The 56,528-nt window shown below is 68.0% G+C and carries 54 protein-coding genes (2 of these 54 only partly in view); 33 read left to right on the top strand and 21 right to left on the bottom strand.

Annotated elements, in window-relative coordinates; translation table 11 throughout:
* The 15 genes in view from VLK31_RS12470 to VLK31_RS12400 are tightly spaced (at most 55 nt apart) and all read left to right on the top strand, a layout consistent with a single transcriptional unit that may run on beyond the window.
* Positions 1–675, top strand: partial view of a polysaccharide biosynthesis/export family protein gene (locus tag VLK31_RS12470; RefSeq protein WP_409168703.1) — the 3' portion only. The gene continues 552 nt to the left of window position 1, outside the view; the window shows 675 of its 1,227 coding nt (coding positions 553–1,227); the start codon falls outside the window, past its left edge; its stop codon occupies positions 673–675.
* Positions 676–709: 34 nt separating this feature from the next.
* Positions 710–3,031, top strand: coding sequence for a polysaccharide biosynthesis tyrosine autokinase (locus VLK31_RS12465; protein WP_409168702.1), 2,322 nt, complete (start codon positions 710–712; stop codon positions 3,029–3,031).
* Entirely contained in the window at positions 3,028–3,762 is a 735-nt protein-coding gene (locus VLK31_RS12460; RefSeq protein ID WP_409168701.1) for a sugar transferase, read from the top strand. Before VLK31_RS12465 ends, VLK31_RS12460 begins: the two co-directional genes overlap by 4 nt.
* A 33-nt stretch (positions 3,763–3,795) precedes the next feature.
* Positions 3,796–4,773 carry a GDP-L-fucose synthase family protein gene (locus tag VLK31_RS12455; protein WP_409168700.1) on the top strand — a complete coding sequence of 326 codons (978 nt, stop codon included), beginning with the start codon at positions 3,796–3,798 and terminating at the stop codon, positions 4,771–4,773.
* Complete coding sequence (gmd, locus tag VLK31_RS12450; protein WP_409168699.1) at positions 4,766–5,890, top strand: GDP-mannose 4,6-dehydratase; 1,125 nt, start codon at positions 4,766–4,768, stop codon at positions 5,888–5,890. Before VLK31_RS12455 ends, gmd begins: the two co-directional genes overlap by 8 nt.
* A 43-nt stretch (positions 5,891–5,933) precedes the next feature.
* A complete protein-coding gene (locus VLK31_RS12445; RefSeq protein WP_409168698.1) occupies positions 5,934–7,268 on the top strand; it encodes a hypothetical protein in 1,335 nt (444 codons plus the stop codon).
* A 9-nt stretch (positions 7,269–7,277) separates the two neighbouring features.
* Entirely contained in the window at positions 7,278–8,393 is a 1,116-nt protein-coding gene (locus tag VLK31_RS12440; protein ID WP_409168697.1) for a glycosyltransferase, read from the top strand.
* Entirely contained in the window at positions 8,390–9,391 is a 1,002-nt protein-coding gene (locus VLK31_RS12435) for a hypothetical protein (protein WP_409168696.1), read from the top strand. Before VLK31_RS12440 ends, VLK31_RS12435 begins: the two co-directional genes overlap by 4 nt.
* Before the next feature lie 48 nt (positions 9,392–9,439).
* Positions 9,440–10,372 carry a hypothetical protein gene (locus VLK31_RS12430; RefSeq protein ID WP_409168695.1) on the top strand — a complete coding sequence of 311 codons (933 nt, stop codon included), beginning with the start codon at positions 9,440–9,442 and terminating at the stop codon, positions 10,370–10,372.
* A 14-nt stretch (positions 10,373–10,386) separates the two neighbouring features.
* A complete protein-coding gene (locus VLK31_RS12425) occupies positions 10,387–11,646 on the top strand; it encodes a lipopolysaccharide biosynthesis protein (RefSeq protein ID WP_409168694.1) in 1,260 nt (419 codons plus the stop codon).
* A complete protein-coding gene (locus tag VLK31_RS12420) occupies positions 11,643–12,878 on the top strand; it encodes a glycosyltransferase WbuB (protein ID WP_409168693.1) in 1,236 nt (411 codons plus the stop codon). Before VLK31_RS12425 ends, VLK31_RS12420 begins: the two co-directional genes overlap by 4 nt.
* 30 nt (positions 12,879–12,908) lie before the next feature.
* Positions 12,909–14,069, top strand: coding sequence for a UDP-glucose 4-epimerase GalE (galE, locus tag VLK31_RS12415; RefSeq protein ID WP_409168692.1), 1,161 nt, complete (start codon positions 12,909–12,911; stop codon positions 14,067–14,069).
* A complete protein-coding gene (locus VLK31_RS12410; protein ID WP_409168691.1) occupies positions 14,062–14,838 on the top strand; it encodes a LuxR C-terminal-related transcriptional regulator in 777 nt (258 codons plus the stop codon). Before galE ends, VLK31_RS12410 begins: the two co-directional genes overlap by 8 nt.
* 55 nt (positions 14,839–14,893) lie before the next feature.
* Positions 14,894–16,423: a mannose-1-phosphate guanylyltransferase/mannose-6-phosphate isomerase gene (locus tag VLK31_RS12405; protein WP_409168690.1), complete on the top strand. Its 1,530-nt coding sequence runs from the start codon at positions 14,894–14,896 to the stop codon at positions 16,421–16,423.
* Between the two features lie 4 nt (positions 16,424–16,427).
* Entirely contained in the window at positions 16,428–16,709 is a 282-nt protein-coding gene (locus VLK31_RS12400; protein WP_409168689.1) for a DUF6719 family protein, read from the top strand.
* 2 nt (positions 16,710–16,711) lie between these two features.
* Here VLK31_RS12400 and VLK31_RS12395 read toward each other — a convergent pair whose 3' ends face one another.
* The 3 genes from VLK31_RS12395 to VLK31_RS12385 all read right to left on the bottom strand — a co-directional run bounded on the left by VLK31_RS12395 (position 16,712) and on the right by VLK31_RS12385 (position 19,522).
* Entirely contained in the window at positions 16,712–18,112 is a 1,401-nt protein-coding gene (locus tag VLK31_RS12395; RefSeq protein WP_409168688.1) for a type II toxin-antitoxin system HipA family toxin, read from the bottom strand.
* Positions 18,109–18,483 (bottom strand): helix-turn-helix domain-containing protein, encoded by a 375-nt coding sequence (locus VLK31_RS12390; RefSeq protein ID WP_409168687.1) that lies wholly within the window; start codon positions 18,481–18,483, stop codon positions 18,109–18,111. The genes VLK31_RS12395 and VLK31_RS12390 overlap by 4 nt, the downstream gene beginning before the upstream one ends.
* A gap of 127 nt (positions 18,484–18,610) precedes the next feature.
* A complete protein-coding gene (locus VLK31_RS12385; protein WP_409168686.1) occupies positions 18,611–19,522 on the bottom strand; it encodes a LysR family transcriptional regulator in 912 nt (303 codons plus the stop codon).
* A gap of 175 nt (positions 19,523–19,697) precedes the next feature.
* Between VLK31_RS12385 and VLK31_RS12380 the strand changes: the two genes are divergently transcribed.
* Both VLK31_RS12380 and VLK31_RS12375 read left to right on the top strand, forming a co-directional pair.
* Positions 19,698–20,840 (top strand): MFS transporter, encoded by a 1,143-nt coding sequence (locus tag VLK31_RS12380; RefSeq protein ID WP_409168733.1) that lies wholly within the window; start codon positions 19,698–19,700, stop codon positions 20,838–20,840.
* Positions 20,841–21,000: 160 nt separating this feature from the next.
* The gene (locus VLK31_RS12375) at positions 21,001–22,398 is read left to right on the top strand and encodes a hypothetical protein (RefSeq protein WP_409168685.1); all 1,398 of its coding nucleotides are present in this window, start codon (positions 21,001–21,003) and stop codon (positions 22,396–22,398) included.
* Positions 22,399–22,438: 40 nt separating this feature from the next.
* Here VLK31_RS12375 and VLK31_RS12370 read toward each other — a convergent pair whose 3' ends face one another.
* From VLK31_RS12370 to VLK31_RS12360, 3 genes are read right to left on the bottom strand one after another with little or no spacing between them, the layout of a single operon-like run.
* Entirely contained in the window at positions 22,439–23,575 is a 1,137-nt protein-coding gene (locus tag VLK31_RS12370) for a DSD1 family PLP-dependent enzyme (protein WP_409168684.1), read from the bottom strand.
* An 11-nt stretch (positions 23,576–23,586) separates the two neighbouring features.
* On the bottom strand, positions 23,587–24,582 hold the full coding sequence (locus VLK31_RS12365) for a tripartite tricarboxylate transporter substrate-binding protein (RefSeq protein ID WP_409168683.1): 996 nt from the start codon (positions 24,580–24,582) through the stop codon (positions 23,587–23,589).
* Positions 24,579–25,259: an HAD family hydrolase gene (locus tag VLK31_RS12360; protein ID WP_409168682.1), complete on the bottom strand. Its 681-nt coding sequence runs from the start codon at positions 25,257–25,259 to the stop codon at positions 24,579–24,581. The genes VLK31_RS12365 and VLK31_RS12360 overlap by 4 nt, the downstream gene beginning before the upstream one ends.
* Positions 25,260–25,331: 72 nt before the next feature.
* Here VLK31_RS12360 and VLK31_RS12355 point away from each other — a divergent pair, with 72 nt between their 5' ends.
* From VLK31_RS12355 to VLK31_RS12310, 10 genes are all read left to right on the top strand, one after another.
* The gene (locus VLK31_RS12355; RefSeq protein ID WP_409168681.1) at positions 25,332–26,264 is read left to right on the top strand and encodes a LysR family transcriptional regulator; all 933 of its coding nucleotides are present in this window, start codon (positions 25,332–25,334) and stop codon (positions 26,262–26,264) included.
* Between the two features lie 100 nt (positions 26,265–26,364).
* Positions 26,365–26,478 (top strand): twin-arginine translocation signal domain-containing protein, encoded by a 114-nt coding sequence (locus tag VLK31_RS12350; RefSeq protein WP_409168680.1) that lies wholly within the window; start codon positions 26,365–26,367, stop codon positions 26,476–26,478.
* Positions 26,475–27,557 (top strand): ABC transporter permease, encoded by a 1,083-nt coding sequence (locus tag VLK31_RS12345; RefSeq protein ID WP_409168679.1) that lies wholly within the window; start codon positions 26,475–26,477, stop codon positions 27,555–27,557. Before VLK31_RS12350 ends, VLK31_RS12345 begins: the two co-directional genes overlap by 4 nt.
* On the top strand, positions 27,551–28,351 hold the full coding sequence (locus tag VLK31_RS12340) for an ABC transporter ATP-binding protein (RefSeq protein WP_409168678.1): 801 nt from the start codon (positions 27,551–27,553) through the stop codon (positions 28,349–28,351). The genes VLK31_RS12345 and VLK31_RS12340 overlap by 7 nt, the downstream gene beginning before the upstream one ends.
* Positions 28,352–28,376: 25 nt before the next feature.
* Complete coding sequence (locus VLK31_RS12335; protein WP_409168677.1) at positions 28,377–29,582, top strand: c-type cytochrome; 1,206 nt, start codon at positions 28,377–28,379, stop codon at positions 29,580–29,582.
* A gap of 69 nt (positions 29,583–29,651) precedes the next feature.
* Positions 29,652–29,858 (top strand): dodecin, encoded by a 207-nt coding sequence (locus tag VLK31_RS12330; RefSeq protein ID WP_219217000.1) that lies wholly within the window; start codon positions 29,652–29,654, stop codon positions 29,856–29,858.
* A 92-nt stretch (positions 29,859–29,950) separates the two neighbouring features.
* Positions 29,951–30,640, top strand: coding sequence for an SGNH/GDSL hydrolase family protein (locus tag VLK31_RS12325; protein ID WP_409168676.1), 690 nt, complete (start codon positions 29,951–29,953; stop codon positions 30,638–30,640).
* On the top strand, positions 30,637–31,317 hold the full coding sequence (locus VLK31_RS12320; RefSeq protein WP_409168675.1) for a cell division protein FtsQ: 681 nt from the start codon (positions 30,637–30,639) through the stop codon (positions 31,315–31,317). The genes VLK31_RS12325 and VLK31_RS12320 overlap by 4 nt, the downstream gene beginning before the upstream one ends.
* A 6-nt stretch (positions 31,318–31,323) precedes the next feature.
* Positions 31,324–32,730, top strand: coding sequence for an MBOAT family O-acyltransferase (locus tag VLK31_RS12315; protein ID WP_409168674.1), 1,407 nt, complete (start codon positions 31,324–31,326; stop codon positions 32,728–32,730).
* A gap of 2 nt (positions 32,731–32,732) precedes the next feature.
* Positions 32,733–33,839, top strand: coding sequence for an alginate O-acetyltransferase AlgX-related protein (locus tag VLK31_RS12310; protein ID WP_409168673.1), 1,107 nt, complete (start codon positions 32,733–32,735; stop codon positions 33,837–33,839).
* Positions 33,840–33,897: 58 nt separating this feature from the next.
* On the opposite strand, the gene VLK31_RS12305 is transcribed toward VLK31_RS12310, so the two are convergent.
* A complete protein-coding gene (locus VLK31_RS12305; protein WP_409168672.1) occupies positions 33,898–34,392 on the bottom strand; it encodes a low molecular weight phosphatase family protein in 495 nt (164 codons plus the stop codon).
* Positions 34,393–34,500: 108 nt separating this feature from the next.
* Between VLK31_RS12305 and VLK31_RS12300 the strand changes: the two genes are divergently transcribed.
* The 4 genes from VLK31_RS12300 to VLK31_RS12285 all read left to right on the top strand — a co-directional run bounded on the left by VLK31_RS12300 (position 34,501) and on the right by VLK31_RS12285 (position 42,153).
* Positions 34,501–37,218: a GNAT family N-acetyltransferase gene (locus VLK31_RS12300; protein ID WP_409168671.1), complete on the top strand. Its 2,718-nt coding sequence runs from the start codon at positions 34,501–34,503 to the stop codon at positions 37,216–37,218.
* 85 nt (positions 37,219–37,303) lie between these two features.
* Positions 37,304–38,329, top strand: coding sequence for a DUF4105 domain-containing protein (locus tag VLK31_RS12295; RefSeq protein ID WP_409168670.1), 1,026 nt, complete (start codon positions 37,304–37,306; stop codon positions 38,327–38,329).
* Entirely contained in the window at positions 38,326–40,323 is a 1,998-nt protein-coding gene (locus tag VLK31_RS12290) for an esterase/lipase family protein (protein WP_409168669.1), read from the top strand. Before VLK31_RS12295 ends, VLK31_RS12290 begins: the two co-directional genes overlap by 4 nt.
* A 174-nt stretch (positions 40,324–40,497) precedes the next feature.
* Positions 40,498–42,153, top strand: a complete 1,656-nt coding sequence (locus tag VLK31_RS12285) for an ankyrin repeat domain-containing protein (RefSeq protein WP_409168668.1) — start codon at positions 40,498–40,500, stop codon at positions 42,151–42,153.
* A 135-nt stretch (positions 42,154–42,288) separates the two neighbouring features.
* Here the strand turns inward: VLK31_RS12285 and VLK31_RS12280 are convergent, their stop codons facing one another.
* The 12 genes from VLK31_RS12280 to mgrA form a co-directional block, all read right to left on the bottom strand.
* Complete coding sequence (locus tag VLK31_RS12280; RefSeq protein WP_409168667.1) at positions 42,289–43,296, bottom strand: LLM class flavin-dependent oxidoreductase; 1,008 nt, start codon at positions 43,294–43,296, stop codon at positions 42,289–42,291.
* Complete coding sequence (locus VLK31_RS12275; RefSeq protein WP_409168666.1) at positions 43,293–44,249, bottom strand: ABC transporter substrate-binding protein; 957 nt, start codon at positions 44,247–44,249, stop codon at positions 43,293–43,295. The genes VLK31_RS12280 and VLK31_RS12275 overlap by 4 nt, the downstream gene beginning before the upstream one ends.
* Positions 44,250–44,254: 5 nt before the next feature.
* Positions 44,255–45,175 (bottom strand): ABC transporter substrate-binding protein, encoded by a 921-nt coding sequence (locus VLK31_RS12270; protein ID WP_409168665.1) that lies wholly within the window; start codon positions 45,173–45,175, stop codon positions 44,255–44,257.
* A 37-nt stretch (positions 45,176–45,212) separates the two neighbouring features.
* The gene (locus tag VLK31_RS12265; protein WP_409168664.1) at positions 45,213–47,051 is read right to left on the bottom strand and encodes an amino acid ABC transporter permease/ATP-binding protein; all 1,839 of its coding nucleotides are present in this window, start codon (positions 47,049–47,051) and stop codon (positions 45,213–45,215) included.
* Positions 47,048–47,587 carry a GNAT family N-acetyltransferase gene (locus VLK31_RS12260; RefSeq protein WP_409168663.1) on the bottom strand — a complete coding sequence of 180 codons (540 nt, stop codon included), beginning with the start codon at positions 47,585–47,587 and terminating at the stop codon, positions 47,048–47,050. Before VLK31_RS12260 ends, VLK31_RS12265 begins: the two co-directional genes overlap by 4 nt.
* Positions 47,587–48,924 carry an LLM class flavin-dependent oxidoreductase gene (locus VLK31_RS12255; RefSeq protein WP_409168662.1) on the bottom strand — a complete coding sequence of 446 codons (1,338 nt, stop codon included), beginning with the start codon at positions 48,922–48,924 and terminating at the stop codon, positions 47,587–47,589. Before VLK31_RS12255 ends, VLK31_RS12260 begins: the two co-directional genes overlap by 1 nt.
* Positions 48,925–48,961: 37 nt before the next feature.
* Positions 48,962–49,969: an LLM class flavin-dependent oxidoreductase gene (locus tag VLK31_RS12250; protein WP_409168661.1), complete on the bottom strand. Its 1,008-nt coding sequence runs from the start codon at positions 49,967–49,969 to the stop codon at positions 48,962–48,964.
* Between the two features lie 101 nt (positions 49,970–50,070).
* Positions 50,071–50,682, bottom strand: coding sequence for a glutathione S-transferase family protein (locus VLK31_RS12245; RefSeq protein ID WP_409168660.1), 612 nt, complete (start codon positions 50,680–50,682; stop codon positions 50,071–50,073).
* Positions 50,679–51,119, bottom strand: coding sequence for a GNAT family N-acetyltransferase (locus tag VLK31_RS12240; protein WP_409168659.1), 441 nt, complete (start codon positions 51,117–51,119; stop codon positions 50,679–50,681). Before VLK31_RS12240 ends, VLK31_RS12245 begins: the two co-directional genes overlap by 4 nt.
* Positions 51,120–51,337: 218 nt before the next feature.
* Positions 51,338–51,904, bottom strand: a complete 567-nt coding sequence (locus tag VLK31_RS12235) for an AAA family ATPase (protein WP_409168658.1) — start codon at positions 51,902–51,904, stop codon at positions 51,338–51,340.
* A 41-nt stretch (positions 51,905–51,945) separates the two neighbouring features.
* Positions 51,946–52,143, bottom strand: coding sequence for a hypothetical protein (locus VLK31_RS12230; protein WP_409168657.1), 198 nt, complete (start codon positions 52,141–52,143; stop codon positions 51,946–51,948).
* Between the two features lie 102 nt (positions 52,144–52,245).
* Positions 52,246–53,286 (bottom strand): L-glyceraldehyde 3-phosphate reductase, encoded by a 1,041-nt coding sequence (mgrA, locus tag VLK31_RS12225; RefSeq protein ID WP_409168656.1) that lies wholly within the window; start codon positions 53,284–53,286, stop codon positions 52,246–52,248.
* Between the two features lie 550 nt (positions 53,287–53,836).
* Here mgrA and VLK31_RS12220 point away from each other — a divergent pair.
* Entirely contained in the window at positions 53,837–54,310 is a 474-nt protein-coding gene (locus VLK31_RS12220; RefSeq protein ID WP_409168655.1) for a hypothetical protein, read from the top strand.
* Positions 54,311–54,739, top strand: a complete 429-nt coding sequence (locus tag VLK31_RS12215; protein ID WP_409168654.1) for a GNAT family N-acetyltransferase — start codon at positions 54,311–54,313, stop codon at positions 54,737–54,739.
* A 12-nt stretch (positions 54,740–54,751) separates the two neighbouring features.
* Here VLK31_RS12215 and VLK31_RS12210 read toward each other — a convergent pair whose 3' ends face one another.
* Positions 54,752–56,248 carry an MFS transporter gene (locus VLK31_RS12210; RefSeq protein ID WP_409168653.1) on the bottom strand — a complete coding sequence of 499 codons (1,497 nt, stop codon included), beginning with the start codon at positions 56,246–56,248 and terminating at the stop codon, positions 54,752–54,754.
* Between the two features lie 103 nt (positions 56,249–56,351).
* Positions 56,352–56,528 carry the 3' end of a cation diffusion facilitator family transporter gene (locus tag VLK31_RS12205; RefSeq protein WP_409168652.1) on the bottom strand. 759 nt of this gene lie beyond the right edge of the window, so 177 of the gene's 936 nt are visible here — the last part of the coding sequence; its start codon lies beyond the right edge, outside the window; it ends in the stop codon at positions 56,352–56,354.

Here is a 56,528-nt window from a genome sequence, read left to right as displayed (position 1 = left end):
GCCGGGCGCATCAAGACCTACATCAAGGACCCGCAGGTCACGGTGCGCATTCAGTCGTTCCGCAGCCAGCGCGCCTATGTGCAGGGCGAGGTGCGCACGCCGGGGCTGCAGATCTTCACCGACATTCCGATGACGCTGTCGGAGGCCATCAGCCGGGCTGGCAGCTTCACCACGGTGGGCGACCGCTCGCGCATTTCGCTGACCCGCGGCGGCGTGACCACGGTGGTCGACCTGCCCACGCTGGAGTCGCTGGGCTTTGACGGCAACGGCATTGCGCTGCGCAACGGGGACATCGTGAACGTGGGCACCCGCGAAGACAGCCGGGTGTACGTGATGGGCGAAATCAGGGCGCCTTCGGCGCTGCAGATGCGCATCAACGGCCGCCTGAGCCTGAACGAAGCGCTGGGCGACGCCGGCGGGCCCGACCTGCTGTCCTCCGACCCCGGCCAGATCTACGTGGTGCGCAACGCGCCCGGCAACCCCGACGTGCAGCAGATCTTCAACCTCAACGCGAAGAACCCGGTGGCGCTGGCGCTGGCCGACCGCTTCGAGCTGCTGCCGCGCGACGTGGTCTATGTCGACCACGTGCCGCTGGTCACGTGGAACCGCGTCATCAGCCTGATTCTTCCGGCCGCCCAGGTCGCCAACCTCAGCCGCGACACCGCTCGGCGGTGAGTGCCCCTTACCGCAACACGAAAAGGTGAACCTCATGAATGCGCGCTGGCAAGCTTCGCTCTCCGCACCCGCGACCGCCGCACCCGTGGCGGCCATGGAGGCCGGTTGGGTCAGGGAATCGCGGATCCGGGAGTACCTGGACATCCTCATCGACAGCCGCTGGCTGATCGCCTCCATCACGGCGCTGGCGCTGCTGCTGGGCGTGGGCTACGCCCTGTTCGGCCCGCGCGTGTACGAGGCCAACATCCTGATTCAGGTGGAAGACCCGGACCGCTCGGGCGGCAACTTTCCGGGCGACTCCAACGCGGCCGTGGGCATCGGCGTGAAGACGCCGACCTCGGGTGAAACCGAAATTCTGAAGTCGCGCATGGTGCTGGGCCAGGCGATGGAAGACACCAAGCTGTTCATCACCGCGCGGCCCAACTATGTGCCGCTGGTGGGCGAGTTTCTGGCGCGCCATTCGAACCAGCTTTCCACGCCCGGCATTCTGGGCATGGGCAACTACGTGTCGGGCACCGAGCGCATCAACGTGGCGCAGATGGATGTGCCGGCGGCCTTCGAGGGCAAGAAGTTCACCCTCGTCGCGGGCACCGCCGGCAGCTACACACTGACCAACCCCGACATCGAAACGCCCCTGAAAGGCACCATCGGCGCGCCGCTGGACGCCACCGTGCCCGGCGGCACGCTGCACCTGCTGGTGGCCTCGTTCGACGCCAAGCCGGGCGCCGCCTTCGAGCTGGTGCGCCAGTCCAAGCAGCTGACCCTGCTGGCGCTGCAGAAAGACCTGCGCGTGGTCGAAAAAGGCAAGCAGTCGGGTGTGATGGACATCAGCCTGCAGGCTGAGAACCGCGGCCAGCTGGCCGACGTGCTCAACGAAATCTCTCGCCTGTACGTGCGCCAGAACATCGACCAGAAGACGGTGCAGGCCGAACGCGCGCTGGCCTTTCTGGGCACCGAGCTGCCCAAGTTCAAGGCGCAGCTTGAGCAGTCGGAAGACAGCTACAACCAGTACCGCAACCAGAACGGCACCATCAGCCTGGACGACGAGGCCCGCAATGCCCTGTCCCAGAGCGTGGACCTGCAGGCCAAGCTGCTCGACGCCAAGCAGAAGCGCCTGGACCTGATGGGCAACTTCACCGCCGCGCACCCGGCCGTGCTCACGCTGGACTCGCAGATTTCCTCGCTGAAGAAGGAGCTTGGCGGTGTGGACGGGCGCATTCGCCGCATGCCCATGCTGCAGCAGAACTCGCTGCGCATGCAGCGCGACATCAAGGTCAACACCGACCTGTACGCCACGCTGTTGAACAGCTCGCTGCAGATGCGCCTGGCCAAGGAGGGCAAGGTGGCCAATGTGCGCGTGCTCGACCAGGCGCTGGTGGCAGAGAAGCCGGTGCGCCCCAAGCCGCTGATCGTGATTGCGCTGGCGCTGGCAGGCGGCCTGTTCGTGGGCGGCGCCGCGGCCATGGCGCGCAAGAACCTGCGCCATTCCATCGCCAGCCCTGAAGACATCGAGGCCGTGACCGGGCTCAGCGTGTACAGCACCATTGCGCTGAGCACCCAGCAGCGCGTGCTCGACCGCGCGATTCGCAGCGGCAAGCCCGGCGTGAAGGTGCTGGCGGCGCTGCATGTGGAAGACCCGGCGCTGGAAGGCCTGCGCCGGCTGCGGACGACGCTGAAGCATGTGATGGTGGGCGCGCCGAACAACCGCATCCTCATTGCCAGCGCCACCCCGGGCGCGGGCAAGACCTTTGTGTCGTCCAACTTCGCCACGCTGCTCGCGGCATCGGGCAAGCGGGTGCTGCTGATCGACGCCGACATGCACCGCGGCAGCCTGAGCACCGAATTCGGCCTGCAACGCAAGCACGGCCTGGCCGACGTCATTGCCGGCGGCGTGCCGCTGGAGCAGGCCATTCACCACCAGGTGCTGCCGCACCTGGACGTGATGACCTCCGGCACCGTGCACTCCGACCCGGCCGGGCTGCTGGCCAGCGACGCCTTCGCGCACACGCTGACGATGCTGTCGGCGCGCTACGACGTGGTGATCGTGGACGCACCGCCCACGCTGGTGGCCACCGAGACCGCGGAGATGGCACCCATCATGGGCACCCTGCTGCTGGTGGCGCGCGCCGACAACAGCGAAATGGGCGAGCTGGTGGAAAGCGCCAAGCGCCTGGCCCATGTGGGCGCCGTGTTCCACGGAGTGGTGTTCAACGCGGTCGACACCACGCAACGGCACTACCGCAGCTACAGCTACGGCTACAGCTATGCGCCTACCCGCCGCGAGACGTCGTATGCCATCGACACCGCCGACACCGTGATGCCCAAGCGCATCGAGCCGGAGCACGCCGCATCATGAACACCCTGCGATCGAACAGCTCCGCGCGCGCCGGTGACGGCACCGGCGGGCCGGCCACGCCCACCACCGCTGCACATGCGGCCAACACGCCGGTGTACGGGCGCATCGGCGGCGGCGCCTGGCTGCGCCACGCCAAGCGCGCCGCGGACATTGCCATGGCGGGCTCGTTCTTCCTGTTCTTCGGCTGGGCCTATGCGCTCATCTGGCTGGGCGTGCTGGTGAGCTCGGGCGGGCCGGCCATCTACATGCAGCCGCGCTACGGCAAGGACGGCAAGGTCTTCAAGTTCTACAAGTTCCGCTCGATGGTGGCGGAGTCTGACGCGGTGCTGGCGCGCCACCTGCGCGAGAACGAGGCCGCGCGGCGCGAGTGGGCCGTGTACCAGAAGCTGCAGAACGACCCGCGCATCACGCGCTTCGGCGCCATTTTGCGCAAGTACAGCATCGACGAGTTCCCGCAGTTCTGGAACGTGCTGAAGGGCGACATGAGCATGGTCGGCCCGCGCCCCTGCATGTTCACGCAGAAGGACCTGTACGGCGACTACTGGGGCCACTACTGCGCGGTGCGCCCGGGCATTACCGGCCTGTGGCAGATCAGCGGTCGCAACGAAATCAGCTACCGCCGCCGCGCCGCCATGGACGCGGAGTACGTCGCGCGGCTGTCGCTGTGGCGCGACCTGGTGATTCTGCTGAAGACCTTTGGCGTGGTGACGGGTGCGCGCGGGTCGCGCTAGGCGTTTTTTCCAACTTCCGAACCGAAAGAACATATGCGTATCTTTGTCGCGGGTCATGGCGGAATGGTCGGCCAGGCGCTTGCAAGGCGCCTGGGCGAACTGGGCCATGCCGTGGTCACCCGCTCGCGCACCGAGCTCGACCTGCTCAACCAGGACGCAGTGGCGCGCTTCTTTGCCAACGAGGCTATCGATCAGGTCTATCTGGCGGCGGCCAAGGTGGGCGGCATCCATGCCAACGCCACATACCCGGCCCAGTTCATCTACGAGAACCTGATGATCTCGGCCAACGTGACGCACCAGGCCTTCATGGGGGGCGTGAAGCGGTTGCTGTTCCTGGGCTCAAGCTGCATCTATCCGCGGCTTGCAGACCAGCCGATCCGCGAGGAGTACCTGCTCGACGGCCAGCTGGAGCCCACCAACGAGCCCTATGCCATCGCCAAGATCGCAGGCCTCAAGCTGTGCGAAAGCTACAACCGTCAGTACGGCGAAAGCCACGGCATCGACTACCGCAGCGTGATGCCGACCAACCTGTACGGCCCCGGGGACAACTACCACCCGCAGAACAGCCACGTGGTGCCGGCGCTCATCCAGCGCTTTCACCAGGCCCGCGCCGCCGACCTGCCCAGCGTGCGCATCTGGGGTACCGGGCGCGCACGGCGCGAGTTTCTCTACGTGGACGACATGGCACTGGGCTGCATCGACGTGATGAACCTGTCGCGCCAGGCCTACCAGCAGCAGACCGACCCGATGCGCGGCCACATCAACCTGGGCACGGGCGAAGACGTCTCGATTGCCGAGCTCGCACGGCTGGTTGGCGACGTGGTCGGGTACACGGGCGACATCCACTGCGACCCGACACAGCCCGACGGCACGCCGCGCAAGTTGTTGGACGTATCACGCGCCACCGCCCTGGGCTGGCGCGCCAGCGTACCGCTGGCCGAAGGACTTCGCCGCACCTACGCGGCCTACCGAACAACCCTCCGCCACACCGAAAAGGCCGAACATGTCTAAGCGCGCACTCATCACCGGAATCACGGGCCAGGACGGCTCCTACCTGGCCGAACTGCTGATCGAAAAAGGCTACGAGGTGCACGGCATCAAGCGGCGCACCTCGCAGTTCAACACGGGGCGCATCGATCACCTGTATTCGGACGTGCACGCCAAATCGCAGCGGCACCTGCACCTGCATCACGGCGACCTGGCCGACGGCAGCAACCTCACGCGAATCATGCAGGAGGTGCAGCCCGACGAGGTCTACAACCTGGGCGCGCAAAGCCATGTGGCGGTGAGCTTCGACAGCCCCGAATACACCGCGGACATCAATGCCCTGGGCACGCTGCGGCTGCTGGAAGCCATCAGGTTGCTGGGGCTGCAGTCGAAGACGCGCTTCTACCAGGCCAGCACCAGCGAGCTCTATGGTCAGGTGCAGGAGCCGCGCCAGAGCGAGCTGACGCCGTTCTATCCGCGCAGCCCCTACGGCGCGGCCAAGCTGTACGCCTACTGGATCACCAAGAACTACCGCGAGGCCTACGGCTTCTACGCGTGCAACGGCATCCTTTTCAACCACGAGAGCCCGCGGCGCGGCGAGACCTTCGTGACCCGCAAGGTCACGCGCGGGCTGGCCAACGTGGCGCAGGGCCTGGAGCAGTGCCTGTTCCTGGGCAACATGAACGCGCTGCGCGACTGGGGCCACGCCAAGGACTACGTGCGCATGCAGTGGCTGATGCTGCAGCAGCCCACGGCCGTCGACTATGTGATTGCCACGGGCGTGCAGTACAGCATCCGTGAGTTCGTCACCCGCGCGGCGGCCCGGCTCGGCATTTCGCTGGCGTTCGAAGGCAGCGGCATCGACGAGGTGGCCGTGGTCACGCAGGTGGTGGGCGACGACGCGCCTGCGGTTTGCGTGGGCGACGTACTGGTTCGCGTGGACCCGCGCTACTTTCGCCCGTCGGAAGTGGAGACGCTGTGCGGCAACGCCACCAAGGCCGCCGACGACCTGGGCTGGGTGCCGGAGATCACGCTCGACCAGATGATTGCCGAGATGGTTGCGAGCGACCTGGAGCTTGCCAAGCGCTGCGCGCTGCTGGAGCGCCACGGCTACCACACGGCCCAGAGCATCGAGGCCTGAGCCCCCGCCGCCGCTCACACCCACCCAACCCGTCAGGCCCACCATGCGCACCCTCTCCTTCTGGTCCGGCATCGTTTGCGCGCTGCTGTGCGGCCTGGTCGACCCGGTGTGGGGCTACACGGCGGTGGTCGTGCTGGCGCTGATTCAACTGGCGATGCTGGGCGCCTCGGGCGGCAGCGTGTTCCTGCTGATTCACTACGCCACCATCCTCATCTACTTCTCGATTGCGCCGGCGATGCAGATCGCCAACAACATCGACTTCTGGGAAACCGGCCTGCTCAGCGCCGACGCCCACACGCAGGCGCTGGTGCTGCTGCTGCTGTACATGGCCGGCGTGGAGGCCGCGCGGCTGGGCGTGCCCGACGGCCCGGTGCATCTGCCCGGGCGACACGACACGCACCTGGTGGGCGTGGCGCACCCGCTGCTGCTGCTGCTGAGCTGCTCGCTCGCGGCCTTTGCCACGCTGTTCATCCGGCCCGACCTCAACTTTGTGGCGCGCGGCATCGCGGGGGACGAAGACAGCGTGCCGATCGACTTCATCTTCTTCTCCACGCTGCCCAAGATGGTGGTGCTGCTGTGCTTCGTGGCGCTGGCGATTCACGCGGCGCGCAGCAAGACGCTGTGGTCGTGGTGCGCGGCGGGCCTGGCCCTGGGCCTGGCGGCGATTGCGGCCAACCCGGTGAACACGGCGCGCCAGGTGCTGCTGATCGGGCTGCTGCCGCTGTTGATTCACGCCTTCGGGCGTGGGCGGCGCTGGGTGCTGGCCGGCATTGTGTTCGGCGCCATTGCGGGCCTGGGCCCGGTGCTGAACCTGTTCTCGCGCGGCAGCTTCTGGGGCGAAACGCTGCAGACCTTTCCCTTCAGCCAGGACTTCGACGCGCAGTTCGTGGTGGCCGGCATCTTGGAGCGCGCGCCCATTCCCGATCTGGGCTGGGGCCGCTACCTGCTGTCGGCGGTGTCTTTCTTTCTGCCGCGCGACCTGAAGATGTTTCCCGACTTCGACCCGCTCGGCTGGTCGGCCATTCTGGGCAATTTCTCGCAGAGCAACCTGTCGCTGCCGCCGTTCACCACCGCGTATTTCGACTTCGGGCTGGCCGGCCCGGCGATGCTGGGGCTGGCGATTTCGGCGGGCTTCAGGTTGGTGGACCGGGCCATCGACCCGAACCGGCCGCTCTCGGGCAGCTACCTGGCGGCGCTGGTGCTGCTGGCGGCCTATGTGCCGTTCATGCGCGGGCCCATTCTGGGCTGGGGCCCGTTCGCGGCCTCCGGCCTGATTGCCGCGCTGATCGCCGGCGCGCTGAGCTCGCGCGCGCACCGCAGCCGGCGCCTTCGCCCTGCGCGCGCGCACATGGTGCAACGCGACTTCCCCAACGCCTGAGGTGCATCCATGGCCACCTACCTTTACTACGACACCGTGCGCCTGAACAAGGACGCCGGTGGCGTGCTCAATGTGTCCGAGGTGCTGTTGCGCAACATGCGGCTGTCGCGCGACGACCGCGTGGAGGCGGTCAGCGAGCGGCATCCGCGCGTGTACGACCTGGCGCTGCGCCTGAAGCTCAGCCGCTTCGTGCTGGACACGCTGCTCTACAACTTTCACCGCCTGCGCATGCTGCTGACGGGCGAGCGCATGTTCTCGGTGTTCCCCAACTACTTTCTGCCCTTCACGCTGCTGGGCAGCCACCGGGACTCGATCGCCATCGTGCACGACCTGCAGTACAAGGCCTACCCGCAGTACTTCAGCCGGGCCAAGCGCCTGTTTCTGGACTGGAACCTGTGGCGCGCGGCGCGCAGCGCGGCCGACGTGGTGTTCATCAGCAAGAGCAGCCAGAACGACTTCGAGCGCCACTTCGGGCGCTGCGAGCACGCCACAGTGATCTTCAACCCGGTGGACGCGCCGCGCGGCACGACCGCACCGGCCGCACAGACCGCACCGAGCGAGGCTGCCAACACGGGCACGCCGCCACCGCGCGAGCGCTACCTGATTGCGGCCTACCACTACTACCCGCACAAGAACTTCGGCGGCATCCTCGCGCTGTTCGAGCGCATGAAGCGCGCCGGCCTGGTCGACTACCTGGACATCACCGGCAACGGCGCGGCCGAGGTCGAGCGCATGGTGGCCGCGCTGGCGCCCGAGGTGCGCGGCTTCGTGCGCCACCGGGGGCTGGTGTCGCGCGAGGCGCTCATTCAGCTGTACATGGGCGCCACCGCGTTCATTTCGCTGTCGACCTTCGAGGGCTTCAACCTGTCGGCCGCCGAGGCCGCCACGCTGGGCGTGCCGCTGCTGCTGTCCGACATTCCGGTGCACCGCGAGCTGTTCGCGGGCTACGGCTTCTTCGTGGGCAGCGCCAACAGCGACCCCTACCGGCTTGCCAAGTACCTTGCCCGGCACGAGCGCACGCGCCCGGCCTGGGCGCTGGCCGCCACCTGCGCGCCGGCTGCCGTGGCCGGTCGCTACCTCACGCTCAAGCGCAGCGCCTTGTCGTTCACGAGGGCCATGCCATGAACACCTATGCCGCCGTGGGGCTGCGCGTGGTGGCGGCGTTGGTGTGCGGCGCCGCGCTGGTCGCGGTGCTGGCCCAGCCGAAGACGCCACCGGCGGCTGCCAAGGGTGCGGCTGCCGTTGTGCCGGCACTGCCTGCATCGGACACCGCCATGCCCGGCTTCGGCGTGATGGTGCATTACCTGCCCGACAAGCAGACCATCGGCGAGGTGATGCGCTTCGACGTGGAGGCGTTCGCCAACCAGCTCGCGCAGATGCGGGTGTCTCACCTCATCCTGACGCTGGGGCAGAACAACGGCCAGTACATCGCGCCCAACTCCGCGCTCGAAGTGCTGTGCCCCGCGAGCGCCAAGAACCGCTCGCCGCGCGACCTGCCGCTGGAAATTGGCCAGGCACTGCGCAGCCGCGGCATTGCGCTGGTGCTGTACCTGCCGTTTCGCGCGCCGCAGTCCGACCGCTACCTCATGGACTGCCTGGGCGACGTGAACGAGCAGCAGCCGCCACCGCCCAAGTTCGTGGCCGCATGGTCCAGCGTGATCCGCGACTGGTCGGAGCACTACGGCCCGCTGGCCGCCGGCTGGTGGTTCGACGGCACCTACAACACCAAGGGCATCACCGCCGCGGGCTGGGAGCAACTGTGCGACGCCGCGCGCAGCGGCGCGGCCAACCGGCTGCTGGCCTTCAACGCCGGCGAAGGCCCGGAGCGCTTTGCCGCCAAGTCTGCGCCCTGCCAGAACCTGATGGCCGGCGAGTACATGGAGCCGCCGGCCCGCCCGGTGGCGCCGCCGTCGGAGCTGATGTTCCACGTGCTCACGCCGCTCACCGCCTCCTGGGGCCGCGAGGCACCGCCGCGCTTCACGCCCGACCAGCTGCGCAACTGGATCAACGAAGCGGCCGCCGCGCGCGGCCTCTTCACGCTGGACATGCCCATCGACGCCACCGGCCGCTTCGTGCCGGCGCACGTCGCGCTCATCAAGAGCGTGACCGCCCGCAAGCCCTGAATCCACCGCCTCCTGTCACACACCTTCATCAACCCTTCAACCAACGCCATGAAACCCTCCCTGCCCTTCATCGTCGTGGAAGACCGTCAGAACAAGACCCTTGCGCTGTGCCGTGAATCGGCGGTGCTGGCCGAAGAACGGTTGTTCGTGCTCTCGCAGACCGACGCCGGCCCCAGCTACGAGCGCTTCTGCAAGTCGTATGTGCACCTGTCCAGCAACTCGGCCGAGTTCGAGAAGATCTGCTTCAGGCGCTACTTTCTCTTAGCGCAGTTTCTGGAATCCAACCCCGAGGTGCGCGAATTCGTGCTCATCGACAGCGACGTGCTGCTGTTCCAGGGCGCCGGCGCGCACATTGCGCACCTGGTCGACAAGGCCGACTTCTCGGGCTCGACCATGCAGCCCAGCGACGGCTGGAACCCCTGCCAGATTTCCCCGCACGTGAGCTACTGGAGCGCCAACGGCCTGCGCCGCTTCGTGGCCTATGTGCTCGACAGCTACGCCACCCCGTCGGGGCGGCGCAAGCTGCGCGAGATTGCCGCGCGCTTTGCCGCACGCGGCGTGCGCGGCGGCGTGTCCGACATGACGCTGCTCTACCTCTGGGCGCGCACCACCGGCAACGACGCACCCATCAACCGCGTGCTGGGCGGCACGGTGATCGACCACAACATCAACGGCATGCACAACCTGCTGCCGCGCGAGTTCAAGGTGCGCGGCGGAGCAAAGCGCGTGGCCTACACCGACGGCAAGGCCTGGCTCACCAACGAGGCGGGCGAAATGACCCGCGTGGTGGCGCTGCACTTTCAGGGCAGCGCCAAGATGGCCATGCCCTACGCGCTGCGCGGCCACATGCACACCGTGGCGGCCGTGACCTACGGGCTGCAGATGGCGCGCCGCGGCAAGAACTACGCCTTTCGGGTTGCGACCTTCGCGCGCCGGCTGTTCGACACGCGCAGCGTGGTCCCGGCATCGACCGGCAAGTAAGCCAGGCCCGCGCCATGAAACCCTTCAGCCCCTCACTCGCCCTGCCGGGTGCACGCATGGCCTGGCTTGCCGGCCTGGGCGCGCTGGCGTCGCGGATGTACGTGTACCTGTCGGGCTTTCTGGCCGTGTTCCTGATGGCCGCGAGCATTTCGCCGGCGCGCTTTGGCGAGTACTCGGTGTACCAGTCGGTCATCGAGGTGGCGCTGGTGCTGGGCACGCTGGGCAGCTCGCTGCTGTTCTCGCGCAATGCGGCCAGCGTGCCGCCGGGCGTGACGCGCGGCGACGTGGTGCGCACGCTATCCATCGGGCTGCCGCTGGCCATGGTGCTGGTGACGGTCATCCTGGCGCTGCAACGCCTGCCGGTGGGCGACGCGCCCTTTGTGCTGGTGGTGGCCACGTTGGCGATTTTCTCGTTCAACAGCCTGCGCCTGTCGTTCAGCCGGGGGCTGGGCCATGCGGGCCTGCTGAACCTGGAGGCGGGCATCCGCTCGACCATTCTGGTGCTGGGTGTGGGGCTGTGCACCGCGCTGAAGTTCGACCTGGGCGTGGCGCACCTGCTGCTCATCAACCTGTTCGCGCTGGTGGTGGTGTGCGTGGCCATCGGCCTGCCGGGCAACGGTGCGGCACCGCCGGCCGGGCCGCATGCGATCGGGCTTTTGTCGCAGGCCACGGCCACGGTGTATTCGCTGCTGACGTTCCTGCTGCGCAAGTCCGACCTGCTGGTGGTGGCGTACTTCATGCCGCTCAGCTACGTGGGCGCGTTCAAGCTGGCCTTTCTACTGGCGGAGGCGCCTTCGCAGTTTGTGCAGGCCTTTCTGTTCACCAAGACCAAGGCGATGCTGGAGGCCGACCCCAGGCACTTCGGCGACGCGCAGCTCGGCCTGGCACGCCATTCGTTCCTGCTGGGGTGCGGCCTGTTCGTGGGCCTGGGCTGCGTCATGGCGGTGGCCGCGCCGCTGCTCAAGCTGGGCGAAGAGGCCCGCAGCATCTTCCTGTGCATGGCGCCTTACTTTCTGCTGCGCACCTACACGATTCACCACGAGATGGTGCTGTCTTTGAAGACCTCGATGGGCTCGCTCGGGCGCTGGGCGCTGCTGGAGGTGGCGCTGCGCTTTGTCTCCTACGCGGTGGTGATCGTGCTGTTCCCCGGCAAGCCGCATTACGTGTTTCTGCTCGCCTGCGTGTCGGACTTTGTGCTCTACGAGACGCGCATGCGCCTGGTCTTCGGTTTCTTTCCCCTGCAACGCCTGCTGCGCATGAGGTCGACCGCGTGAAAATTCTTCTCTATTCGATGAACTTCACCCCCGAGCTGGCCGGCATCGGCAAGTACTCGGGGGAAATGGCGCAGTGGCTGCATGCGCACGGGCACGACGTGCGGGTGATTGCGGCACCGCCGTTCTTTCCGCAGTGGTCGGTGTTCGACGGCTACTCGGCCTGGCGCTACCGCAAGAGCGAGTGGAACGGCATCACCGTGTGGCGCGCGCCCACCTGGGTGCCCAAGACGCCGCGCACGCTGGCGCGCATGGCGCACCTGTTCTCTTTCATGCTGTCGAGCATTCCGCTGCTGTGCGCGCAGATCCGCTGGAAGCCCGACGTGGTGTTTGTGGTGGAGCCGCCGCTGTTCTGCGCGCCCTCGGTGCTGTTCTTCTCCAAGATGCTGGGCATCAAGTCGTGGCTGCACATTCAGGACTACGAGGTGGACGCCGCCTTTGGCCTGGGCCTGTTGAGCGGCCAGCGCGTGCAGCGCTTTGCGCGCTCGGCCGAGCAGTGGCTGCTGGGCAAGTTCAGCCGCGTGTCGACCATCTCCACGGCCATGGTCGAGAAGGCCCGTGGCAAGGGCGTGGCCGACAGCCGCGTGGTGCTGTTCCCCAACTGGGTGGACGTGAAATCGATCCACCCCACGGCCGCGAACAACTCACCCGACGGCTACCGCGCCGCACTGGGCATTCCAAACGACGCCGTGGTGGTGCTGTATGCGGGCAGCCTGGGCAGCAAGCAGGGCATCGAGCTGCTGGCCGATGCGGCGCGCCTGCTGGTGTGCTCGCACAACATCCACTTCGTGTTCTGCGGCAACGGCCCCAGCCGCGAGCCGCTGAAAGACGCCTGCGTGCGCCTGGCGAACGTGCACTTTCTCGACCTGCAACCGGCCGAGCGCCTCAACGAGCTGCTGGGCATGGCCGACATCCATGTGCTGCCGCAGCGCGCTGACGCGGCCGACCTGGTCATGCCCTCCAAGCTGGGCGGCATGCTGGCCAGCGGGCGCGCGGTGATCGTCACCGCGCATGCCGGCACCGAGCTGAGCAACGTGGTGTCGGGCCGCGGCGTGGTGGTGGCGCCGGGCGACGCGGCGGCGCTGGCAGACGCCATCGAGCAGCTGGCCATGTCGCGCCAGACGCGCGAAGAAATGGGCGCGGCCGGCCGGCGTTTTGCCGAGTCCGCGCTCGACCAGGACGCCATCCTGCGGCGGCTGGAGCAAGAGCTGCAGCGCTGCGTTGCAGCCGGCTGATCCGTCGTTTCAACACCAGGAGCACCGACCATGAGCCTGCCCAACAAGATCCTGGTGACCGGTGGCGCCGGCTTCATCGGCAGCCACACCTGCGTGGCGCTGATCGAGGCCGGCTACCAGCCGGTGGTGCTCGACACGCTCGTCAACAGCGACGCGCGCTCGCTGCAGCGTGTGGCGTGCATCACGGGCGTGGCGCCGGTGCTGGTGCGCGGCGACGTGCGCGACCCCGCGGCACTCGACCGCGTGCTGGCCGACCCGAACATACGCGCGGTGGTGCACCTGGCGGGGCTGAAGGCGGTGGGCGACTCGGTGGCCGACCCGGTGAGCTACTACGACGTCAACCTGGCGGGCACGCTGGCACTGGTGCAGGCGATGGGGCGCGCGGGCGTGCGCACGCTGGTGTTTTCTTCGTCGGCCACGGTGTACGGCGACGCGCAGCATTCGCCCATTCCAGAGAGCGCGCCTTGCGCTGCCGTCAACCCATACGGCCGCACCAAGGCCATGGTGGAAAGCGTGCTCACCGACCTGGCCCACGCCGACCCGCGCTGGGGCATTGCCTGCCTGCGCTACTTCAACCCGGTGGGCGCGCACGAGAGCGGCCTGATCGGCGAGCAGCCGCACGGCACGCCCAACAACCTCATGCCCTACATCTCGCAGGTGGCGGTGGGCGAGCGCGAGCATCTGATGGTGCACGGCACCGACTACGACACCGTGGACGGCACCGGCGTGCGCGACTACGTGCACGTGATGGACGTGGCCGAAGGCCATGTGGCCGCGCTGCGCCACGCCACGCGCCGCCCCGGCATCCTCATGAGCAACCTGGGCACCGGCCGCGGTGCTTCGGTGCTGGAGGTGGTGGCCGCTTTCGAGCGCGCCAGCGGGCGGCGCATTGCCACCCGCCTGGGCCCGCGCCGCGCCGGCGACGCCCCTGCCTACTGGGCCGACGCCCGCGGCGCGCGCGAGGTGCTCGGCTGGCGCGCCCGGCGCAACCTCGACCAGATGTGCGCCGACAGCTGGCGCTGGCAGGCACTGAACCCGCACGGCTTCGACGATGCCGTTCCGCCGACATCGCCGACATCGCGGCAGCAGCCGACACAGCCCGACTGGGCGCCCGATGCCGCGGCGCTCCCGGTCTTCGCCGCGGACATGCCGCGCTTGCACACCTCCAACCTGGGGCACTCCAATGTCTGACAACGCACCGCCATCCTTCACCGAGCAAAACGATGGCCGCTCGGGGTATCCACCGGGCATCCTGCCGCCGGCCGCGCCGCTGTGGCCCGGCTTCCTGACAGGCCAGCAGGACGCCCCGGTGCGCGTGCTGCTGGTCGACGACGACGAGTTCATGCGCCGCGTGATTGCGCAGGAGCTGCTGTCGGACCTGCGCATTCAGCTCGAAGGCCAGGCCGGCAGCCTGCGCGACGGGCGCCGGCTGATCGCCACGCATGCCTTCGACGTGCTCATGGTCGACCTGCGGCTGGGCGACGGCAACGGCTTCGACCTGATCCGCGAGGCGCGCAAGCTCAACAGCGCGGCTGAAGTCATCGTCATCACCGCGCTGGAAGACGAGGCCCACGTGCTGCAGGCCTTCGAGCTGGGCGCCACCGGCTACCTGCTGAAAGACGCCTGGCTGCAGAGCTTTGCGCAGGCCGTGCTGCAGGTGGTGAACGGCGGCGCGGCCATCACGCCGCGGCTGGCGCGGCGCCTGCTGGCCCGCCTGAGCCATCGGCCGGCCGGCGCACCGCCCTCGGTGGAAGCCCCTCAGCGCGAGGCCACGCTCACCGCGCGCGAATGCGAGGTGCTGCGCTTTGTGGCGCGCGGCCATGTCACCGAAGAGATCGGCACCAAGCTGGGCATCTCGGGGCAGACCGTGAACGCGCACATCAAGAACATCTACAAGAAATTGCACGTTCACTCGCGCGCGCAGGCCGTGAGCTATGCGGCGTATTCCGGGCTGATCTGAGCGCGGCCTTCTTACTCCATCTGTCACATCCCTACATCCCCACACCCAGGCGATCATGAACACCACCCTCATCCATCCCGTGGTTCTTTGCGGCGGCAGCGGCACCCGCCTGTGGCCCCTGTCGCGCAAGGCGCTGCCCAAGCAGTTTGCGCCGCTCATCGGCGGCAAGAGCCTGCTGCACATGGCGCTGGAGCGCCTGAGCGCGCTGAATCGCGACATCACCTGCATCGCGGCGGAAGACCATCGCTTCATGGTGAAGGAAGCGGCGGAAGCCGCGCAGACCACCGGGCGACAGGTGCTGGAGCCGATGGCACGCAACACGGCCGCCGCCATGGCCTCGGCCGCGCTGCTGGCCGCACCGGACGACCTGCTGCTGTTTGCGCCGTCTGACCACCACATTCCCGATGCCGCGCTGTTCGCGCGCACCGTGCGCACCGGCGTTGCGGCGGCGCTGGCCGGCAAGATCGTCACCTTTGGCGTGGTGCCGAGTTTTCCGAGCACGGCCTACGGCTACATAGAGGCGGGCCAGGCCTCCGGCGACGGGCACAGCCAGGCGGTGGTGCGCTTCGTGGAAAAGCCCAACGCAGCGGTGGCGCAAACGCTGCTGCTGCACGGCGGCTACAGCTGGAACGCGGGCATCCTGCTGGTGCAGGCGCGCACCCTCATTGCCGCGCTGCGCGGCCATGCGCCCGACATCCTGCTGGCGTGCGAGCGCGCCACCGCCGCCGTGACCACCGACGGCAGCTTCCTGCGGCTGGACAGCGCGGCCTTTCAGGCCTGCCGCAGCGACAGCATCGACTACGCCGTGCTCGAAAAGCACAAGGACATTGCGGTGGTGAAGTTCGAGGGGCTGTGGAGCGACGTGGGCAGCTGGAACGCCGTGTCCACCCTGCACCCGGCCGACGAAGACGGCAACCGCCTGAGCGGCAAGGCCCGCGCGCTGAATTCGCGCAACACCTTCATCCATGCGCCGCACCGCCAGGTGGTGGCCTTGGGCACCGAAGACCTGATCATCGTGGACACCCCCGACGCCGTGCTGGTGGCCGGCGCCGGCTGCGCCGAGCAGGTGGCCGACGTGGTGCGCAAGCTCTCGCTGGACGGCTGCGTGGAGGCCACCGAGCACCGCCGCGTGGTGCGGCCCTGGGGCGCTTACGACAGCGTGGACAACGGCGAGCGCTTTCAGGTGAAGCGCCTGACCGTCAAGCCCGGCGCGCAGCTTTCATTGCAGATGCACCACCACCGCGCCGAGCACTGGATCGTGGTGCAGGGCACGGCAAAGGCCACCTGCGACGGCGTGGTGACGCTGGTGCGGGAGAACGAGTCGATCTACCTGCCCTCCGGCGCCATTCATCGGCTGGAGAACCCGGGCAAGACGATGCTGGAAGTGATCGAGGTGCAGACGGGCGGGTATCTGGGCGAAGACGACATCGTGCGCTTCGACGACACGTATGGACGGTGCGGGCCGGGGCATACGTTGGCGGATGCGGTGCCGCAGGCGGTGGTGGCTTCAGCCGTGTCCTCTGTGACGGCCGCGTCTTCGGGCTCGGGCGCGAATGCGGTGCTGCATGCGCCGGTGGCGCACTGAGGCCGTGAACGCGCTCATGGCCGGGGGCGCCGCGTGGACGCAGCGACTGTTCGGCGTGCTGCTTTGCATCACGCTCGTCGGCAACATGCAGGCGGCCTGGGGCGCCATCGACTACCTCAAGGCCATGCCGCCGAAAGGCAGCGTGCGCCAGGGCGAGGTGGTCTACGTGGACGATGGTCGCTGCCCCACGGGCGAGGTCAAGAAGATCACCGGGGGCAACCAGATGACCGGGGTTCCCCGACAGGTGGAATGCGTGAAGAAACCTGCGGCGGGTGCGCCGCCCTGAGCTCAGGCGCCACCCTGCCCCATCAGCCGTACAGCCTCGTCCCATTCCTGCAGCAACTCAGGCCGGCGCAACCTCTTCGCCGCCTGCCTGATGTGCGGATGGTTCGCCACCCGCGTGAGCAGCTGCAGCTTCTGCCGGGGCGTGAGCCCGCTGGCCACTATCGGCGCCAGCCACTCGCGGGCGGCCTCGGCTGCGGTGTCTCGCACGACCTTGGCCGCGCCGGCCACCTGCAGGCCCAGCTCGTTGCAAAAGGTCTGCAGCCGCGCCGGGCTCAGGATGGCGTCGGCGTGCTGCTTCTCCGCCCCTGGCAGCAGCCGCAGCGCGTGGCCCCTGGCGCCGTTGTAGAGCACGGTGGCCGTGATGTCGTAGGCCGGCGCCAGCTCGGCGTGGTGCCGGTCGCGGTAGAGCAGGCCCAGGTTCTTCAGATGCATGTCGGCGTTGCCCAGCAGCTCGTTCACCTCGATGCGGCGCAGCAGCTCGTGCACCGCCGGCTCGCCGCAACGCGGCAGGCTCAGCAACACCGCCGCAATGGCAAGGTAAGACTCGGTGTACTTCTGCTCCGGTGGCACGCCGAAGACCTGTGCGAAGTCTTCGAAGTGGATCTTTTCGCTCTTGCGTTGCGCGTCGCGGTCGAACCGGGTCACGGCCAGAAACTGGCCGGCCACCTCTTCGCCCAGGTCGTAGCGGTGAGGCGCGGCCAGCGCCGACATGGGCACCAGCTCGAACTGGCACACGGCCACCCCGGCAAGCCCTGCCAGCGTCATGCTGAGGTTTTCTAGCTGCGGCATGCGCGCGTACTCCGACGACGGCAGCTTGGCGATGATGGACGCGTCGCCCTTCGACGTGCGGCCCACGAAGCGGCCGTCGGCGTTCTTGTTGACACCGATCTTGGGCTGCACGCCGGAGATGGACAGCGCGTCCTGAAACGGCTCGGCCCACACCGATGCCTCCAGCGCGTCCTGGTTCTGGGTGACCAGGCGCTGCAGCGTGGCGCGCGAAATGTCTTGCCACTCCGCAGTGACCGCGCCCGGCATGTTCTTGCCGCAGGCCGCGATCATGCCCATGTGGTCCAGCGGATCGATGGCGGCCTCTTCGGCCACGAAGCGGCGGAACACGCCTTCGGGCAGCAGGTTCTGGAAGAACGGCGGCAGCTGGTGGTCGCCCTTGCCGCCCAGCACGGTGTTGAATTCAGGCCGGGTGACGTCGAGCCAGAACGACTGCTGCTGGGCCGGGTCGGCCGCGCGCATCGACTCCGAGAGCACGTCGGCATCGTCCCAGGGGAGCCGCGCGTAGGCCTCGTCGGCGACGAAGCGCATCACCGGCGGCGACGCGGGCTGTTCGTACTTGAACAGGCAGCCGATGCGCCGGCCGTACAGCTTGATGACGAGAACGGGCACGTTCATGGGCGGCCCCTGCGCTTGACCGGGGCGCCGGCGCCCGCCGTGAGGCCGGCCAGCCGTTGCTGCACGGCGGACAGCACATGGGCCGAGGCCACGGGCGCCGGCGCTGCACCTGCGTTGCCCTGGCCCGAGCCCGGCTCCGAAAGGCTGAGCTCCGGCAGTGCCCGCTGCAGCGCCCTGGGCACGGTGGCCAGGTCGAGTTGCAGCACCTCCATGACGGCCAGCAGCGTCGACACCTGCACATCGTTGCCCTTGAGCAAGCGGTAAACGGCCTGGCGACTGACGCCGGCTTGCTCGGTCAGTTGCTGGCGCGTCAAGCCGAGGGCGAGCCGGGCGGCTTCAAGGCGTTGGGCGAGTTCCAAAGGGGTGCTCATGGCGTTGCGAATTCGGTGCTATTTTTTATAACTTACCGCATTCGCAACATCCGTGCAAGTTGCGTATTCGATACTTTATTAATTACTTCTCGTATTCGATACGTTGAAAACCTCCTTCAACCAACCTTCATCGGATCTTCAACACCGCGCTCAACCCCTCGACCAGCACGCTCACCTTCGCCAGCGACTGCCGGCTGCGAAGCCAGACCAGGCTGAGCGGCAGGCCGTCGGTCGACGCCTCGGGCAGCAACTCGACCAAGGCGCCGCTGGCCAATTCGTCCGTGATCAGCCAGGTGGCCAACTGCCCGATGCCCCAGCCCGCGGCCACCGCGGACGCCAACGCCTCCCCATGGCCCACCACCAGTCGCGCATCGACCGCGCGCTGTTCGGTGGGCCGGCCTTCGGCGGCGAACAGCCAGGGGCTGATGCGGCCGTCGCTTCTGCCGTACACCACCAGGTCGTGGCCGGCCAGATCGTCGAGGCTCTCGGGTCTTGCCCGTGCCGCCAGATAAGAAGGCGCGGCACAGAAGATCAGCCGCTCCATGCCCAGCTGCCGATGGCCCAGCGTCGCCGCCGCGGGCACCGGGCCGCCAATGCGCACGGCCACGTCGACGTTTTCTTCCGCCAGGTCCACGAACCGGTCGGAAAAAGACAGCTGCGGGCGCAACCGGGCATGGCGCTCCAGCATCGGGCGCAGCAAGGGCAGCACCCGCAGGCGCCCGAACGACACCGGCAGGTCCAGCCGCACCTTGCCGGCGGGCTCGCTCTGGCGCTCGGTGGCCAGCACGATCTCTGCCGCCTCCAGCTCGCCCAGCACCATGGCGCAGGTCTGGTAATAGGCCTTGCCCGCGTCCGTGAGCGCCAGGCTGCGCGTGGTGCGCTCGAACAGCCGCGCGCCCAGGCGCTGCTCCAGCCGCGCCACGCTTTTGCTGACGGCAGAGGCGGTCAGGTGCAGGCGCTGTGCGGCGTTGACAAAGCTGCCTGCGTCGGCGGCGCAGACGAATGCTTCGATGCCCTTGAGGCGTTCGGTGGGGTTCATGCGGCTCTATTCAAGAAATTAGGGCATCAATGGCGAGAAATCTTATCGCCATCGTGATATTTAGGCCTGAATAAGCTCAGGGTTTACCAGCAGTGCCATGCCGATGCCGTCTTCATCCCCTCCCCTTGCTTCATCGCCTCAGCGCATCGACGCCACCACCCGAACCACGGGCGGCATGCTGTCCATCGTGATCCTGGCGATCGCGGCCTTCGTGATCGTCTCGACCGAATTTCTCATCGTCGGCCTGCTGCCTGCGATGGCGGTCGATTTGGGTGTGTCGGTGCCGCTGGCGGGCCAATTGGTGACGCTGTTCGCATTCACCGTGATGCTGTTCGGCCCGCCGCTCACCCTGCTGCTGTCGCACCTGAACCGCAAGGCTTTGTTCGTGGCGATCATGGGGGTCTTCGCCCTGGCCAACGCGCTGGCGGCCCTGGCACCGAACCTGTGGGTGCTGGGCGTCGCGCGCTTCATTCCCGCGCTGCTGCTGCCGGTGTTCTGGGGCACGGCGAGCGAGACCGCCACGCGGCTGGTCGCGCCGGCCCAGGCCGGCACGGCGGTGGCCCGGGTGTACCTGGGCATCACGGCGGCGCTGCTGTTCGGCATTCCGATCGGCACGCTGGCTGCGGGCACGATCGGCTGGCGCGGAGCGTTCTGGGGTTTCGCGTTGCTGTCGTTGCTGACGGCGGTGCTGCTGGCCGTGTGCATGCCGGCGCAGGCCAAGCCGCAGCGCATGCGCATCGGCCAGCAGATTCGCATCCTGCGAGACGGCGCGTTCCAGTGGCATGTGGCGCTGTCGGTGGTGGTGTTCACGGCCATGTTCACGGCCTATACCTACCTGGCCGAAACGCTGCAGAAGCTCGCGGGCGTGGCGCCGGCCCATGTGGGCTGGTGGCTGATGGCGTTCGGCGCGGTCGGCCTGTTGGGCAATGCGCTGGCCGGAAAGATGATGGACCGCTCGCCGCTGCGTGCGACCGTTTTCTTCACCGCGCTGCTGGGCCTGGGCATGGCGGGCGCCGCGCTGGTGCCGGGCACGCTGCATTGGCTGGTGGTGGCGCTGGCGGCATGGGGCATTGCCTACACGGCCTTGTTTCCGGTCAACCAGGTGCGCGTGATGCAGGCCGCACCCCAGGCGCAGGCTTTTGCCGGGACCATGAACGTGTCGGCCGCCAATGCCGGCATCGGCCTGGGGGCGGTGGTGGGCGGCCTGGCGATACGGCACCTGGGGCTGCCGAGTCTCGGCTTTGCGGCTGCGGGCATTGCCGCGGTGGCCGTCGCCATGGCGCTGGCGATGGTCAGACGCCAGGCGAAAAAGCAGTAGTCAACTTTTAGTAACATTCCGACCTCACTGGCTGCACCTCCCGGACCCACGGCGCTCCCCCGGAGCCGACGATCCGCAGCGAGGCAAGCCTGCCCTGGAAGCCCTGAGCGCACCGCGCTCGTCCAGGCGGGCTCGTGGCTTGAACAATGAAAGAGGGACGATGTCGACTCATGAATGGCGTGCGATTGCGCGCGCAAGCACGGTGGCGAGTGCGGTGGCGGGTGCAGTGTTGCTGCTGGCCTCTTGCGGCGGCGGCGGTGGTGGCGATGCGGGCGTGCTGCCCATCGTCTCCACGCCGGGCCCCAACCCTTCCGCGACCCACACGGTCGGTGGTTCGGTCGTCGGCCTCACCGGCGGCGTGGTGCTGCAGAACAACGCGGGCGACGACCTAAAGCTTTCCGCCGACGGCAGGTTCGTCTTTCCCACCGCCGTGAAAGAAGGCGCCGCCTACGCCGTCACGGTGCGCACCCAACCGCTGTGGCAGTTCTGCACAGTGGCCAAGCCCAGCGGCACCGCCTCGGCCGATGTGGCCGACGTGGCCGTCACCTGCGCCACCGCATTGGCCGAAGTGACGACCTACGCAGGCATCCCCGGCACGCGCGGCTCGGCCGACGGTGCAGCCGGCCTCGCCACCTTCAACATGCCGTCGGGCATTGCGTTCGACAGCGGCGGCTCGCTTTTTGTGGGCGACAGCACGCCCGGCCTGCTGCGCAAGATTTCGCCGGCCGGCCTGGTCAGCACCTTCGCGGGCGGCGTGCTGCCCGCCGGTTCGGTCAACGGCAACGGCGCGGCCGCGGGCTTTCTGAGTCTGGATGCCATCGGCTTCGACCCAGTGGGCAATGGCTACGTGGCGGAAGCCCAGGGCCGCAAGATTCGCAAGTTCACACCGACCGGTGACGTCACCACCTTCGCGGGCAGCGGCACCACCGGCTCGACCGACGGCACCGGCACCGCCGCCACCTTCTCCACGCCGCGCGGCCTCACCACGGACGCCCTGGGCAATCTGTACGTGACCGACTACATCGCCGCGGTCGTTCGCAAGATCAACCCCGCGGGCGTGGTCACCACCCTGGCCGGCGCCGGCACCAGCGGTTATGCCGACGGCGCGGGCACCGCGGCACGGTTCAACTCCCCCTTGGGCGTCGTGGCCGACCCGGCAGGCAACCTGTACGTGGCCGACACCGGCAACAGCCGCATCCGCAAGATCACGCCCGGCGGCATCGTCACCACCTACGCCGGCACCGGCACCCCCGGCAACACCGACGGCGACCTGGCCACGGCCACCTTCAAGCTGCCCGCAGGCATCACCATCGATGCCGACGGCAACCTGTACGTGACCGACATCGGCAACTTCCTGGTGCGCCGCATTTCCAGGACGGGCGTCGTCAGCACGCTGGCTGGCCGGGTCAACGTCGCAGGCAGCGCGATTGGCGTGGGCTCCAACGCGACCTTCACGCAACCGGTCGGTTTGACGATCGACGCCACGGGCAACCTGTATGTGGCCGATGCCTCGACCAACCTGGTGCTGAAGCTGACGCCAGTCCCCGCGCCACGCTGAGCTTGCATGCGGCGGGGGCACCTCACCACGCGGTGGGGTGTCACCAGCCGTGAAACCGCCCCCAGGTTTCCACGCCACCGTCCGGCGACACCGCGTGGTACTGCTCGAACTGCGCGCCCGTCGCGCACGCATGGTTGGGCAAGATGCGCAGCCGCGTGCCGATCGGAAAGCGCGCCGCAATGTCTGCGTCCGCTGTGCCTTCATGCGACAGGATGCCGTGCTCCTGGTTCGCACCGCTGAGCACATAGCCTTCGAGCACCGCGCCGTCCACGTCGCACACCTGCCCGTAGCCGAAGTCGCGCTTCTGCTTCTGCGTGCCACGGTCGCGGCTCATCGCCATCCAGCCGGCATCGACGATGGCCCAGCCCTTCTCGGCCTGGTGGCCGATGACGGTGGTGAGCACGCTCAGCGCCACATCCTGCTCGGTGCACACGCCCACGTTGCGCATCACGAGGTCGAAGAACACGTACACGCCCGCCCGCACCTCGGTCACGCCGTCGAGCGCCTGCGCCATCAAGGCCGTGGGCGTGGAGCCGACGCTGACCACGGCGCACGGCAGGCCCGCCTCGCGCAGGCGCTGCGCGGCGTGCACGCAGCCCGCGCGCTCCTGCTCGGCCATGGCGCGCAAGGCCTCGGGCGTATCGAGCTCGTAGCTGGAGCCGGCATGCGTCAGCACGCCGGCCAGGCGCATGCCGCCTTCATGCAGCACGCGGGCCACGGCCAGCAGCGCGTCTTCTTCGGGCCGAATGCCGGAACGATGCCCGTCGGTGTCGACCTCTATGAGAACGTCGAACGCCTCCCCGTTCTCGCGGCCGAACGCGGCAATGGCGCGGGCCGACTCGACACCGTCCGTGATGATGCTCAGCGCGCAGCCGCGACGCCGCAGTGCCAGCGCCTGCGCCAGCCGGTGCGGCGCCATGCCCACCGCGTAGAGGATGTCGGTGAAGCCGGCGGCAAAGAACTGCTCGGCCTCCTTCAGCGTGGACACCGTGATGCCCCGCGCGCCCGCGTCGCGCTGCGCCTTGGCCACGTCGATGCACTTGGTGGTTTTCACATGCGGTCTGAAGCGCACGCCCAGCGTGTTCATGCGCTGTTGCATGCGTTCGATGTTGCGCTGCATGCGCGTGCGCTCAATGAGAGCCGCGGGGGTGTCGAGTGTCTGCAGGGTGTCGGTCATGAAAGGGTTCATCAGTCGAGGTAGTCGCCCTTGGCCTTGAGCGCGGGCACGTCGTCGCGCAGGCCGCGTGCAATGAGCGCGGACACGGCGGCAGGTTGAAGGGCTTCGGCGCTGGGCAGGTCCACGCCCACGGCCAGCATCTGTTTGCGAAACTCAGGGTCGGCCGCGGTGTCGGCCAGCGCGGCGCGCAAGCGGGCCATGGCGGGCTCGGGTGTGCCGCGCGGCGCGAAGATGGCGTTCCAGGCCCGCACGTCGAGTGCGAAGCCGGCATCGGCGGCCGTGCCTGTCTTGGGCAACTGCGGCAGCCGCGTTGCGGACAGCACGGCCAGCGCCTTCACCTTGCCACCCGCCACCTGGGGCAGCGCGGTGGTGGTCTGGTCGCACATGAAGTCGGTCTGCCCGCCCATCAGGTCGTTCATGGCCGGTGCCACGCCCTTGTAGGGGATGTGCGCCACGTTCTGCTTCAGCGCGGAAAGCAACAGCACGCAGCCGTAGTGCGAGATCGACCCCACGCCCGCGCTGCCGAACGAGGCCTTGCCCTTGTGCGTGCCCAACCACGTGACGAATTCCTTGAGGTCGTTGGCCGGCAGGTCTGCGCGCGCCAGCAGCAGCATGGGCGCGGAGCCCGCGAGGCCGACGGGCAGAAAGTCTTTCTCGGGGTCGTAGGGCAGCTTCTTGTACAGCGCCACGTTGGCCACGTGCGTGCCGATGGTGCCGAAGCCGAGCGTGTAGCCGTCCGGCGTGGCCTTCGCGACCTTGGTCAGGCCGATGGTGCCGCCCGCCCCCGCCACGTTCTCGATGATGACTGGCTGGCCCAGCTGCTTGCCCATGTGCAGCGCAAAGCCGCGCGCCAAGGCATCGCTGGGGCCGCCCGGCGGGAACGGAACGATCAGCGTCACGGGGCGTTGCGGAAAGGCGATTGCCTGGGCCTGGGCTTGTGCCGGCGCATGCATGGCGAACGCCGCCGTCACGGCGAGCAGGCCGCGAAGGACCACGGCCCGCGTCATGCCCCGCTCCCAAAAGCCTGCAGCCACGGCAACGCCGGCGCGAGCGTGTCGCTCTGCAGTTCCGGCGACGGCGCGCCCTGCGGCAACAGCAGGCCCACCCGGTTGTGCCAATACGTGCGCAGCCCCACCGCCGACGTGCCGAACATGTCGTAGCCCGAGCCCGCCACAAAGGCGGCGTCTTGCGCCTTCACGCCCAGCCGGTCGAGTGCCAGCTGGTACGGCCGCGGGTCGGGCTTGTAGAAGCCGGCCTCCTCCGAGGTGACGACCACGTCCCAGTCGATGCCCAGCCGCGCCGCGGCCAAATGGCCCAGCCGCTTCGAGCAGTTGGTGACCACGGCCAGCTTGCAGTGCGGCTGCAGCGCCAGCAGCAGCTCGCGGGCGCCGTCCCACACGGGCAGCGTGTGCCAATGCGCTTCGAGCGCGTCGGGCGCTGATGCCGCCATGCCGGTGTTGCGCGCGGCGTCCTGCACCAACTGCTCGTAGGGCACGTAGGCGCCGCAGCCGTAGGTCAGGCGCAGGTACTCGGCGCGCCAGGCGCGGCCCTGTTCCTCGGAGCCCGCCGCGGCGTTCCAGACGGTCCAGGAATCGAGCAGCGCGGTGAGCAGGTCGAACAGCACGGCGCGGGGATAGCGCGGCGGCTGGAGCGCTGACGCGGGAGTGGAAATAGGGGTGTGCATGGCCGTGAACTGTACGTTTCAAGACCATGGCTGTGCTTCAATGCGCGCTCATCAATCGTTAAGCAGAAGTTAATGATCCAGATCGAAGACATGCAGCTCGCGGCCGCCCTGCTGCGCGAGCCCTCGCTGAGCGCCGCGGCCCGCGCGCTGGACGTCACGCCGCCCGCGCTGTCGATGCGGCTGCGCAAGCTGGAGGCCATGCTGGGCCTCTCGCTGGCCTCCCGCACCGCACGGCGCCTGAGCCTCACGCCCGAGGGCGAACGCTTTGCGCGTGAAGCCGCCGCGCTGCTCGGGCAGATAGAAGGCCTGCGCGACTCGATGCAGCGCGACGACCAGCGGCTCACCGGCACCCTGCGCATTGCCGCGCCCTTCGGCTACGGCCGCCAGTACCTGGCGCCGATGCTGGTGCGCTTCGCCCGGCTGCACCCCGGCCTGCACCTGCAGCTCGACCTGCGCGAAACGCCCTGGCCCGACCGGCACGACGCCGACGCGGTGATCCACATCGGCGCGGTACGCGACTCCTCCTGGGTGGCGCGCACGCTGAGCGCCAACGAGCGCTGGCTGTGCGCCAGCCCCGACTACCTGCGCCTGCACGGCACGCCGCGCACGCCGCGCGAGGTGATGGCGCACGACTGCATCTGCATCCGCGAGAACGACGAAGACGTGACGCTGTGGCACCTGCGCCCCGCCAAGGCTGCCGAAGGCAAGCGAGCCGCAGGCAAGCGCGCCGCCGCCCGCGAAACCCTGCGCATCTCGCCCGCCTACGTGACCAACGACGGCGCCGTGGCCCGCCAGTGGGCCGAACAAGGCATGGGCCTGGTGCTGCGCTCCGAATGGGACGCGGCCGAGGCCGTGGCGCGCGGCACGCTGGTGCGCGTGCTGGCCGACTGGCAGTTCGACAGCGCGCCGGTCACGCTGCTGGTGCCCAACCGCAAGGGCCGCACGGCGCGCGTGCAGGCCATCGTCGGCTTCCTGGTGGAGAGCTTTGGCGCCGCGCGAAAGTAGCTGCGCGCACATCGCATATCGATAGCCGCATTCATTCGTTGTCGGCGCGAAGGCGCGCGCCAACACTGCGGGCTTCGCATATTCCGGTGGAGAAGCCCCGATGAACGTTCCTCTCGATCGCCTGTCGCTCTCGCGCCGTGGCGTGCTGCAGACCGGTGCCACGGCCGCCGTGGCAGGCGCCGCCAACCACGTGCCGCTGGACGTGCGCGCATGACGACCGCCGAGCAAGTGCTGGACGCGCCGCTCACGTCCTTCTCACCGCCCGCACCCCGCCCGCGCGCACAGGCCGCCGCTGCGCAACAGGCCGATGCCGTCGTGCTGCGCCCCGCACCGCCCGTTGGCATCTGGACGACCGGCCTGCTCGCCTCCGCCGCATGGACAGCGTTGGGACTGCTCACGCTGCTCTGGCCGAACAAAGCGGTCGGCTTCAGCGACTGGGCGTTCACCGAAGAATTCGGCATTGCCGCGCTCGTGGTCGCCGCGCTGTTGGCGGCGGTGGCACTGCTTGGCGCGCGCGCCGGCAAGGTGGCGCGCACGCTGCGGCCCGCCGGCCAATGGCTGGTGGCATTGGCCGTGGTGTTCGCGGTGTGGGAAGTGGCCACGGCCAAGCTGGGCGTGCTGCCCTCGCCCTTCTTCGCGCCGCCGCAAGCGCTGATTGACGTGGTCAATGAAGACTGGCAACGCCTGGGCCTGTCGACCGCGCACTCGCTGCGCCTGCTGGCCAACGGCTTCGTGCTGGGCGCGCTGGTGGGCTTTGTCACGGGCGTGGCGATCGGCTGGTCGCGCATTGCGGGGTACTGGGTGCATCCGGTGCTGCGCTTTCTGGGGCCGGTGCCTGCGTCGGCGTTGCTGCCGCTGGCCTTCTTCTTTGCGCCGTCGAGCTACGTGGCCGCGGTGTTCCTGGTCGGGCTGGCCACCTTCTTTCCGGTGGCGGTGCTCACCTGGTCGGGCGTGGCATCGGTCCACAAGAGCTACTACGACGTGGCGCGCACGCTGGGCGCGTCGGAGCGCTTTCTGGTGCTGCGCGTGGCCATTCCCGCCGCGCTGCCGCAGGTGTTCGTGGGCCTGTTCATGGGCCTGGGCGCGTCGTTCTCGGTGCTCATCACGGCCGAGATGATGGGCGTGAAGGCCGGCCTGGGCTGGTACCTGCAGTGGGCCCAGGGCTGGGCCGCCTACGCCAACATGTACGCGGCCCTGTTCGTCATGGCCGCGCTGTGCTCCAGCCTCATCACGCTGCTGTTCAAGGTGCGCGACCGCGTGCTGTCGTGGCAGAAAGGAACCGTCAAATGGTGAACGCCGTGCTTTCTTCCACGCCTGCAGCCGCCACCACCCGCGGTGCGCAAATCGACATTCAGGGCGTGAGCCACTGGTTCGAGGTGTCGGGTGGCGTGCTGCAGGTGCTCGACGACATCGACCTGCAGGTGCGCCCCGGCGAATTTGTGGCGCTGCTGGGGCCCAGCGGTTGCGGCAAGTCGACGCTGCTGCGCCTGGTCGCCGGGCTGGAGCCCGCCACCACCGGCACCCTCACGCAGAACGGCAAGCCCATCACGCGGCCCGACCCCTCGCGCATCGTCGTGTTCCAGGACCCGACGCTCTACCCCTGGCGCAGCGTGTGGGACAACGTGGCGCTGGGCCTGCAGGCGCGCGGCGTGTTGAAGGAGCAACGCGCGCGGGTCGACGAGGCGCTCAAGCTGGTGGGCCTCACGGACTTTGCCAAGGCCTTTCCGCACCACCTGTCGGGCGGCATGGCGCAGCGCGTGGCGCTGGCGCGCGCGCTGGTCAACGACCCGCAGCTGCTGGTGCTCGACGAACCGCTGGGCAAGCTCGACTCGCTCACGCGCATTGCCATGCAAAGCGAGCTGGTCAACCTGTGGCAGCGCGCGGGCTTCTCTGCGCTGCTGGTGACGCACGACGTGGAAGAGGCGCTGTTTCTGGCCAACCGCGTGATCGTGCTGAGTGACCGGCCGGCGCGCATTGCGGCGCAGATCGAGGTCGACCTGCCCTACCCGCGCCACCGTGGCGACCCGCGCCTGGCGCAGTTGCGGCACGAGGCGCTGAAGCACCTGGGGCTGGACGCCACGTGGTGACGCGCTGGGTGACCCTCGCAATGACATGAGCAGCGTTCCCGAGGCCGGTTGGCTCAACCTGCTGATCGGCCTGCTGCAGGGCGCGCAACTGCAACTGCTGCGCGCGCTGGACGCGCTGGGCCTTGTGCAGCATGCGCACGGCCAGCCGGCATGGCCGCGGGCACTTCGGCTGTCGGGTGAGAACCTGCTGATCGACCTGGGCCAGGCGCGCCGGCTCGGCCTCACGGTGGTGGTGCTGGGCGCGGCCTTGCTGGTGCTGCTGCTGGCGCTGCTGTGGCGCCGGCGCAGCCTGTGGCTGGTGGCGCTGGCCACGCTGCTGGTGGTCGCGGCGCCCTGGCCTGAAGCCAGCGTGGTGCTGGTGCCCGCCTACCCCACGAGCTTTCAGAAGTCGCCCACCGGGTTCACGGCCGACAGCATCGAGCGCGGCCGCACGCTCTATGCGGCGCAGTGCGTGGCCTGCCACGGCACCGACGGGCGCGGCCAAGGGCCGCTGGCCGCGTCACAACCCGTGTGGCCGCCCGACCTTGCCGGCCCGCTGCTGTGGCGCCGCGCCGATGGCGACGTGCTCTGGCACGTGCTGAACGGCATGCGGGACCGCCGCAACGGACGCGAGACGGAAACCATGCCGGCCTTCGGCCACGTGCTGCGCGACGGCGACGCCTGGGCGCTGATCGATTTCATGAAAGCGCAAGGCGCCGGCGAAAGCCTGCGCGCGGCCGGGCTTTGGACCCAACCCATCGCGCCGCCCGACGTGGCGGTGCAATGCAAGGGCAAGGCGCCGCGCATGCTGAGCAGTTGGCGCGGGCAGCGCATGCGCATCGTGGCGGCGGGCGGTGACGGCTTGCTCGAAGATCCGCGCATGGTCACGGTGTATCTGCAGCCTGTGCAGGCCGTACAGGCCGGCACGGCCGCTGCGGGCACAGGCGACTGCATCGCCGACTCGCCCGCCGCGTGGGCGGCCTTCTCGCTCGTCGCAGCAACCGACAAGCTCGCGGGCACGCAACTGATCGTCGACCGCGACGGCTGGCTACGGGCGCGCGGCGAGCCCGGCAAGGGCGCGTGGAGCGACGACGACCTGCTGTGCCGCACCGAAACGCCCGCGCGAGTCAATGTGACCGATGCGGCGAATGCGACGAATGCGAAACCCCTGCCACCCGACGGCTTGAGCGCGCTCATCGCCCGCATGGACGCCGAGCCCGTGCGTTTCGTCAAGGGCGGTTTCGTGCATTGAGCCATGCGTACCCCCAGGGCTACGATGTTTTCCGGGCCGCTGGCCCATCAACCTGAAGGAGACCCCACCATGTCCAACCACGTCTACAAATCGCTAGAACTCACCGGCTCCTCGCCGACCAGCATCGAAGACGCCGTGCAGACCGCCATAGCCAAGGCGCACGAGACGGTGCGCAACATCCAGTGGTTCACCGTGACCGAAACGCGCGGGCACGTGGTCGAAGGCAAGGTGGCGCACTGGCAGGTGTCGCTGAAGATCGGGTTCACGCTGGAGTGAGCGCGACGCGGGCGTGTCAGGCGTACGACCGCCACGGCCCTGCGCCCCCGAGGCTGGTACATTTCCCGCCCACAGGAATCAAAGGGGCATCGGTGTCACTCGCAGCGGCCTTGGCCGGTCTTTCCATCCTCATCATCGGGGACAGCCACCTCGCGCAACCCAGCTATCTGATGTCGTCTCTGCACGACGGCCTGCAGCGCCAGGGCGCCAAGGTGCATTCGATCGGCATGTGCGGCGCGCTGCCGTACGACTGGACGGTGTCCAAGGTCGGCAACTGCGGCGGCGCGGAACGCATCGGCGACCAGCCGGCCACCCGCAGCAGCACCGGCAGCACCACCGCCGTGGCGCAGCTCATTCGCGCGGAGCACCCCGACCTGGTGCTGGTGGTGCTCGGTGACACCATGGCGGCCTACAAGCAGCCCGACTTTCCAATGAACTGGGTGTGGCAGCAGGTGAGCACGCTCACCGGCGCCATTGCCGCGACCGGCACGCGCTGCGCGTGGGTCGGCCCGCCGTGGGGGCAGGAAGGCGGCTCATACGGCAAGACCTATGCGCGCGCCGAGCTGGTGAGCCGCTTTCTGTCCACCAACGTAGAACCTTGCATCTACATCGACTCGCTGGAGATGTCGACGCGCGGCCAATGGTCGACCGTCGATGGCCAGCACTTCGGCTCCAACGGCTACCGCAGTTGGGGGAATGGCATCGCCAAGGCGGTGATGAAGTTGCCCTTGCCGACGGGCGCTGCCAGCACCACGGGCACCACGGGCGCCGCGCGCCAATGAAGCGCGCGCAACGCCTGCCGCTGCTCGCGGCCCTGTGTGCCTGCCTGCCCGCCCTGTGCGGCGCCGCACCCCGCCTGTACGACACAGGCCCCGCGCAAGACCTGGCGCTGGTGCGCTTCGTCAACGCGGGCACGCAGCCGCTCACGGTGCACAGCGGCGGCGCGGGCCAGGCGGCCAGCCTCGCGGTGCCACCGACCGCGCCCGTCACCGACTACCTGCCCGCGCGCTCCGACGCCCCCGTCACCGGCCAATGGCAGCTGGCTGCGCAAACGCTGCCCATCTCGTTGCTTGTGAAGGCTGGCGGATCGGGCTCCGCGGTGGCGTGGGCCGACGCGGACGGCAAGCTCGCGGGCACAAGCTTCACCGAAGCGCCCCCGCAGTTCGACCCGGTGCGCGCCTCGCTCGCGTTCTACAACGCCGACGCCCGGTGCACCGCCGGCCTGCTGGCGGCGAGCCCGGTCAACGCCGCCATCTTCGAGAACCAGGCCGCGCTGGCCACTGCGCGCCGTGCCGTCAACCCGGTCAAGCTGGTGGTGCAGGCCACCTGCAACGGCCGCCCGGTCGAGGGCACGGTGGACCTGGGCTCGCTGCAGGCCGGCCAGCGCTACAGCGTCTTTCTTGTTCCTGCCGGCAAGGGCAGCCGACTGATCGGCCTGCAAGACCGCCTGGCGCGCTGACCGGCCGTGGTCTTCGCGTCGCTCGAGTTCCTGGCGGTTTTTCTGCCGGCGTTCCTGCTGCTGTACGCGGTAACTCCCGCGCGCGCGAAGAATGCGCTGCTGCTGGTGTCCAGCTGGTTCTTCTACGGCTGGTGGAGCCCGCTTTTTCTGCTGCTGTTCATTGCGCTCACGGCGCTGGCCTGGGCCGGGGGGCTGCTGGTCGAGCGGGCCGGGCGACATCGCACCGCCGTGATGGCCGTGCTGATCGCCGTCAACCTGGGCGTGCTCGCATGGTTCAAGTACGCCAACATCGTGGTCGAAACCTTCAGCGCGGCCCTGGTGCATGCCGGCGCCATGCCGATCGAATGGCAGCGCATCGCCCTGCCCATCGGGCTTTCGTTCACGGTGCTGCAGGCCATTTCGTATTTCGTGGACATCCACCGCGGCAAGTTTCCGGCCGAGCGCCGCCCTGTCGATTTCGCGACCTACCTCGCCATGTTCGGCCACCTGGTGGCGGGGCCGATCATTCGCTACGACTGGATCCGCCAGCGGCTCGCGCACCGCGCCATGCACTGGGCGGGCTTTGCTCGGGGCGCACGGCGCTTCATGATCGGCATGGCCATGAAGGTGCTAGTGGCCGACACGCTGGCCCCGGTGGTCGACCAGGTGTTCGCATCGGCCGACCCGAGCTTTGTGGATGCATGGCTCGGTTGCCTGGCCTACACGCTGCAGTTGTTCTTCGACTTTGCGGGCTACAGCGCGATGGCCATCGGCATCGGCGCGATGCTGGGCTTTCGATTTCCCGAGAACTTTCATGCGCCGTACCTCGCGCGCAACGTGGCCGACTTCTGGCGCCGCTGGCACATCTCGCTGTCGTCGTGGCTGCGTGACTACCTCTATGTGCCGCTGGGCGGCAGCCGGCGCGGCAACGGCCGCACGGTGGCCAACCTGCTGATCACCATGAGCATCGGCGGCCTCTGGCACGGCGCGGACAGCTGGAACTTTCTGTACTGGGGGCTGGCGCACGGCGCCGCGCTGAGCGTGGTGCACCTGTGGCGCGGGCGTGGGCCCCGCTTGCCCGCGCCGTTGGCGCATGCGGCCACGCTGCTGTTCGTGATGCTGGGCTGGACGCTGTTCCGCTCGCCCGACCTGGCCACGGCGGGCCGCATGCTGGGCGGGCAGTTCGGCCTGCACGGCATGGGGCTGGGCCCGGCACTGTCGAACGCCTTGCGCATGCCGGTGGTGCTGGCCTACCTGCTGGGCATGGCCTGGGTCGTGGCGCCCGCGGTGCTGGCACGCCGCCGTCGCGCGAGCAGCGCCTTCGCCGTCGCCTTCACCGTCGCGGGCACGCTCGCGCCGGTGTGCGGCTTCCTGCTGGCGTTTGCGCTGGTGGCGAGCCGCGGCACGGTGCCGTTTCTCTACTTCCAGTTCTGACGATGGCACGCCCCAGCCGACGCCTTCGAACGATGCTGCGCTGGAGCGCCACGGCGGTGCTGCTCGCCACCATCGGCGCGGCCTTCGTCTCGACGCTGCCCAACATGGGCGCCGCCTGGGCCCGCGCCGATGCCGCGTTGTGGCACGACGCATCCGCACGCCGCGAACTCACCAAGGCGCTTGTGACCACACCGTTCACAGAAGCCCTTGCTCGTTGGCAGCGGCAGGCCAATTGGCTGGTGCTGCGCGACCTGGGCCCGGAGGCGAAACGGGGCGAAGACAACTGGCTCTTCCTCGATGAGGAACTGCAGCTTCACCGCGACCGCACCGCCCATGCGGCTGCGCGTGCCGCGGCCGTGTCGCGCATCGCACGCGCGCTCGCAGAAAAAAACACCGCGCTGCTCGTGGTCGTCGTGCCCGACAAGAGCCGCATCGAAAGCGCGCACCTCGGCACGCTGCTACGCCCGCCCGCGCTCGATGCCCGCGTGCGCGACTGGACCGCCAAGCTGGCCGCCGACGGCGTGCCCGTGCTCGACCTGTCGCCCGTGCTCGCGGGCGCCACACCTTCTGCTTTCTTGCGCACCGACACCCACTGGAACGAGCAAGGCAGCTGGCTGGCCGCGCACGCCGTCGCACAGCGCCTGCAGGACATGCATGCGCTATCGGGCGAGCCCGTGGCCTCGGTCGTGGTGTCGCGCCAGCCCCAGGTGGCATGGGGCGACCTGGTGCGCCTGGCCGGCATCGAGGGGCTGCCCGCCGCACTGAAGCCAGCGCCCGACAACGACACCCGCTCGGTGGTGGAAACACGCAGCGACAGAACCGACCTGTTCGGCGCGGCGCCCATGCCGTCGACCGTGCTGATCGGCACCTCGTTCTCGCGGCGCGGCAACTTCCAGCCCTTTCTGCAACTGGCAAGCCGCGCACTGGTGGCCGATTTCTCGATGGATGGCGGGGACTTCTCGGGCGCCGCGCGCCGCTATTTCGCGGGCGAGGACTTTGCGAAGAATCCGCCGCGCGTCGTTGTGTGGGAAGTGCCCGAGCGGACGATCGAAGCGCCCATCGGCGAGGCGGAGCAAAGCTGGCTGCGCGCCCCCCTGCCGACCCGCTGACCGCAAGGCCCTGCGTGCGGCGTCAAGGCAACCCGGCGCAGCACAGCTTGTGGCGCAGCTACCGCATGTACCCCAGGTCCCGCACATCCGAGCGCACCGCAGCGCGGTCACCGCCGTGCAGCGGCAGGCTCACCAGCAGCTCCAGCCGCCGGCGCAGCGAAAACAGCAACTGAATGGCGTCGTGCGCCACCTTCTCCGGGTCGCTGCCATCGGCCACGTCGGGGTAGGCCCACAGCGCGCCATCCGGCTGGCCGGGCCACGAGGGCTGGCGCGACTCGGTGGTGCCGTCGAGCGTGATGATGAAGTCGGCCTGCGGGCTGCCCGAGCGTGCCAGGTCGTCCCAGCCGCGCGGCGCGTGCTGCGGCACCGGCATGCTCGCACTGTGCAAGGCGCCGATGGCAGCGGGATGAAACTCGCGCGCCACATGGCCGGGTTGGCCGCAGGAAGACGCCGAAAACCGCTGGGGGTCGAGGTGCGCGAGGCACGCTTCGGCAAGGATGCTGCGCAATGAATTTCGCCTGGAGACGAAGATCACGCCAATTCGTTTTTGCATGGAACCTTCACTATAGCCACGCAAGGTGAATTAGTCATGACGCCGCTGTCGCATGCGGCAACGGGCACAGGCTGCACAGCCCGCGCCGAACGGTGCAGACTTGGGGGCATGGACAAGCATTTTCTGAATCCGCTTTTCGCACCGTCTTCCGTGGTGGCCTTCGTCGGCAACGCCGACGACCCAGGTGGCCAGACACCCGCGGGCCGAACCCTGCGCGAGGCCTTTCGCGCCGACCGCTTCGACGGCACCCTGCGCTTTCTGGACGTGCGCACCAAAGGCACGCTGGAAGAACTGTCGCAGACCCATGCCGACCTGGCGCTGATTGCGCTGGCGCCGCGCGACGTGGGCGCCGCGCTGGAGATTGCGGGGCGCATCGGCTGCACCGCCGCGGTGGTCATCTCCAGCGGCATCGGCGCCGAGCAGGCCGCGCAGTGGCGCAAGATTGCCAAGCGCGAAGGCGTGCACCTGCTGGGGCCCAATTCATTGGGCTTTCAGCGTCCGCTGCTGCACCTGAACGCGAGCGTTGCAGGCCCGCTGGCCAAGACCGGGCCGCTGGCGCTGGTGTCGCAGTCGGGTGCGCTCACGTCGTCGATGCTCGACTGGGCGCGCCAGAACGGCGTGGGCTTTTCGAGCGTGGTGTCGCTCGGCCCGCACACCTCGGTCGACATTGCGCAGGTGCTCGACTTTCTGGCCAACGATCAGGCCACGCACAGCATCATCGTGTACCTCGAAGGCATCGACGACGCGCGCCGCTTCATGAGCGCGCTGCGCTCGGCCTCGCATGCCAAGCCGGTGGTGGTGCTCAAGGCCGGTCGCAAACCGGCGGGCAACGAGGCCGCGCAAACGCACAGCGCGGCCATTGTGGGCAGCGACGACGTGTTCGACTCGGCCCTGCGCCGCGCGGGCGCGGTGCGGGTGCGCTCCTTCGTCGAGCTGTTCTCCGCCGCCAAGTGCCTGGCCTCGCGCTACCGCCCGGTGGGCAAGCGGCTGGCGGTGGTCACCAATGGCGGCGGCCCCGGCGTGCTGGCGGCCGACTGGATCAACGAGATCGGTCTTCACCTGGGCAAGCTCTCCGCACCCGCGCAAAAACTGCTGCTGCCCGCCCTGCCCCCGCTGGCCTCGCTGACCGACCTGATGGACCTGTCGGAAGACGCGCTGCCCGCGCACTACCGCGCCGCCATCGACGCCGCCTCGGCCGACAGCCAGGTCGACGGCGTGCTGGCCATCTTCTCGCCCAAGCCCGGTGCCGATGCCGCCGCCGTGGCCAAGGCGCTGGCCGACATTCCGCGGCCCATGAACAAGCCACTGCTGGCCTGCTGGATGGGCGATTCGTCGGTGGGCAAGGCGCGCCTGGTGCTGGCCGACGCCACCATTCCAAGCTTTCGCACGCCGGAGGCCGCGGTGGGTGCCTTCGGCAACATCGCGGCGTTCTATCAGAACCAGCAGTTGCTGCAGCAGACACCACCGCCGCTGTCGGCACTGGCCAAGCCCGACATCGAAGGCGCGCGTCTGCTGATCGAAAGCGTGCTGGCCGAGCGGCGCAAGGTGCTCACGGAAATGGAGTCGAAGACGCTGCTGTCGTCGTTCCACATTCCCATCACGCGCACGCTGCTCGCGCGCAGCGCCAACGAGGCCATGATGATCGCCACGCAGCTTGGGTTTCCGGTGGCGCTGAAGATCGACTCGCCCGACATCTCGCACAAGTCCGACGTGGAAGGCGTGGCGCTCAACGTGATGAACGGCACCGGCGCGCGCGACACCTACATCGAAATGATGGAGCGCGTGGCGCGCCTTGCGCCCGAGGCGCGCATCAACGGCGTGACGGTGCAGAAGATGGTGCGCGCGCGGCGCGGCCGCGAAATCTACGTGGGCATGGTGACCGACGAGCCCTTTGGCCCGGTCATCGTGTTCGGCGCGGGCGGCACCATGATCGAGCTGCTGAACGACCGCGCCATGGAGCTGCCGCCGCTCAACCAGTTTCTGGCGCGTCGGCTCATCGAGCGATCGCGTGTGGCCGAAACGCTGGGCGAATGGCGCGGCGCCAGCGCGGTGGACATGGAGGCGCTGGAAGACGTGTTGCTGCGCGTGTCGGAAATGGTGTGCGAGCTGCCCGAGCTGCGCGAGATGGACATCAACCCCATCATCGTGGACGAGTCCGGCGCCATCTCGGTCGATGCGCGCATCGTGGTGGCCAGCAGCACGCACGCCGTGGCAAGCAACACGGGCCACACAGGCTACGGGGGCGCCGGCAACGGCTACCAGCACCTGGCCATCATGCCGTACCCCGCGCGCTACCGGCGCGAGTGGCCGATGTCGGGTGGCGGAACATACATCGTGCGGCCGGTGCATCCGAACGACGCGCAGATGCTGCAGGCGCTGGTGCAGGGCCTGTCGCCCGAGAGCCGGTGGTTTCGCTTCGTTTCGCGCTTTCACGAGCTGCCGCCGTCGATGCTGTCGCGCTTCACGCTGATCGACTACGACCGCGAAATGGCGCTGGTGGCCGTGGTGCTGGAGCGCAGCGTGTCGCCCGATGGCACGGTGCTGGAAAGCGAACGCATCGTGGGCGTGTCGCGCTACATCACCAACCCCGACCAGACCAGCTGCGAGTTCTCGCTGGTGGTGGCCGACGAGTTCAGCGGCAAGGGCATCGGCTCGCGGCTGATGGAAAGCATCATCGACGTGGCGCGCGACAAGGGCCTGGCCGAAATCGACGGGCTGGTGCTGGCCACCAACCCTGACATGCTGAAGCTGGTGCGCCGGCTGGGGTTCACGGTGAAGGCCTTTCCTGAAGACCCGGACTTCAAGCTCGTGACCTACATGCTGTGACCCCGTCAGGCGGACGGGTTCCGTGGTGCGTCGTAAGCTCGCCGGTTACCCGACTTCACAGACGCCAGCGCCTGCCGACCTTGCCATGATCCGAACGCTCCTGCGTGTCACCGGCCGCCTTGCGGTCTCGCTCGCTGTTCTGCTGACATCCCTCTGGGCCTGCCTTGCGCTCTGGTATCAGCTGCCCGGCCCCGCACCCGTGAAGATTGGCGCCCCCGTGCTGTGGGCCGCCTTTGGCCTGGCGGCCATCGCGCTGCTGTGGCGCGGCCGTGCGGCGCGCGCCCTGCTGTCTTACGCAGTCGGCTTTGCGATGCTGCTCGGCTGGTGGGGCACCATCCTGCCGTCGCAAGACCGCGTGTGGGCCGACGACGTGGCGCGTCAGGTCACCGGCAAGGTCGAAGGCAGCGTGGTCACCATGAACAACGTGCGCAACTTCGACTGGCGCAGCGACACCGACCACACCGCGCGCTGGGAAACGCGCCGCTACGACCTCGACCGCCTGAAGTCGGTCGACGTGGCGCTCTCCTACTGGACCGGACCGGCCATCGCGCACACGCTGGTGTCCTTCGGCTTCGACGACGGCCAGTTCCTCACCTTTTCCATCGAGATCCGCAAGGAGCGCGGCGAGAGCTTCTCGTCCATCGGCGGATTTTTCAAGCAGTTCGAGACCAGCCTCATCGCCGCCGACGAGCACGACATTCTTCGCGTGCGCACCAACGTGCGTGGCGAAGACGTCTATCTGTACCGCGTGCACCTGCCGCAGCCCGAGATGCGTTCGCTGTTCCTGGCCTACCTGGACGAAGGCGCGGCCCTGGCGCGCGCGCCGAGCTTCTACAACACGCTCACCGCCAACTGCACCACCATCGTGTACGCGCTGGCCAAGCGCATCGTGCCGGGCCTGCCGATGGACTACCGCCTGCTGGCCTCCGGCTACCTGCCCGACTACCTCTACGACGTGGGCGGACTCACGCCGGGCTACAGCATGGAGGCCTTGCGCGCGGCGGGCCGCATCACCGAGCGCGCGATTGCCACCGACAAGACGCCCGGCGCCGACTTTTCTCAGGCGATTCGCCAGGGCCTGCCCGGCGTTGATGCCAAGGCCGCGCAATGAACCAGGCGCGCACCTTCTCACTGCCCGCGCTGCTGTGCGCCGCCATGCTGTTGACCGGCTGCGCGGGCGTGAAGGTCGGCTCCATCTCGCCGGCGGACTACCTCGCGCAGCGCCGGGGCGACGTGCTCACCACCGGCAAGCTCAGCACGTCGGCGCAAGAGGTGCTGCGCGTGATCGGCTCCGACGCGGAGCTGTGCGGCAAGAACGGCCCTGCCTGCCGCCAAGCACTGGCCGAGTCGCCAGGCCTCGACGACGAGCAGCGCCTGTCAGCCCTGTCGGAGGTCTGGCTGCAGGTGGCGTTGGCGGCGGACAAAGGCGGCAACACGGCAGAACCTTTGTCGTCCACCGCTGCCACCACCGCCATCGAGGCCTGGCTCGAAACCGCCCGCCACGCCTACGCCTACCTGTTCTTCACCACCCGCAAGCCGCGCGACCGCGCTTTCGAAGACCGCCAGACGCAGGTGCGCGACTACTACAACTACGCGGTGCAGCAGGCCATCACCGGCCTGTACCGCACCTACCAGCGCAGCGGCCCGTCCGAGCAAGCACGACCGCAACAGCCTGAAGTGCCGCAGGTCGGCGGCTGGCACATCGGCTCCGACGTGACGGCGCTGCGCCTGCCCGTCAACGCCGCGCTGCCCGACGAACTGATTCCCGCCGCCTCGCTCACCTTCTCCGGCCTGCGCAACACCTACCGGCGCGACGGCTTCGGCGCCGAGCTGGTGGCCGCAGCCAGCAAGCGCACGTACGAAGAACCGACTGCCCCGGCCCTGACCCCGGACTCTTCGCTTTCAGACGCAGGCAACAAGCGCCCACCTCCGCCGCCCTACCGCGAAACGCCCTTCCCCGCGCTCACCGCGCTGCTGCTGTTCGACGGCCACACGCTCGACGAAATTCTGCACACGCGCTCCGTGCGCATCGCCGCCTACGACCCGTACCGCACCGCCACCGTGCAGCTGGCCGGGCAAGAGGTGCCGCTGGCCGCCAACTTCACCTCCGGCTACGGCCTGTGGCTGGCCCGCTCCGACTTCGCGCTGCAGGCGCTGCGCAGCCTGCTGGGCAGCGCCGACGGCCTCACGCAACCGCGCATCTACCTGATGCAGCCCTACGACCCCGACCGCCGCACCATCGTCATGCTGCACGGCCTGGCCAGCAGCCCCGAGGCGTGGATCAACGTGGCCAACGAGGTGCTGGGCGACGAAACGCTGCGCCGCCACTACCAGGTGTGGCAGGTGTACTACCCGACCAACGCGCCGCTGCCGCTGAACAACCTGGCCATTCGCCAGGCGCTGGAACAGACGCTCGCGCACTTCGACCCCACGGGCAAGGCCGCGGCCTCCAACCACATCACGCTGATTGGCCACAGCATGGGTGGCGTGCTGTCGCGGCTGATGGTGTCGTCGTCGGAAGACCGGCTCTGGGAGGCCCTGCTCGACAACTACCCCATGCAGGGCGCGCAACAGCAGCGCATCGAAGCCAAGCTGTCGCCCTACCTGCGCTTCGAGCCCTTGCCGCAGGTGAGCGACGCTATCTTCATTGCCGCGCCGCACCGCGGCACGCCGTTTGCCAACAACCGCGTCTCGCGCTGGGTGGCCAACCTCATCACCCTGCCGGTGACCATGCTGGGGCAGCTCAGCGACATCTCGCGCGAGCTGATCCGCATTGCGCCCGGCAAGCAGGAGAACGGGCCGCTGCGCATTCCCAACAGCATCGACAACCTGAGCGACCGCGACCCATTCGTGCGGCTGTCTTCAGGGCTGCCGATGAACCCGCGCGTGCGCTTTCATTCGATCATCGGCAACGACACGCCGGGCCTGGCGCAGGCGCTGTCGAGCGACGGCATCGTGCCGTACGAAAGCGCGCACCTCGACGGCGCGGCCTCGGAGCTGGTGATTGCGTCGCCGCACAGCGTGCAGGAGAACCCGCTGGCCATTCTGGAGATCAGGCGCATCCTGCGCGAGCAGCTGGGTGCGCAGGCAGCGCCGGCGCGGTGAAGGTCGGCCAGTCGGCATGCTGGCCCGCATCGGCTAACATGCGGCCCGCGGTTGCAAGCCGCGCCCGGGCCCGCGGGAAGGGTTGAACCCACTTGCCTTCATCTGTTGCTGGTCAAACAGCCTTTTGTGCAGCCGTGGTTGCGGGTCCTCGGCGTCTGATGCACGGAGGTATTCATGAAGCGCATTCCCGCCCGGCCCGACATCGGCCATCTGAAAAAGCAAGCCAAGGAGCTGCTTGCTCTTTACCGCGGCAACGACCCCACCGCCTTTCAACGACTGCGCGACGCCCTGCCGGTGGCCGCGGGCAAGCCCGACGAGGCGCTCGCAGTCCTGGGTCTGCGCTTGCACGACGCACAGTCTTGTGTGGCGCGCGAATACGGCTTCGCGTCGTGGGCCGACCTGCAGGGCTTTGTACTCGCGCGCAGAGCGCAGGTGGACGACCCCGCAAAGGCCCTGCTTCACTGGCTTCGGCTGGTGTATGCGAACGACATCGCCGGTGGCCCGAACCGCGCGCGGCCCTCTGTTGCGGCCCGCCTGCTCGAAGACGACCCGGGCCTGATCGGCGAAGACCCCTGGCTGGCCTGCGCCATCGGCGATGAGGCCGCGTTGCACCGGGCCACCGTGCAAGACCCGGCTTGGGTGCACCGCGCCGGAGGGCCGCTGAACCTCCCGCCGCTCGTGGCCGTCACGCATTCCGGGCTGATGCAGTTGCCGGCCTTTCGCGAAGGCCTGCGCGCCTGCGCCAAGCTGCTGCTGAACGCCGGCGCATCGCCCGGCCAATCGGCCGGCAGCCGCTTGCCGCCCGCCTCGCTCGATGCGCCGAGCGAAACCGAACGCCTCTCCGCGCTCTACGGCGCTGCCGGCCAGAACCACGACCCGCTGCTGACCAAGCTGCTGTTGGACGCGGGCGCTGACCCCAACGACGGCGAGTCGCTCTATCACGCGCTGGACAACCCGGAATGCACGCGACTGCTGCTGCAGGCCGGCGCGCGCGTCACCGGTTCGAACGCGCTGTACCGCGTGCTCGACCTCGACCACGTCGACACGCTGCGGCTGCTGCTCGCGCACGGCGGCGACGCGAACGAAAAACCGCTGGGCGAGCCCTCGGCCGAGTGGGGTTCACCCTTGCTGTGGGCCATTCGCCGCCGCCGCTCGCCCGCGCACATCACGGCCCTGCTGGCCGCGGGCGCCGACCCGCAAGCGACCACGCGCGACGGCACGCCCGCGCTCACCGTCGCCTTGCGCTTCGGGCTGACCGAGGTGGCGCGGCTGCTGCAGGCGGCGGTTGGCAACCACGCACCGCTTCCCGCAGACGAAGCCTTCATTGCCGCCTGCGCGCGCGGCGACGAAGCCGCAGGCCGGCAACTGCTGGCGCAACACCCTGGCCTCATCGACACCCTCAGCCAAACACAGCTGCGCCTGCTGCCCGAACTCGCCGCCCAGGGCTGTGCCGATGCAGTGAAAACCATGGTCGCGCTCGGCTGGCCCATCGAAGCGCGCGGTGGCGACCTGGACGCCTCGGCGCTGAACCAGGCGGTATTCAACGGCGATGCCGCGCTCACCCGTTTTCTGCTGGAGCACGGCGCCGACTGGCGGGCGATACACGCTTACGGCGACAACGTGATCGGCACGCTGTCATGGGCTTCGCTCAACGAGCCTGTCGCGGGCGGCGACTGGGTCGGTTGCGCGCAGGCCCTGCTCGCCCACGGCATGCCCAGCGTGCGGCCGGACCCGGATAACCCTGATGGCGTGCGCATCGGTGAGCGCGGCAGCTTGTTCTCCGATGACGTGACGGACTTTCTGCTGGGTGCGTCCTTGGCAGGCAGTTAAAAAAAAGCGGGCCCGAGGGCCCGCTGAAGGTCGTCCCTCGGATGGCGCAAGCGCCATCCGATTCCGACTCACCTCGAACTCAACCTCCAGGTTCCCTGTTCGTTCTCAATGCTCTCGGCCATGTTTTCGGCCATGTCAGGGTGCACGCCACCCCAGCTCCGGCGCAATGCGCCCAGCCAGGTCGGTCAATATCTGCTCGTACGCCTCGCCGCTGAAGTTGTAGGGCAGCTCCACGCGCAGCTCCTCCACATGCGGCAGCACCGGGTCGCGCCGCAGCCGCTCCAGAATTTCGTCCGACGTGCCCACCAGGTCGTTCGCGAACAGCGTGCGCCGCTCGCCCTGCGGCGCCAGCGTGCGCTCCACCCGGCCCGCCGCGAAGGCGCGGTAGCGCTTGCGGGTGGCGGCGTCGGCGCTGTCGAGCGGCACGATCACGCGGCCCAGCGCAATGCGGCCACGGCGCGCGTCGGTCTCGCTCAGCCTGTAGCGCTCGATCAGCCCCAGTTGCGCGTTCAAGAAATCAGGCATGGTCTCGCCCGACAGCACGTTGCCCTGCAACAGGTTGAACCCGTTGCGCCCCGCCCATTCGGCCGAGCGCAACGAGCCGCCGCCGTACCACAGCCGCTCGGTCAGGCCCGGCGCATGCGGCTGCACCTGCGGGCGCACGCGCCCACCAGCAGACTCGATGAAGGTCTCGCTGTCGCCCAGCAGCGTGCCCTCCAGGTTGGCCTTGAGCCGCCCCACGCGCTGATGCGTGAAGTCGATCATGTTCGGCGCCGCGTCGTGGAAGCGGTTGCCCAGCAGCGCACCGTGCAGCGGCGCGCCCGCGCTCAGTCCCACCTGCAGCCGACCGCGCGACAGCACGTCGACCGTGGCCAGGTCTTCGGCGAGCCGGAACGGGTTTTCGTAGCCCATCTGAATCACGGCCGCACCCAGCTCGATGCCGCGCGTGCGCTGCGTTGCGGCGGCCAGGAAGGTGGCCGCCGACGACACGCCGCGCTCCAGATGGCGCTGGCGCACCCAGGCGCCGTTGAAGCCCAGCGTCTCGCCGAATTCGAAGAGCTTCAGCGCCGCCTCCAGCCCTGCGAGCGGGTCTTCTTCGGTGTAATTGCCGGGCGTGAGAAACGCGAGATGGCGGATGCTCACGGCGCAAACTTCGGCAGGCCGGGCGGGTTGGTTTCCGACCTGGGCAGCGCCTCTTCCGCGAGGCTCCAGCGCCCCAGCGCCTTGGCATAGGTGCCGTTGCGAATCAGGTTGTTGGCCGCAGTGGTCAGCGCCGCGGCCAGGCCGCTGCCCTTGCGCGTGGCAATGGCCACGTCGGACTTCAATGGCCAACCCGCGTTCACCGTGCCGACCAGGCGAATCTGCCCGTTCTTGGCAGCCTCGTAGGCCTGCGGCGCGTTGGGGTTGAAGTTGGCGTCGACCCGTTTGGTGACCACCGCCAGCGTGCGCGTCACATCGTCGTCGTAGTACTGCAAGGTGGCGGGCTTGAGCCCGGCCGCAACGTTCTGCCGGTTCCATTCGAGCAGGATGCGCTCCTGGTTGGTGCCCGCGCCGGTCGTGAGCTTCAGGCCCGCAATGTCCTTGGGCTCCTTGATCGACTTGATGGCGCTGTCGGCCTTCACATAGAAGCCGTGCAGGCCCAGCCGGTAGGTGGAAAAGTCGAACTTCTCCTTGCGTTGCTCGGTCACGCCCACGTTGGAGATCACCGCGTCGTACTTGCCCGAGCTCAGGCCCAGCGGCCAGTCGGCCCAGGCGATGGGCTGCAGCTCCAGCTTCAGGCCCAGCGCGTCGGCAACGAGCAATGCAAAGTCGGGGTCGAAGCCGACCACGGTCTTGGCGTCGGTGGCGTAGGTGGAGATGGGCGGCGCGAACGGCGCGATGCCGATGGTCAGCACGCCTGCCTTCGCAAACTTGAAGTTGGGCGCAATGGCATTGACGGCCTCGGCGTCCTTGCCGGTGCGCGGGCGGCCCTGCTGCTCGGGCGTCAGGTCGAACTTGTCTGCCGCATGCGCCGTGCCGGCCAGCAGCGCGAACGCGACAAAGCCTCGAATGAACCAGGCGGACCCGACGAGCGGTGCGTATTTGAAGAAAGCCATGGTCATCAGTTCTTCGGCAGGCCGGGCGGATTGGTGCGCGCGGTTTGAATGGCTTCGGACTCCAAGTTCCAGCGCGACAGCGCCTTGGCGTAGTTGCCGTTCTTGATCTGCGCGTTCAGCGCCAGCGTCACAGCGTCTGCAATGCCCGAGCCCTTGCGCGAGGTGACGGCAATTTCCGCGTCGAGCGGCCAACCGCCCGAGAACACGCCCGCGAGCTTCGTCTTGCCGTCGCGCGCCTCGTAGGCGGCAATGGCGTTCGGGCCCACGTAGGCATCGGCACGACCCGACCGAATGGCCAGGCGCTGCACCACGTCGTCGTCGTAGTACTGAATTTCCACCGGCTTCAGGCCGGCCGCCAGGTTCAGCTTGTTCCAGCGCAACAGAATCTGCTCCTGGTTGGTGCTGGCCGCCACGATCACCTTCAGGCCCGCGATGTCCTTCGGCTCCTTGATGGCGCCGAGCTTGCTGCCCGACTTCACATAGATGCCGATCTGGTCGTTGCGGTAGGTGGAAAAGTCGAACTTCTCCTTGCGCTCTTCCGTCACCGTGACGTTGGACACCACCACGTCGAACTTGCCCGACTGCAGGCCCAGAGGCCAGTCGGCCCAGGCGGTGGACACCAGCTCCAGCTTGCGCCCCAGGCTGTCGGCCACCAGTTGGGCGATGTCGGGCGCGTTGCCCACGGGCGTCTTGGTGTCGGTGGCATAGGCCGCGAACGGCAGGCGGCCGGTGGTCGTGCCGACAACGAGCACGCCCTCCTTCTGAAACTTGAAGTCCTTGGCGAGGCGGATGGCCTCGTCGATCTTCTGTGCGCGCGGGCGGGTGGCCTGCTCGGGGCTCAGGTCCGGCGCGGGTTGGGCCAAGGCCGCCAGCGGCACCAGCCATGCGGCAAGCAGAACGGACAGGATGTTTCGTCGATGGTTCATGAAGTGCGATGCAGTGAAAAAAGCGAAAGAAAAGAAATCAAAGAACCTTGGCCAAGAACTCGGCCGTGCGTGGATGCGCCGGCGCGTTGAACACCTTCTCCGGCGTGCCGGTTTCCAGAATGCGGCCACGCTCCATGAAGACGATGGTGTCTGCCACCTCGCGCGCAAAGCCGATCTCGTGCGTCACGATGACCAGCGTGGTGCCCGAGCGCGCCAGCTGCTTGATGACGGCCAGCACCTCGCCCACCAGCTCGGGGTCGAGCGCGGAGGTGGGCTCGTCGAACAGCAGCACCTTGGGCTTGAGCGCCAGCGCACGCGCAATGGCCACGCGCTGCTGCTGGCCACCGGAGAGCTGTCGCGGGTAGGCGTGCGTTTTGTCGGCCAGGCCCACGCGCACCAGCAGCTCGAGTGCCAGCGCCTCGGCATCGGCCCGCGAGAGGCCCCGCACAGAGACCGGCGCCTCCACGATGTTCTCCAGCACCGTGAGGTGCGGGAACAGGTTGAAGTTCTGGAACACCATGCCCACGTCGACGCGGCGCTTGAGAATGTCTTTTTCGTGCAGCTCGTAGAGCGTGTCGGCGTCGCGCCGGTACCCGATGAGCTCGCCGTCGATGGCAATGAAGCCGTCATCCACCCGCTCCAGGTGGTTGATGGTGCGCAGCAGCGTCGACTTGCCCGAGCCCGACTGCCCCAGGATCACCGTCACGCTGCCCTGGCCCACGGTGAGCGTCACGTCGTCGAGCACCTTCAGCGCGCCAAAGCTCTTAGACACGCCGTGGATGGTGACCTCGCCGCCGAGCGTGAGCGGGTCGGTCCAGCGTGGCACCTGCGCGGGGGCATCGGGAGCGGGTGCTTGCGCCGCGGGTGTGATCGCAGGAGCCTTCGCGGGCCACCAGCCACTCACGACCTTGCCGAGCCACGCGCTCGGCGGATTGCGCAGCGCACCGCGCGAAAAGTGCCGCTCCACATAGTGCTGCACCACCGACAGCACCGTCAGAATGACCAGATACCACACGGTGGCCACCATCAGCAGCGGAATCACTTCCAGGTTGCGCCGGTAGATGATCTGGATCGTGTAGAACAGCTCGGGCAGCGCCAGGATGTACAGGTTCGACGTGCCCTTGGCCAGCCCGATGATGTCGTTGAAGGCGGTCGGCAAGATGGTGCGCATCGCCTGCGGCAGCACGATGCGAAACGACTGCCTGCCGCGCGACAGGCCCAGCGCCGCCGCGGCCTCCAGCTGCCCCTGCTCCACCGACAGAATGCCGCCGCGCACGATCTCCGACGCAAAGGCCGCCTGGTTCAGCGTGAGGCCCAGCAGGGCCGCCACGAAGGGGCTGATCAGCTGCGTGGTCGGGTACGAGAAGAAGGTGACATCGGTGCCCGGAATGCCCAGCGTCACCGTCTCGTACAGGTAGCCCAGGTTGTTGATGATCAGCAGCAGCACGATCACCGGAATCGAGCGAAACAGCCAGGTGAACACCCACGACAGCCGCGCCAGCAGCGGCGAGCGCGACACCCGCGCCAAGGCCAGCCCCGTGCCGAAGAAAAAGCCCAGCACCGCGCCCAGCGCCGTCAGCAGCAGCGTGCGGCCCAGGCCTTCGAGCACCGGCTCCGCGAAGAACCATTCGGCGAACACGCCCCAACCCCAGCGCGGGTTGGTCAGCGTGGAATACAGCACGACGGCAATCACCAGCACCGCGAAGACGGTGCCCGCGGTGCGCGCCGGGTAGCGGGCCGGCACGATGCGAAAGTGCGAGTAGTCGCCCTTGGCCGGCGTGGCGCGTTCCGGTTGTTTGTGTGGCTGCGCGGGCGGCAAACGAACCGGCGCGGGCTCGCGCGGTTCGGCGCCGGCGTCTAGAACGGTGGTGTTCATCGCGTCACCGCCTCGTGCGGCTGAACATGCGCCGCGCGGTCTTGCTGGCGCCCCACCCTCAATTGCTTTTCGAACGGCAGCTTGCGCGGCGTCTCGGGGTCGGCGGCGGGCTCGAACAGCGCCGTGTAACCGTGGCCCAGGTACAGCCCCACCGCCTCGGGTTGCCGAAAACCGGTGGTCAGGCAAATGCGCTCATAGCCCTGGCGCTGTACCTGCGCCTCCAGCTCCCGCAGCACCTTGCGCGCCAGCCCCTGTCGGCGCAGGTCGCTCTGCGTCCACACGCGCTTGAGCTCCGCGGTGCGCGCGTCGCGCCGCATGAACGCGCCCCCGCCCACTGCCACCCCGTCGCGCAGCAGCAGCACGAAGTTGCCGTTCGGCGGCGCGAACAGGTGCGCTGGATAGCGGTCGATTTCTCGCGGCTCGCCGGGCTCGCGCAACACGTCGCCGTAGCGCGTGTCGTACTCGAAGGCCAGGCCGTCCAGCAACGGCTTCGCGCGCGGATCGAGCGGCGTGGTGTACACAAACTCTTCGCGCATCAGGCAGCCCTCCGCACCAAGGCTTCATTGCCTTGTGCCACATGGCGGCTGGCCTTGCGCGGCAGGCCGAGGTGGTCGCGCAGCGTGTGCCCCGGCAGCTCGCGGCTGTAGCGCCCGCGCGCCTCCAGCACCGGAATGACGAACTCGATGAAGTCGTCCAGCCCCTGCCCCAGCACCGGAAAGCCCAGGATGAAGCCGTCGGCCGCACCCTCGTCCACCCAGCGGATGATTTCGTCGGCAATGCGCTCACCGGTGCCCACGAACTGTGTGCGCGGCGTGGCCACCTCCAGCGCCACTTCGCGCAGGCTCAGGCCCTTGGCCTTCGCGTTGGCCTTGATGCGATCGGTGGTCGAACGAAAGCTGTTGCGGCCGATCTCGCCCAGCTCGGGAAAGGGTTCGTCCAGCGCGTACTGGCCAAAGTCGTGGTGGTCGAAGAAGCGGCCCAGGTAGGCCAGTGCTTCGTCCACCGTCAGCAGTTCACGAATCAGGTTGTACTTGGCCTCGGCCTCTTGCTCGGTGGCCGCGACCACGGGGCCGATGCCCGGAAAGATCTTCACGTCGTCGGCCTGGCGGCCCTGCGCCACCGCGCTGGCTTTCACCTGGCGCAGAAAGCCGCGTGTGTCTTCGAGCGAGGGCGAATGGGTGAACACCGCGTCGGCATATTTGCCCGCCAGCCCGATGCCCGCGTCGGACGACCCCGCCTGGAAGATCACCGGCTGCCCCTGCGCTGAGCGCTGAATGTTCAGCGGCCCCGCCACCTCGAAGAAGCGGCCCTTGTGGTCCAGCGTGTGCAGCTTGTCGCGGTCGAAGAACTGACCAGTCTTGCGGTTGCGCACGAAGGCGTCGTCGTCCCAGCTGTCCCACAGGCCCTGCGTGACGGCCAGGTACTCGTCGGCAATCTCGTAGCGCTGCGCATGCTCGGGGTGCGTGCGGCTGTAGTTCCTGGCGCTGCCTTCGAGCGGCGTGGTCACCACGTTCCAGCCCGCACGCCCGCCGCTGAGCAGGTCGAGCGAGGCAAACTGGCGCGCCACCGTGAAGGGGTCGCTGTAGGAGCTGGACACGGTGCCCGCCAGCCCGATCTTCGAGGTGACGGCGGCGAGCGCCGACAGAATAGAGATGGGCTCGAAGCGGTTGAGAAAGTGCGGAATCGACTTCTCGTTGATGTAGAGCCCGTCCGCCACGAACGCGAAGGCAATGCCCGCCGCCTCGGCCTTCTGCGCGGTGCGCACGAAGAACGCCAGGTTGACGCTGGCATCGGCCGGCCCGCCCGGATGCTTCCAGGAATTCATGTGGCTGCCGGCACCTTGCAGCATGACGCCGAACTTGATGTTGCTCATGACGATCGTTCTTGTGTGAGGAAAAGGAAAATCGGACTCAGGCTGCAGCCGCCTCGCACGCCTGCGCCAGCAGCTCGACCGATGCGTGGCGCGCCGCAAAGTCGGCCACCGGGATGTCGATGACGAACTCCTCGATGCCGTAGCGCGCGCTCAGCGCATCGAGTGCGTCGCGCACCTCATCGCCGGTGCCTGCAATGACATGCGGGCGGCGCTCTTCGGTGCGGTAGTCGCTCACGCCGGCCTGCCGCGCGAACTCGGCCGCGGCTTGCAGGCTTGGCAGGTTCACGCTCTGCCCGGTGGGCAGGTGCACCCGAAAACTGCGCAGCGCGCCGACGAGTTCGGCCGCCTGCGCGTGGGTGTGCGCCGCGAACGCGAACAGCGCGAGCAGCGGCGCGCGGCCGGCTCGGGCGCGGTAGGCCTCGACAGATTGTTCGAGGTTGACCGGGTCGCCATTGAAGTGCCCCGCATACACAAACTGCCAGCCCAGGCGCGCCGCCAGCACGGCGCTTTCAGGGCTGCCGCCGAGCAGCAAGCGTTGCGGCAATTGCGGCGGGTTGGGCGTGGCCACCGCGCCGGCCAGTGCGTGGCCTGCGGCCACGCCGTCGTGCAGAAAGGCATCGAGCTCTGCCAGGCGCAAGGCGAAGTCTGCGCTGCGGGTTTTGTCGGGCGCGTGCAGCCACTGCAGCGCCTTGCTGGTCAGCGGCAGGCCACCCGGCGCCTTGCCGATGCCCAGGTCCACCCGCCCTGGTGCCAGCGATGCGAGCACACGGAAAGTCTCGGCCACCTTGAACGGGCTGTAGTGCTGCAGCATGACGCCGCCCGTGCCCACGCGGATGCGCGATGTCTTGGCCAGCACATGCGAGGCCAGCACTTCGGGCGCGGAGCCTGCGTAGTTCTTGTTGCCGTGGTGTTCGGCCAACCAGTAGCGCCGGTAGCCCAGCCGCTCCGCGCTTTGCGCGAGCGCAATGGTGTGCTGGAACGCCTGTGCGGCGTCAGCGCCTTCAGGGATCAGGCTCTTGTCGAGCAAAGACAGCGAATAGGACACGGTGTGCGGCGGGACACGCTCTTGAAAGAATTGCTGCGAATTCTCTTGGGCATCGCGCGCATCGTTTGCGCTGAATTCCTCTATCGATATGTGCTGTTTGCCTATGCCCTCAAGGCATCGTCTGGATGGACCCACCCTTGCACGGACCGAAGTGAACGCAGCCAGCGTGCGACATGAGGAAATTCGTCCTCTGCAATGCCAGCCTGAGAAAGCCAGAAGAGATACGCAGAACATGAAAGGTCTGCAATGGTCGGCCCTGAGGGCAGGAGAAACTCCGTGCTGCGGAGTGCACCGTCCAGCGTGCTCAGGTCGGCAATTGCGCGTTCACGCAGATACGCAACGACTTCGGACGGCTGACGTGCCCACAGCATTGAATGGCGCAAATTGGGGATGCTGAAGCCCACGCGATTCGCCTCCCACGAAAGCCACTCGACGACCGTGGGCCACTCCGATTTTTCTCCCGCAAACGCGTTATCTCGCAGCGCGAGATGCATCAGGATCGCGTTCGACTGACAGTACGCCGTGCCGCTGTCGACGAGAACTGGCACCTCGCCAAATTTGCTTGCTGCAATGAATGCTGAGGGGCGCGCCGTTCTGGCAAGCCCGAGATCGACCCACTCGCAGGCGTGCGCAATCCCCGCCAGCAGCAGGAAGGACCGTACCTTGTACGAATGGCCGGAGCCGGCACTGCCGTAGAGCAACAGCTCTCTCATGCGAACTTTCTGTACAGGCTGACCAAGCCGCTCGATTTGTAGCCGAGGCCTTCGTAGAAGAGCCGGGCCGGTGCGGCATCTGCAGTCTGCAGGTCGGCGCCGAGAAATCCGAGCTGTTGAAGATGTGCCTCGAAAGCGAGCATCAGTTTCTTGCCTTGACCCTGGCGCTGCACTGCCGCGTGAACGCACAACTCCTTGATGTGAAAAGTCCACCCATTGACCCAACGCTCACCTTGTCCGAAGACCAGACCCATGGATTCACCTGCGTGAGTCAAGCCGAATCCATGGAAGTTCGGGCATGCGGCAAAGGCCGCCAACCGCTCTGCGACAGCTGTGTCAGACCAGCCGTCATTCCATGGAGGCGAATTGAAGACGGACCGATACAAGGGCACAAACTGGGCGATGTTCTCTGAGGACAAGGGAATTATTTTTTCCATGCGGACGATTGGTTTCTGATTTATCTACGGACAAAAGCGCAACCGCGAATTGGCCGAATGCATGGTATTTGCCGACATATCTTTTATTCATCGGCAGGGTCTGAAACTGCCGACGCTACGTATCTCCAAAGCTCCCCTATCCGCCGGAATGGTCGAGGAATTGAAAAGCAAAGGCAGCCGGCTCCGTTCATCCTGCTCGTAAGCGCTGGTGGCATTGTTTAAAAGATCCGACTACACGAAGTTCGAACCATCGCTTGGTTGCACCTGTTGCGCATGAATGACCGAGCCGGCCTGGGCGACGATGCGCTGCGCTGCGCCGCGTCGCGCGCGCTGGTGGTGGCGGTGTCGATCACAAGGCGCTGCGTGGTCCACGGCAAGTAGTCATGCTGCTGCACCGAGGCCCATGTGGGCGGCACGAGGCCCGGAACATCCACGGTTCGCTGCTCGACTCGGCGCCTGTGTTCGGCGACGTCGGAACAAACGATCTCGACCTCGACGATGCGTGACAGCCCCTCTGCAGCCACCGCACGCCAGGCCTCCCGCGTCACTGGCAAGGGGTTGACGCAATCCGCCAGCACCGACTGCCCCACCGCAAGATTGGAGCGGGCCAGTGCAAAGGCCACCACATAGCCCGAGGGCCCCACGTCACCAGCCAGAACGTCGGCCGAGCGCAGGGCCTGCTCGATGGTATCGATGCGCAGGTAAGTCGCAGGAAAAAGCGCGAGCATTTCGCGCGCAATGGTGGTCTTGCCCGTGCCGGGCAAGCCACCCAGAACGATCAGCATCCGGGTCTCCAGGTTGGGCGGTCAGCCGCCTGGGGACGAGTTCACCACGAATGCGGCAACAAGGCCAGCACCGCGGTGGCGTGCAGCCTGCGCAAGGCGCGGGTCGGCACATAGCCATGCGCTGCGCGCCGCGCCATCGCGCGGGGCGAACTTGGCGCAATGCGCCAGGCCTTGACCGTCAGGTCGAGCACATGGCGCGCCTGGGCGGCCGGGGAAAGGTAATGGGTGCGCAATGGCATGGCAATGAATCGAATGAATGCTTCACCCGATTCTGCAAAGCCCCGGCGCCTTTGACAAAGACGAATTCCAAGTTTCCTGATGCGCTTAGCGAGCCGGTGCTTTCACGCGAAATCGGTCGACGGCTTTTCCCAGAGATTGACGCCGCCTTCCACCGCGTACTTTTCGATCTCGGCCAGTTCTTCGGCGCTCAGCGGCGCGTGCGACAGCGCCGCCACGTTGTCGACGATCTGCTCCGGCCGGCTGGCACCGATGAGCGCGGAGGTCACGCGTGCATCGCGCAGCGTCCACGTGAGCGCAAGCTGCGCCAGCGTCTGGCCGCGGCGCTGCGCGATCTTGTCGAGTGCGCGGGCGCGCTCGATATTGTCCTCGGACAGGTGCTCCTGCTTGAGCGAACCGCCGCCGGGCCGGTGGATGCGTGCATCGTCCGGAATGCCCTTCAGGTACTTGTTGGTCAGCAGCCCTTGCGCCAACGGCGTGAAGGCGATCACGCCCGCGCCCAGTTCGTCGGTGGCGTTCAGCAGGTCTTTTTCGACCCAGCGGTTGAACAGGTTGTAGGCCGGTTGGTGAATCAACAGCGGCACTTTCCACTCGCGCAGCAGCGCGGCCATTTCACGCGTCTTGCCGGCCGAGTACGAAGAGATGCCGATGTACAGCGCCTTGCCCTGCTGCACGGCCTGGGCCAGTGCGGAGGCGGTTTCTTCGAGCGGCGTTTCGGGGTCGAAGCGGTGCGAATAGAAGATGTCGACGTAGTCCAGGCCCAGGCGCTGCAGGCTCTGGTCGAGGCTGGCCAGCACGTACTTGCGCGAGCCGCCGCCCTTGCCGTACGGGCCGGGCCACATGTCCCAGCCGGCCTTGCTCGAAATGATGAGCTCGTCGCGGTAGGGCTTGAAGTCTTCGCGCAGCAGGCGGCCGAAGTTGGTTTCGGCGCTGCCGTAGGGCGGGCCGTAGTTGTTGGCCAGGTCGAAGTGGTTGATGCCCAGGTCGAAGGCGGTGCGCAGCAGCTGACGTTGTGTGGCGATGGGGGTGGTGTCGCCGAAGTTGTGCCAAAGCCCGAGCGAGATGGCGGGCAGCACGAGGCCGCTGCGGCCCACGCGGCGGTAGGGAATGGCTTCGTAACGCTTGGAGTCGGCGTGGTAGGTCATGGGGGTGTCTTGTCTTGACGGTGGGCGGTGTGGATGAGAAGGGCCGCGCTTGAAGGCGAGCGGCACGCTGTCGAGAATGCACGCGCAGGCGCGCTGCTGCAAGCAAGCCCACTCGGCGCGCGTGTGCTTCAACGAAGAGGGTGACGCTATCAACTCATGGCGCGGTTCGCAAGGAACGAAAGCGTTGAAGGATATGCGGTGCCTGCCTGAGGCCGTTCGGGGTGCGTTGTTCAGGGCGGCGCTCACGCCGACGGGGTACCTTGCTCCGCGAATGTCCCCCGGCCTGCGGCCTCCTCCTTTATTTCGCTGCGCAAGGCACCCCATCGACGTGAGCGTTTTCAGAGCGGTCGTTGATCGTGCGATCACCCAGAGCGTGCCCTGGTGCACAGGGCGTCGGGTGCTCCCCGCAGCGAAATAAAGGAGGAGGGGCGAAGCCCCGGGGGACATTCGCGGAGGGGAGTACCCGGCGGCCTTTGCACGCGCCCTGAACTGCGTGCTGCAGCCAATGCAGGCCGGTAAAGTGGCACGCTTCGAGGAGAACAAGGAAACCATGGACGACCTCATCGGATTGCTCGCCGCATTGCTCTTCTGGCGCGTGGTGCTCGCCACCGTCACAGGCCTGTCAGTTGCCTTGCTGCTGGCCTGGGTCATCCCCGCGTTCAGCGGCGGACTGGTGGCGCTGGTCACATTGCTGTCGTTCGCCGCGTGCACGGTCTGGCACGCGGCTGCGACCTCGCCCGTATCGCCAGCCGGCACCAGACCGCCCGAAGAGAAACCCGTCGCCAGACCCATCGCATTCCTCGGGATCGCGGTGATGGGGGCGGCATGGGGCAGCGTGTCGCACTACCTCACCGGCTCTGCGCTGATCGCGGGGCTGCTGCTTGTCGCCGTACCGCTTGTTCTCGGCCCCGCCGCCGGCGCGCTGACCCGAAAGCCCGTTTATGTGAGCGACTTGGTGTTCGTGTCGGTGGCACTGGTCGCAGGCTTCCTCACACCCAAGCTCATCACCCTGGCCTTGACCTGAATGAACAACATCACCATCACCGCCGCCACGCCCGAAGAACTGCGCTCCGGTGAACTCGGCCGCAAGCTGCGTCACTACAACCACGGCTTCGTCGGCGAGTACCCCGAGCAGCAATACATCCGCTTGAACGCGCGGGACGACAGCGGCCGCGTGCTCGGCGGCCTGCGCGGTTTCGTGTTTCTCTACTGGCTCTGCATCGAGGTGTTGTTCGTCGAAGAGGATGTGCGCGGCACCGGCCTGGGCAGCCGCCTGCTCGCCGAAGCCGAGCGCCAAGCCATCGCGCTGGGCGCGAAGAACGCCAAGCTCGACACCTTTGAATGGCAGGCGCGTGCGTTCTACATCAAGCACGGCTACGAGGAATACGCCCGCATCGACGACTACACGCCTGGCTTCTATCTGGCGTACATGAAGAAGCCTTTTCGGTCTTAAGTGCCCGGCACCCTACTTCGCTGCAGGCTTGCTCGCCCCCACCGCGTGGCTCTCCAGCCCCTCCTTGGGCAGCAGCAACGCCAGCGCGACCACACCGATGCTCACGACCAGCATCGTCATGAAGGTCAGATGCAGCGAGCCGCCCAACGCCAGCCGGATGCCCGCGTCGGTCGCGGCCGAGCCGTGTGAGCCCTGCAGCAGCAAGCGAAGTTGATCGTCGGTGAAGGCCATGGCGCCGTCGCCACGGGTCAGCCCGAAGTTGAAGACCGCGCCGAAAAAGGTCGCGCCCAGGGCGCTGCCCAGGTTGCGCGAGAACACGTTCGACGCGGTGGCCACGCCGCGCTGCGCGACATCGACCGCCTCCTGAATAAGGATCAGCGAGGCCAGGCTCATCACGCCCATGCCCAGGCCCATGATGAAAGAGCCCACCGCCGCCAGCGCCGGCGTGCTGTTCGAAGACAGCAGCGCAAAAGCCGCCGTGCCCATGGGAATGAGCACCGCGCCAATCAGCACCATGCGCCACAGGCCGATGCGGTGGAAGGTGCGCGAAGTCAGCGTGGCGCCAATGGGCCAGCCCAGCATCACCATGGTGAGCGTCAGTCCGGCAGTGACCGACGAGCGCTGCAGCACCACCTGCACGTACATCGGCAAGAAGGTGGTGATGCCGATCAGCACCATGCCGCCCAGCATGGCCGCGCCGTTCACGGTGGCGATGATGCGCGCGCCCCACAGCTGCAGCGACACCATCGGGTCGGCGGCGCGGCGCTCCTGCATCACGAACAGCACCAGCGTGACGACGAACACCGCCGTCCACAGCGCCGCGCTTCCCATGTCGCCGATGCCGAAGTCGGTCAGCGCAATCATCAGCGCGGCAATGCCCACCGTGAACAGCACCGCGCCCGCGATGTCGATGGACGAACGCCGAACGGTGGGCGCCTCGTGCAGGTAGCGCCAGAAGCCGAACGCGGCGGCCAGGCCGATGGGCACGTTGATCCAGAAGATCCAGCCCCACTGGAGCTTCTGCACGATGAGCGCGCCGATCATCGGCCCCACCACGGCCGACACGGCCCACACGCTGGCCAGGTAGCCCTGCACCTTGCCGCGCTCGCGCGCCGGGTACAGGTCGCCCACGATGGTGAGCGCCACCGGCTGAATGGCGCCCGCGCCAATGCCCTGGATCAAGCGAAAGCAGATCATGGCCGGCATCGACCACGCAAAGCCCGCCAGCACTGAGCCGACCAGAAAGATCGCGATGCCCACGAACATGACCGGCTTGCGCCCGTACAGGTCGCTGAGCTTGCCGAACACCACCGTCATGGCGGTCTGCGCCAGCAGGAAAGACGCGAACACCCAGCTGTACAGGTGCAGCCCGCCCAGCTCGGAGGCGATCTGCGGCATCACGGTGGAGACGATGGTCGCTTCGATGGCCACCATGGCCATGGAGGCCATGATCGAGGCGATGACCAACGGACGGTTGGTTGTGGGGGTCGTGGGTGCAGTGGGCGTCATGAGCGGGCGATGCTAGCGGGGGGCGCCAGCCCTTGTCCCGGGCTCAAGCTCTCCGAGCGGGCGAGCGGGCGGGCGGCGAGCGGCGAGCGGGCGAGCGGTGGGCTCAGTGCGCAGCACCCAGCACCGCACCCTCGGCGGCCGGCGCGTCGCTGGCCTCGATGAACAAGCGTTTGATCATCGGAAAGCGCGCACGCACCTGCTTCTCGATGGCGGCAATGGCATCGGCCGCTTCGCCGGTGTCGGTGTCGTCGTGGAAGTTGACGTCGACCACCACCAGCAC

The organism is Variovorax sp. H27-G14 (assembly GCF_046156345.1).
Taxonomy (GTDB): Bacteria; Pseudomonadota; Gammaproteobacteria; order Burkholderiales; family Burkholderiaceae_C; genus Variovorax.
This window is presented reverse-complemented; position numbering and strand designations above follow the sequence as displayed.

Coding starts and splice junctions, on each gene's coding strand:
- VLK31_RS12395 (WP_409168688.1), bottom strand. CDS start 18,112: ATGAACGTGCCCGTTCTCGTCATCAAGCTGTACGGCCGGCGCATCGGC.
- VLK31_RS12375 (WP_409168685.1), top strand. CDS start 21,001: ATGTCGACTCATGAATGGCGTGCGATTGCGCGCGCAAGCACGGTGGCG.
- VLK31_RS12210 (WP_409168653.1), bottom strand. CDS start 56,248: ATGACGCCCACTGCACCCACGACCCCCACAACCAACCGTCCGTTGGTC.
- VLK31_RS12350 (WP_409168680.1), top strand. CDS start 26,365: ATGAACGTTCCTCTCGATCGCCTGTCGCTCTCGCGCCGTGGCGTGCTG.
- VLK31_RS12295 (WP_409168670.1), top strand. CDS start 37,304: ATGATCCGAACGCTCCTGCGTGTCACCGGCCGCCTTGCGGTCTCGCTC.
- VLK31_RS12260 (WP_409168663.1), bottom strand. CDS start 47,587: ATGCGCGAAGAGTTTGTGTACACCACGCCGCTCGATCCGCGCGCGAAG.
- VLK31_RS12215 (WP_409168654.1), top strand. CDS start 54,311: ATGAACAACATCACCATCACCGCCGCCACGCCCGAAGAACTGCGCTCC.
- VLK31_RS12235 (WP_409168658.1), bottom strand. CDS start 51,904: ATGCTGATCGTTCTGGGTGGCTTGCCCGGCACGGGCAAGACCACCATT.
- VLK31_RS12410 (WP_409168691.1), top strand. CDS start 14,062: ATGTCTGACAACGCACCGCCATCCTTCACCGAGCAAAACGATGGCCGC.
- VLK31_RS12425 (WP_409168694.1), top strand. CDS start 10,387: ATGAAACCCTTCAGCCCCTCACTCGCCCTGCCGGGTGCACGCATGGCC.
- VLK31_RS12345 (WP_409168679.1), top strand. CDS start 26,475: ATGACGACCGCCGAGCAAGTGCTGGACGCGCCGCTCACGTCCTTCTCA.
- VLK31_RS12430 (WP_409168695.1), top strand. CDS start 9,440: ATGAAACCCTCCCTGCCCTTCATCGTCGTGGAAGACCGTCAGAACAAG.
- gmd (WP_409168699.1), top strand. CDS start 4,766: ATGTCTAAGCGCGCACTCATCACCGGAATCACGGGCCAGGACGGCTCC.
- VLK31_RS12230 (WP_409168657.1), bottom strand. CDS start 52,143: ATGCCATTGCGCACCCATTACCTTTCCCCGGCCGCCCAGGCGCGCCAT.
- VLK31_RS12465 (WP_409168702.1), top strand. CDS start 710: ATGAATGCGCGCTGGCAAGCTTCGCTCTCCGCACCCGCGACCGCCGCA.
- VLK31_RS12245 (WP_409168660.1), bottom strand. CDS start 50,682: ATGAGAGAGCTGTTGCTCTACGGCAGTGCCGGCTCCGGCCATTCGTAC.
- VLK31_RS12255 (WP_409168662.1), bottom strand. CDS start 48,924: ATGAGCAACATCAAGTTCGGCGTCATGCTGCAAGGTGCCGGCAGCCAC.
- VLK31_RS12290 (WP_409168669.1), top strand. CDS start 38,326: ATGAACCAGGCGCGCACCTTCTCACTGCCCGCGCTGCTGTGCGCCGCC.
- VLK31_RS12370 (WP_409168684.1), bottom strand. CDS start 23,575: ATGACCGACACCCTGCAGACACTCGACACCCCCGCGGCTCTCATTGAG.
- VLK31_RS12300 (WP_409168671.1), top strand. CDS start 34,501: ATGGACAAGCATTTTCTGAATCCGCTTTTCGCACCGTCTTCCGTGGTG.
- VLK31_RS12405 (WP_409168690.1), top strand. CDS start 14,894: ATGAACACCACCCTCATCCATCCCGTGGTTCTTTGCGGCGGCAGCGGC.
- VLK31_RS12335 (WP_409168677.1), top strand. CDS start 28,377: ATGAGCAGCGTTCCCGAGGCCGGTTGGCTCAACCTGCTGATCGGCCTG.
- VLK31_RS12460 (WP_409168701.1), top strand. CDS start 3,028: ATGAACACCCTGCGATCGAACAGCTCCGCGCGCGCCGGTGACGGCACC.
- VLK31_RS12330 (WP_219217000.1), top strand. CDS start 29,652: ATGTCCAACCACGTCTACAAATCGCTAGAACTCACCGGCTCCTCGCCG.
- VLK31_RS12390 (WP_409168687.1), bottom strand. CDS start 18,483: ATGAGCACCCCTTTGGAACTCGCCCAACGCCTTGAAGCCGCCCGGCTC.
- VLK31_RS12360 (WP_409168682.1), bottom strand. CDS start 25,259: ATGCACACCCCTATTTCCACTCCCGCGTCAGCGCTCCAGCCGCCGCGC.
- VLK31_RS12265 (WP_409168664.1), bottom strand. CDS start 47,051: ATGAACACCACCGTTCTAGACGCCGGCGCCGAACCGCGCGAGCCCGCG.
- VLK31_RS12385 (WP_409168686.1), bottom strand. CDS start 19,522: ATGAACCCCACCGAACGCCTCAAGGGCATCGAAGCATTCGTCTGCGCC.
- VLK31_RS12310 (WP_409168673.1), top strand. CDS start 32,733: ATGGCACGCCCCAGCCGACGCCTTCGAACGATGCTGCGCTGGAGCGCC.
- VLK31_RS12275 (WP_409168666.1), bottom strand. CDS start 44,249: ATGGCTTTCTTCAAATACGCACCGCTCGTCGGGTCCGCCTGGTTCATT.
- mgrA (WP_409168656.1), bottom strand. CDS start 53,286: ATGACCTACCACGCCGACTCCAAGCGTTACGAAGCCATTCCCTACCGC.
- VLK31_RS12380 (WP_409168733.1), top strand. CDS start 19,698: ATGCTGTCCATCGTGATCCTGGCGATCGCGGCCTTCGTGATCGTCTCG.
- VLK31_RS12355 (WP_409168681.1), top strand. CDS start 25,332: ATGATCCAGATCGAAGACATGCAGCTCGCGGCCGCCCTGCTGCGCGAG.
- VLK31_RS12440 (WP_409168697.1), top strand. CDS start 7,278: ATGGCCACCTACCTTTACTACGACACCGTGCGCCTGAACAAGGACGCC.
- VLK31_RS12220 (WP_409168655.1), top strand. CDS start 53,837: ATGGACGACCTCATCGGATTGCTCGCCGCATTGCTCTTCTGGCGCGTG.
- VLK31_RS12270 (WP_409168665.1), bottom strand. CDS start 45,175: ATGAACCATCGACGAAACATCCTGTCCGTTCTGCTTGCCGCATGGCTG.
- VLK31_RS12340 (WP_409168678.1), top strand. CDS start 27,551: ATGGTGAACGCCGTGCTTTCTTCCACGCCTGCAGCCGCCACCACCCGC.
- VLK31_RS12305 (WP_409168672.1), bottom strand. CDS start 34,392: ATGCAAAAACGAATTGGCGTGATCTTCGTCTCCAGGCGAAATTCATTG.
- VLK31_RS12365 (WP_409168683.1), bottom strand. CDS start 24,582: ATGACGCGGGCCGTGGTCCTTCGCGGCCTGCTCGCCGTGACGGCGGCG.
- VLK31_RS12455 (WP_409168700.1), top strand. CDS start 3,796: ATGCGTATCTTTGTCGCGGGTCATGGCGGAATGGTCGGCCAGGCGCTT.
- VLK31_RS12435 (WP_409168696.1), top strand. CDS start 8,390: ATGAACACCTATGCCGCCGTGGGGCTGCGCGTGGTGGCGGCGTTGGTG.
- VLK31_RS12285 (WP_409168668.1), top strand. CDS start 40,498: ATGAAGCGCATTCCCGCCCGGCCCGACATCGGCCATCTGAAAAAGCAA.
- VLK31_RS12445 (WP_409168698.1), top strand. CDS start 5,934: ATGCGCACCCTCTCCTTCTGGTCCGGCATCGTTTGCGCGCTGCTGTGC.
- galE (WP_409168692.1), top strand. CDS start 12,909: ATGAGCCTGCCCAACAAGATCCTGGTGACCGGTGGCGCCGGCTTCATC.
- VLK31_RS12240 (WP_409168659.1), bottom strand. CDS start 51,119: ATGGAAAAAATAATTCCCTTGTCCTCAGAGAACATCGCCCAGTTTGTG.
- VLK31_RS12320 (WP_409168675.1), top strand. CDS start 30,637: ATGAAGCGCGCGCAACGCCTGCCGCTGCTCGCGGCCCTGTGTGCCTGC.